41 protein-coding genes and 5 pseudogenes are annotated in these 40,504 nt (G+C 44.2%); 24 read left to right on the top strand and 22 right to left on the bottom strand.

The annotated features are described in order from the left end of the window. Window positions 1-116 precede the first annotated feature (116 nt). Both GVY04_11315 and GVY04_11320 read right to left on the bottom strand, forming a co-directional pair. Window positions 117-200, bottom strand: a complete 84-nt coding sequence (locus GVY04_11315) for a DUF933 domain-containing protein (protein ID NBD16696.1) — start codon at window positions 198-200, stop codon at window positions 117-119. Window positions 201-224: 24 nt separating this feature from the next. Further along, complete coding sequence (locus GVY04_11320; GenBank protein NBD16697.1) at window positions 225-878, bottom strand: Uma2 family endonuclease; 654 nt, start codon at window positions 876-878, stop codon at window positions 225-227. Window positions 879-880: 2 nt separating this feature from the next. Here GVY04_11320 and GVY04_11325 point away from each other — a divergent pair, with 2 nt between their 5' ends. After that, window positions 881-1,027: a hypothetical protein gene (locus tag GVY04_11325; GenBank protein ID NBD16698.1), complete on the top strand. Its 147-nt coding sequence runs from the start codon at window positions 881-883 to the stop codon at window positions 1,025-1,027. A 37-nt stretch (window positions 1,028-1,064) separates the two neighbouring features. Here GVY04_11325 and ychF read toward each other — a convergent pair whose 3' ends face one another. After that, entirely contained in the window at window positions 1,065-2,156 is a 1,092-nt protein-coding gene (gene ychF, locus GVY04_11330) for a redox-regulated ATPase YchF (protein ID NBD16699.1), read from the bottom strand. A gap of 379 nt (window positions 2,157-2,535) precedes the next feature. Here ychF and GVY04_11335 point away from each other — a divergent pair. Then, a pseudogene (locus GVY04_11335) lies at window positions 2,536-3,480 on the top strand (Gfo/Idh/MocA family oxidoreductase). Between the two features lie 130 nt (window positions 3,481-3,610). Here GVY04_11335 and GVY04_11340 read toward each other — a convergent pair. Further along, the gene (locus GVY04_11340) at window positions 3,611-4,828 is read right to left on the bottom strand and encodes an FtsX-like permease family protein (protein NBD16700.1); all 1,218 of its coding nucleotides are present in this window, start codon (window positions 4,826-4,828) and stop codon (window positions 3,611-3,613) included. A gap of 181 nt (window positions 4,829-5,009) precedes the next feature. Between GVY04_11340 and GVY04_11345 the strand changes: the two genes are divergently transcribed. After that, entirely contained in the window at window positions 5,010-5,351 is a 342-nt protein-coding gene (locus tag GVY04_11345) for a DUF565 domain-containing protein (protein ID NBD16701.1), read from the top strand. Between the two features lie 34 nt (window positions 5,352-5,385). Here GVY04_11345 and GVY04_11350 read toward each other — a convergent pair whose 3' ends face one another. Further along, a complete protein-coding gene (locus GVY04_11350) occupies window positions 5,386-8,877 on the bottom strand; it encodes a hypothetical protein (protein ID NBD16702.1) in 3,492 nt (1,163 codons plus the stop codon). Between the two features lie 6 nt (window positions 8,878-8,883). Continuing rightward, on the bottom strand, window positions 8,884-10,233 hold the full coding sequence (locus GVY04_11355) for a hypothetical protein (GenBank protein ID NBD16703.1): 1,350 nt from the start codon (window positions 10,231-10,233) through the stop codon (window positions 8,884-8,886). Between the two features lie 329 nt (window positions 10,234-10,562). Between GVY04_11355 and GVY04_11360 the strand changes: the two genes are divergently transcribed. The 10 genes from GVY04_11360 to GVY04_11405 all read left to right on the top strand — a co-directional run bounded on the left by GVY04_11360 (window position 10,563) and on the right by GVY04_11405 (window position 18,038). Then, window positions 10,563-11,000, top strand: a complete 438-nt coding sequence (locus GVY04_11360; GenBank protein ID NBD16704.1) for an MgtC/SapB family protein — start codon at window positions 10,563-10,565, stop codon at window positions 10,998-11,000. A 162-nt stretch (window positions 11,001-11,162) separates the two neighbouring features. Continuing rightward, on the top strand, window positions 11,163-12,575 hold the full coding sequence (locus GVY04_11365) for a F0F1 ATP synthase subunit beta (protein NBD16705.1): 1,413 nt from the start codon (window positions 11,163-11,165) through the stop codon (window positions 12,573-12,575). Further along, window positions 12,575-12,958 carry a F0F1 ATP synthase subunit epsilon gene (locus GVY04_11370; protein ID NBD16706.1) on the top strand — a complete coding sequence of 128 codons (384 nt, stop codon included), beginning with the start codon at window positions 12,575-12,577 and terminating at the stop codon, window positions 12,956-12,958. The genes GVY04_11365 and GVY04_11370 overlap by 1 nt, the downstream gene beginning before the upstream one ends. Window positions 12,959-12,960: 2 nt before the next feature. Beyond that, window positions 12,961-13,296, top strand: a complete 336-nt coding sequence (locus GVY04_11375; GenBank protein NBD16707.1) for a hypothetical protein — start codon at window positions 12,961-12,963, stop codon at window positions 13,294-13,296. 38 nt (window positions 13,297-13,334) lie between these two features. Beyond that, window positions 13,335-13,625: an ATP synthase subunit I gene (locus GVY04_11380; GenBank protein ID NBD16708.1), complete on the top strand. Its 291-nt coding sequence runs from the start codon at window positions 13,335-13,337 to the stop codon at window positions 13,623-13,625. 37 nt (window positions 13,626-13,662) lie between these two features. Next, on the top strand, window positions 13,663-14,358 hold the full coding sequence (locus GVY04_11385; protein NBD16709.1) for a F0F1 ATP synthase subunit A: 696 nt from the start codon (window positions 13,663-13,665) through the stop codon (window positions 14,356-14,358). Between the two features lie 8 nt (window positions 14,359-14,366). Then, window positions 14,367-14,645, top strand: coding sequence for a F0F1 ATP synthase subunit C (locus tag GVY04_11390; GenBank protein NBD16710.1), 279 nt, complete (start codon window positions 14,367-14,369; stop codon window positions 14,643-14,645). 4 nt (window positions 14,646-14,649) lie between these two features. Beyond that, a complete protein-coding gene (locus tag GVY04_11395; GenBank protein NBD16711.1) occupies window positions 14,650-15,420 on the top strand; it encodes a F0F1 ATP synthase subunit B in 771 nt (256 codons plus the stop codon). Window positions 15,421-15,559: 139 nt separating this feature from the next. Then, a complete protein-coding gene (locus tag GVY04_11400; protein NBD16712.1) occupies window positions 15,560-17,134 on the top strand; it encodes an alternate F1F0 ATPase, F1 subunit alpha in 1,575 nt (524 codons plus the stop codon). After that, a complete protein-coding gene (locus GVY04_11405; protein ID NBD16713.1) occupies window positions 17,127-18,038 on the top strand; it encodes a F0F1 ATP synthase subunit gamma in 912 nt (303 codons plus the stop codon). The genes GVY04_11400 and GVY04_11405 overlap by 8 nt, the downstream gene beginning before the upstream one ends. A 166-nt stretch (window positions 18,039-18,204) precedes the next feature. Here the strand turns inward: GVY04_11405 and GVY04_11410 are convergent, their stop codons facing one another. From GVY04_11410 to GVY04_11430, 5 genes and pseudogenes are all read right to left on the bottom strand, one after another. Further along, the gene (locus tag GVY04_11410; protein ID NBD16714.1) at window positions 18,205-18,618 is read right to left on the bottom strand and encodes a putative toxin-antitoxin system toxin component, PIN family; all 414 of its coding nucleotides are present in this window, start codon (window positions 18,616-18,618) and stop codon (window positions 18,205-18,207) included. Next, window positions 18,615-18,854, bottom strand: coding sequence for a hypothetical protein (locus tag GVY04_11415; GenBank protein NBD16715.1), 240 nt, complete (start codon window positions 18,852-18,854; stop codon window positions 18,615-18,617). Before GVY04_11415 ends, GVY04_11410 begins: the two co-directional genes overlap by 4 nt. A gap of 104 nt (window positions 18,855-18,958) precedes the next feature. Next, window positions 18,959-19,830: pseudogene (locus GVY04_11420) on the bottom strand (hypothetical protein). A gap of 29 nt (window positions 19,831-19,859) precedes the next feature. Beyond that, window positions 19,860-20,356, bottom strand: a pseudogene (locus GVY04_11425) (type II toxin-antitoxin system YhaV family toxin). 2 nt (window positions 20,357-20,358) lie between these two features. Further along, window positions 20,359-20,691 carry a type II toxin-antitoxin system PrlF family antitoxin gene (locus tag GVY04_11430; protein NBD16716.1) on the bottom strand — a complete coding sequence of 111 codons (333 nt, stop codon included), beginning with the start codon at window positions 20,689-20,691 and terminating at the stop codon, window positions 20,359-20,361. Window positions 20,692-20,876: 185 nt separating this feature from the next. Here GVY04_11430 and GVY04_11435 point away from each other — a divergent pair. Beyond that, a pseudogene (locus tag GVY04_11435) lies at window positions 20,877-21,221 on the top strand (F0F1 ATP synthase subunit gamma). 152 nt (window positions 21,222-21,373) lie between these two features. Here GVY04_11435 and GVY04_11440 read toward each other — a convergent pair. Beyond that, window positions 21,374-22,063 (bottom strand): sugar transferase, encoded by a 690-nt coding sequence (locus GVY04_11440; protein NBD16717.1) that lies wholly within the window; start codon window positions 22,061-22,063, stop codon window positions 21,374-21,376. Between the two features lie 359 nt (window positions 22,064-22,422). Continuing rightward, a complete protein-coding gene (locus tag GVY04_11445; GenBank protein NBD16718.1) occupies window positions 22,423-22,566 on the bottom strand; it encodes a hypothetical protein in 144 nt (47 codons plus the stop codon). A 205-nt stretch (window positions 22,567-22,771) separates the two neighbouring features. Between GVY04_11445 and GVY04_11450 the strand changes: the two genes are divergently transcribed. The 3 genes from GVY04_11450 to GVY04_11460 are packed head-to-tail and all read left to right on the top strand — an operon-like array spanning window position 22,772 to window position 27,564. Further along, entirely contained in the window at window positions 22,772-23,383 is a 612-nt protein-coding gene (locus tag GVY04_11450) for a DUF5132 domain-containing protein (GenBank protein NBD16719.1), read from the top strand. A 30-nt stretch (window positions 23,384-23,413) separates the two neighbouring features. Then, window positions 23,414-26,383, top strand: a complete 2,970-nt coding sequence (locus GVY04_11455; GenBank protein NBD16720.1) for an HAD-IC family P-type ATPase — start codon at window positions 23,414-23,416, stop codon at window positions 26,381-26,383. Further along, entirely contained in the window at window positions 26,380-27,564 is a 1,185-nt protein-coding gene (locus GVY04_11460) for a methionine adenosyltransferase (GenBank protein ID NBD16721.1), read from the top strand. The genes GVY04_11455 and GVY04_11460 overlap by 4 nt, the downstream gene beginning before the upstream one ends. Window positions 27,565-27,568: 4 nt before the next feature. On the opposite strand, the gene GVY04_11465 is transcribed toward GVY04_11460, so the two are convergent. From GVY04_11465 to tatA, 6 genes are all read right to left on the bottom strand, one after another. Continuing rightward, complete coding sequence (locus tag GVY04_11465) at window positions 27,569-28,021, bottom strand: hypothetical protein (GenBank protein ID NBD16722.1); 453 nt, start codon at window positions 28,019-28,021, stop codon at window positions 27,569-27,571. A gap of 69 nt (window positions 28,022-28,090) precedes the next feature. Then, entirely contained in the window at window positions 28,091-30,121 is a 2,031-nt protein-coding gene (locus tag GVY04_11470; GenBank protein NBD16723.1) for an RNB domain-containing ribonuclease, read from the bottom strand. 149 nt (window positions 30,122-30,270) lie between these two features. Next, window positions 30,271-30,486 (bottom strand): 30S ribosomal protein S18, encoded by a 216-nt coding sequence (rpsR, locus tag GVY04_11475; protein NBD16724.1) that lies wholly within the window; start codon window positions 30,484-30,486, stop codon window positions 30,271-30,273. Window positions 30,487-30,509: 23 nt separating this feature from the next. After that, entirely contained in the window at window positions 30,510-30,704 is a 195-nt protein-coding gene (rpmG, locus tag GVY04_11480; GenBank protein NBD16725.1) for a 50S ribosomal protein L33, read from the bottom strand. 60 nt (window positions 30,705-30,764) lie between these two features. Next, a complete protein-coding gene (locus GVY04_11485) occupies window positions 30,765-31,292 on the bottom strand; it encodes a hypothetical protein (protein ID NBD16726.1) in 528 nt (175 codons plus the stop codon). A gap of 37 nt (window positions 31,293-31,329) precedes the next feature. Continuing rightward, window positions 31,330-31,512, bottom strand: a complete 183-nt coding sequence (tatA, locus tag GVY04_11490; GenBank protein NBD16727.1) for a twin-arginine translocase TatA/TatE family subunit — start codon at window positions 31,510-31,512, stop codon at window positions 31,330-31,332. A 185-nt stretch (window positions 31,513-31,697) separates the two neighbouring features. Between tatA and GVY04_11495 the strand changes: the two genes are divergently transcribed. The 6 genes from GVY04_11495 (at window position 31,698) to GVY04_11520 (ending at window position 36,857) form a co-directional block, all read left to right on the top strand. Beyond that, a complete protein-coding gene (locus GVY04_11495) occupies window positions 31,698-32,453 on the top strand; it encodes a phycocyanobilin:ferredoxin oxidoreductase (protein NBD16728.1) in 756 nt (251 codons plus the stop codon). Between the two features lie 135 nt (window positions 32,454-32,588). Next, window positions 32,589-32,822 carry a ferredoxin--nitrite reductase gene (locus GVY04_11500; protein NBD16729.1) on the top strand — a complete coding sequence of 78 codons (234 nt, stop codon included), beginning with the start codon at window positions 32,589-32,591 and terminating at the stop codon, window positions 32,820-32,822. Between the two features lie 42 nt (window positions 32,823-32,864). Next, window positions 32,865-33,659 carry an MOSC domain-containing protein gene (locus tag GVY04_11505; protein NBD16730.1) on the top strand — a complete coding sequence of 265 codons (795 nt, stop codon included), beginning with the start codon at window positions 32,865-32,867 and terminating at the stop codon, window positions 33,657-33,659. Between the two features lie 76 nt (window positions 33,660-33,735). Then, a complete protein-coding gene (locus tag GVY04_11510) occupies window positions 33,736-34,548 on the top strand; it encodes a TIGR03943 family protein (GenBank protein ID NBD16731.1) in 813 nt (270 codons plus the stop codon). Then, a complete protein-coding gene (locus tag GVY04_11515) occupies window positions 34,538-36,019 on the top strand; it encodes a hypothetical protein (protein NBD16732.1) in 1,482 nt (493 codons plus the stop codon). Before GVY04_11510 ends, GVY04_11515 begins: the two co-directional genes overlap by 11 nt. A 97-nt stretch (window positions 36,020-36,116) precedes the next feature. Then, a complete protein-coding gene (locus GVY04_11520; protein ID NBD16733.1) occupies window positions 36,117-36,857 on the top strand; it encodes a 1-acyl-sn-glycerol-3-phosphate acyltransferase in 741 nt (246 codons plus the stop codon). On the opposite strand, the gene GVY04_11525 is transcribed toward GVY04_11520, so the two are convergent. After that, window positions 36,828-37,592 (bottom strand): 4-amino-4-deoxychorismate lyase, encoded by a 765-nt coding sequence (locus GVY04_11525; protein NBD16734.1) that lies wholly within the window; start codon window positions 37,590-37,592, stop codon window positions 36,828-36,830. The two genes, GVY04_11520 and GVY04_11525, sit on opposite strands and share 30 nt — an antisense overlap. Window positions 37,593-37,871: 279 nt before the next feature. Between GVY04_11525 and GVY04_11530 the strand changes: the two are divergent. Continuing rightward, window positions 37,872-38,669, top strand: a pseudogene (locus GVY04_11530) (transposase). A gap of 104 nt (window positions 38,670-38,773) precedes the next feature. Here GVY04_11530 and GVY04_11535 read toward each other — a convergent pair. Together GVY04_11535 and GVY04_11540 are read right to left on the bottom strand one after the other, a co-directional pair. After that, window positions 38,774-39,499, bottom strand: coding sequence for a hypothetical protein (locus GVY04_11535; GenBank protein ID NBD16735.1), 726 nt, complete (start codon window positions 39,497-39,499; stop codon window positions 38,774-38,776). Between the two features lie 77 nt (window positions 39,500-39,576). Then, window positions 39,577-40,504, bottom strand: a 928-nt coding sequence (locus GVY04_11540; GenBank protein NBD16736.1) for a hypothetical protein, incomplete at its 5' end; no start/stop codon positions are given.

Below are 40,504 nucleotides of genomic sequence, written 5' to 3' on the forward strand. Positions count from 1 at the left end.
AAATTCGTTCAGTTCTTTCTACAGCTAGAAAACAAGGTCGCAATCTTCTGCAAGTTTTAACCCAGGTTCTCCGAGGTGAGGTCATTATTTTCGTCTAGATTCGACTACCTCGGCAGTTACATATTAAATTGAAACTCAATCACATCTCCTTCTTGCACCCCATAATTTTTCCCTTCTGAGCGCACTAGCCCTCTCTTCAAATTAGATCTATCGGAAGAGCAATATCATTGCAAAAATTGTTGATGTTCTTTACTGGTTAATCCCTCTTGTAGCGTCATCATGACCTGTTGCATTTCCCCAGCAATTAAAGCGACTTGATTTAACCATAAGCCTGGAAAAACTTGGCTGTAAACAATTCCTTTGTCATTAGGAGTCACAGACAAATAATTTCCTTGTTGCAAGTAAAACCAATCCAACTGTTGTTCCATCACTCGCCACACTAGATATTCTTTAACCCCATTACGACGATAAACTTGTTTTTTTTCATAGAGATCGATAGAAGCGCTACTGGCTGCAATTTCGATCACCATCTCTGGCGCACCAACAATATAACCCTCTTCATCAATGGAAGTTTGACCGCCACGGTTAGAATCAAAGAGCAAAACAGCATCAGGTTGAGGTTCATTGTCTAAATCTAGTTTAATCGTGGCGTTATCTCCTAAACGAACCCCAGGTGTTGCAATTTTATAGTTCCAAAGCCATCCGATTAGATTGGCGTGAGGTTCAGCATGAGGTTCAAATCTGAGAGGAGATGCCATGTAAACTTTTCCTTCGATTAATTCTGCCTTTTTGAGGTGAGGCATTTTTTGATAATATTGCTCAAATTCATAACGGGAAAGTCGATCTCCGTTTTCTAAAATGGGAGTTGAAATATTCATAGATGACAGTGTTCTTGCCAGGTCATACTTTCATTTTAGTGACGATCGCGCTGCCAAAAAAAGACCAGCCAAGGGGAGTGGTTGGTCTAGCTGGCTGCATTGGAAGGAGAAAATTTAAGTTGCACCAAGACCGTCTGACGCTGCTGTAGAAATCAGTTTAGTGCTTGGCTTTCAGCAGACCCTAATTTAAACATTAAAGCGAAACTCAATCACATCGCCTTCTTGCACCACATAATCTTTCCCTTCTGAACGCACTAGACCTTTTTCTTTAGCTGCGGCTAGAGATTTTAATTCTGCTAATTTTTCATAACTAATCGTTTCAGCACGAATAAATCCGCGTTCAAAGTCAGAGTGAATCACACCGGCTGCTTGGGGAGCTTTCATTCCCGCACGAATCGTCCAAGCGCGCGTTTCAGTTTCGCCGGTTGTGAGATAGGTACGAAGTCCTAATAACTCATAGGTTGCCCGAATCAGAGACTGTAATCCTCCTTCTTGAACACCGAGAGACTCTAAAAAGTCTGTTTTTTCTTCTTCTGACAATTCAATGAGTTCTGATTCGACTTGTGCAGAAATCACAACGACTGATGCCTTTTCTTGCTGTGCTAATTCTCGTACTTGTTCCACCCATTGATTGCCAGTGGCTAAATCATCTTCGGAAACATTCGTGGCGTATATAATCGGTTTTTTGGTTAGTAAACCAAGGGGTTTGATGATCGCTTCTTCATCTTCTGTGAGTTCGACTTGGCGAACGGTTTTTCCTTCATTAATTACAGCTGCCAGTTTTTCTAACAGTTCTAATTCAATTTGTGCGTCTTTATTTTTCTTCGCTTCTTTACGCGTGCGAGTAAGGCGTCGCTCAATTTGCGCTAAATCAGCTAAAGCCAATTCTAAATTAATCACTTCAATGTCACGCACCGGATCCACCGAACCCGAAACATGGACAATATCATCATTTTCAAAGCAACGCACCACATGAACAATGGCATCCACTTCGCGGATATTGGCCAGAAACTGGTTCCCCAGTCCTTCCCCTTGACTCGCCCCTTGCACTAACCCAGCAATGTCTACAAATTCGATGCGGGTGGGAACAATGCGCTGGGAATTGGAAATTTCAGCCAGTACGTCTAGACGTTCATCAGGAACAGCAACCACTCCCACATTCGGTTCAATCGTACAGAAGGGGAAATTAGCTGCTTCTGCTTTTGCGTTGGCAACAAGGGCGTTAAAAAGGGTTGATTTACCGACGTTTGGGAGTCCGACAATTCCTGCTCTAAGCATTTTTGTTATTGGTTATTGGTTGTTAGAAACATCTTTACATTATTCGTTCTTTGTCCTTGGCCTAAGTAACCAATGACGAGTGACCAATCGTAATCTATTATCCATTATCACTACTTCCATGATCAATTGATGGACAGCAAAAAAACTGACACAGGTTCTTTACAGGGGTTAAGTCTGTTTACGGATAATGCCTCTGGCAGGTTTTTTGACATTTTTCGCGGAATTTTTGCTTAATCTGGGGTAAAACGTTTATTCTGCTAGAGAAACTAAAGTTTTTTGTTATTTGTGTGGTGGAGGATTTTTTTACGTGAGTCATCAAAATGGGGTTTCGCAAGAAGAACTAGAGACGGATCATTCGTCTCGTCATGGCAATCAGTCATTGCGAGTCGGAGTGATTGGGGTTGGCAATATGGGACAACACCATACTCGGGTTCTAGGTTTACTCAAGGATGTGGAGTTGTATGGGGTTGCTGATATTAATGTGACTCGTGGACTCGATATTGCCAGTAAGTACCGGGTGCGCTTTTTTGAAGATTATCAGGATTTGTTAGCTTGTGTGGATGCAGTTTGTATTGCTGTGCCTACCCGATTACATTATCAAGTGGGATTGCACTGCTTAAATGCCGGGGTTCATGTTTTAATTGAAAAGCCGATCGCGGCGAGTATTGAAGAAGCTGAATTCTTGGTCAATGCAGCGGCAGAAAATAATTGTATTCTACAAGTGGGCCATATTGAACGCTTTAATCCTGCGTTTCAAGAATTGAGTAATGTTTTGAAAACGGAAGACTTGCTAGCGGTAGAAGCCCATCGCATGAGTCCTTATTCCCAACGGGCCAATGATGTTTCAGTTGTCCTCGATTTAATGATTCACGATATTGATTTATTATTAGAGTTAACCGCTAGCCCAGTGGTCAAGTTAACCGCAACCGGGACGAAAGCGGAAGAGGATGGTTATTTGGATTATGTCACTGCCACTTTAAGATTTGCTAATGGCGCGATCGCGACATTAACTGCGAGCAAAATTACCCATCGTAAAATTCGCAATATTTCTGCCCATTGTAAAAATGCCTTAATTGAAGCCGATTTCTTAAATAATGAAATTCTGATTCATCGTCAAACCACTGCCGATTACACCACCAACTATGGACAGGTTTTATATCGTCAAGATGGACTTATTGAAAAGGTTTATACCAGTAAAATTGAACCGCTTCATGCAGAATTAGAGCATTTTGTCAGTTGCGTTCGCGGGGGAAACCAACCCTCTGTTGGTGGAGAACAAGCGTTAAAAGCCCTGCGTTTAGCCAGTATTGTGGAAAAAATGGCAAAGGAAAGTCAGGGCGGGGAAAAAAACTTTCAAGAATTAACCCTGAAGGATTATCCACTACTCGCGAATAATGGCAAAGTGGAGAAACTAACCGAATGGAGTCAATCACAATGGCAGTGAACAGAGATCATTATACACTTCTTAGGGCCACAATCGGATCCAGTTTGGCGGCTTGACGAGCCGGAATCACCCCAAAGGATAAACCAATTCCCGCCGAAACACTCACGGCAACAATAACTGCCGGGACAGAAATTTGTGCCGGTAAAGGAGAAATACTGCCGGCAACAATGACAATTCCACCGCCAATGACCGTCCCAAAGAAACCCCCTAAAACAGCCAGAACGGTTGCTTCAATCAAAAATTGAGTGAGAATATCTTTTTCTCTGGCCCCTAATGCTTTACGGAGTCCAATTTCTTGGGTGCGTTCCGAAACAGAAACCAGCATAATATTCATCACCCCAATGCCACCGACTAAAAGAGAAATTCCCGCGATCGCAGCTAGCATCGCCGTTAAACCACCCGTAACCGTTCCGACGATATTGAGAATATCTTGCTGAGTTTGGACGGTAAAATCATTTTCTCCGGTAAGATTGTGTCTGAGTCGGAGTAAATTTTCAATTTGAAATTGAGCCGCCCGAATACTGCTTTCATTCTTAGCAGATACAGCAATAAAGGTCAAATTCATCCCATAAACAGATCGACTGCCCACAATTTGATTTGCCATTGTAGTAAGAGGAATATAAACCGTATCATCTTGATTATTCCCTAAAAATGCTCCTTTCGGTTCCATTACACCAATTACTTTAAAGCTTGAATTCTTAACCCGAATTTGCTTCCCGATGGGATTATCTAAACCAAAAAACTGTTCGGCAATTTCTGATCCTAAGACGGCAACACGACTATTTTTATCTAAGTCCATCTCTCGAAGGAAACGGCCCTTGTCAATTTCAAAACTGCGAACACTTAAAAATTCTGGTGTCACCCCAAAAACAGAATCACTACTATTTTTATCTTGGTACGTAATCACTTCATTACTGCTAATTTGAGGCGCAACGCCTTCAATACTAGGCACTTGTTCAGCAATCGCTTTTGCATCTTCGTAAACTAGGGTTTGTGGAAGATCAAAGGTGGTTTGACGTTCTTCCCGAGAACCGGGTGTAATAAATAAAGTATTGGGACCAAGAGATTGAAACTCATTTTTGGCTAATTCCTGTGCGCCCTGTCCAATGCCAACCATAGCAATCACAGAGGCATTGCCAATCACAATCCCCAACATCGTGAGGCTGCTACGGAGTTTATTGGCTGTCAGTGTCGCAGTGGCCATGCGAATGGTCTCGATCAGTTGCATGGTGATATTTCTTAAATTTGTCAATGATTAATAGTGAGAAGAGAGGTGTTCTCTTTCTGAGAAGGCATCATCTCTAACACGATACTATTATAGATAATCGTTATTTTCCCTCAATCCGCAAGAGGGATGGAATGAATAATAATGTCTTGTTGCTAGACAATAGTTCCACCCATCAAAAATCATGCAGAATACCCGCTTAAATTTATTATTAAGTAATCTCTCTGGTCAAGTTCGTCAGTTTTTTATCAATCCCTGGCGCAAAATAACATCGTTATTAATTAGTTTACTTCTCGGAATTTTTATGGGAATTAGTATTGTCACGAGTGCTGGTCAGGAAGGACGTTTAGATATTGTTGTTGCGGCGCTTTTACTCATTTTAACTGAAGTGATTAGTTGGTTGGTTTATCGGCAAACTTCTGGACAGAATAGTGAAAACCGATCCGGATTGATTGAAGTGGTAAATACCTTCAAAATTGGCTTAGTTTACAGTTTATATATTCAAGCCTTTATTTTAGGATCTTGATCTTGACTCTTAATTCCTCTTTATCAATTAACTCCTAATGACTACTGAAATTGTGACAGACTGACAAGGCCTCCCGTTGACTGTTGTCTAAAGTTTCTAGATAATCTTTCAACCAAGAACAAGCGTAGTCAAGGGGATTCAAATTCATTACTTTGTCTAAATTCCATAAAATTAAGGTCGTACCGTCTCCGCCAGAGGCTAAGTGCAACCCGTCTGGACTAAAACTAACTTCCATGACGCTTGCGCTATGACCATAAAGCGTGGTGAGATATTGCCCTTGCGATGACCATAAGGTGACTGTTCCATCCACCCCCCCAGCAGCAATCATCTTCCCGTCAGGGTTAATATCAACGGAACTAAAACGCTGATTGTGTTTCCCTTCTAATTTGTGTAATAATTCTCCTTCAGGTGTCCAGAGTTGAACCGTTCCATCTTGACTCGCAGAGGCAATCATTTCACTGTCAGGAGAAATGGCAACGCCCCAAATCCCCCTTTCATGCCCTTCCCAAATCTGCAACACTTCCCCTGCGCGATCGCGCACCCAAACGGTTCCATCTTGACTGGCGGAGGCAAAAAACTGACGGTTCGGGCTATAAGCCAAGCGCCAAACCCGACTTTCCTGTCCCTCTAAAATGTCGCGAAATGTGCCATCCATCCCCCAGCGCTCGATGGTGCCATCTTCGGAACCAGACAAAATTTCTTTACCGTCAGGATCGGCAAGCAATATGAAAGAGGAAGCAAATAAGGGACCGATTGTGGCTTGAACTGAACCATCCAATCCGAAAACTGTGATTTCTTTTTTGTTATTTGTGGTCAGAATAGATTGACCGTCAGGGGTAAACTGCGCTGATCCCCCATAATCTTCTGTTAAGCGCCGAGGTTGAGTTAAAGCGTTTCCTTCCCGTTTCCACAGTCGGAGCAGTTCTGCTTCTGTTGTAACCCATTTGCCATGGGGACTAAAATTAATTTCCCAAATCGTCCCTTGATGATCGTAGTTGCGAGTTAAGAATTCCGACTCTGATCGCCATAGCCGTGCGGTTCCATCCGCACTCACCGACGCGATCGCGCTTTCATCATCACGCCAAGCAACACTGCGTCCCCCTGCTTGATGACCAAGAAATGATCGCAGCAAAGCGCCATCCTCTTGCCAAATTTTCACCGCGCCATCTAAACTGACCGAAGCGATTTTTTTGCCGTCAGCCGTTAAATCAATGCCCCACACTTCTCCCTCATGGGCGGGAATGGTTTTCAGCAGTGTGCCGTCAAGTTGCCAAAAGCTAATCGTTCCCTGAGCGTCAGCAGAGATAATTTCTTGACGCAGGGGATGAAATTTGATGTCCCACGCGCCCCCAGGATGAACGGAAAATTGATGCAACAATTTCCCTGAACGTTCCCAGATAAAAACCGTTGCTTCCCGCGACATACTCCCTGCAACTAATTCCCCGGTGGAATTAAAATCCACACTCCAGAGTGGATTGTTAGGCTCTGTAAACGTTTGCAGCAACTCCCCTGATCGCGAAAAGAGTTTAACCTCAGTGTCCGAGGAAGCGGTGGCAATGGTTTGATTGTCTGGACTCCATCTGACTTTCCAAATTGGGTCTTGATGGGCTTTAATCATCCATTCCTGCTGCACTGCGTTTAAATCTTCAATATTCCACAACGCCAGGTTTCCCACCAGATCAACGGCTACCAAGCTCCGACCGTCTGGGCTAATATCAACGCTAAATGTTGTTACTTCCATTGGTAAGGTTGTGATTAAGGTGCCATTGGGTTGCCAAAGTTTAACGTTTCCCTCAACGCTAACCGTTGCCAGACAGCGATGCCTACGGCTCGGTCTCCGACCTACGCGAGGACAGAAAGCCACATCCAGCGCTTCTCCATCATGAAGCAGACGGTTAAACTCATCTATGCCAAAAATCGCGGTCTGAAAAGCCCGATCTAAGTCAGTTGCGAGGCTTGGGTCAAGATTGGCTCCTTGGGCTTGAACGGCTGCTTGAATGGCTGCTAAAAGTGCATCTAAACGGCGTTCTGAGGCAAACAATCCTTCTGAGGCGGAAACCAGAGAACGGATATTGCTGACCACAGCGCGACGATATTGAGAGGACGCGATCGCGCCTAATCCTGCCACAAAAATCAGGGCAAGACTAATCCCGCCTAGGGCAAAACGTTGCCAACGATTCACCCGCTTTTGTTGGTGCAGGGCGGTTTGGGCTGCTTGCGCTCGTTCTGCTTCCAACTTTAACTGAAGTTCTTGGCGATCAACGGTTTGACTAGCGCTTAAAAACTCATAGTCGAGATCGCTCAAACTTTTTCCCTGCGCCCAAGTTTGAGCATCAATCAGGGCTTGACCGCGCAATAAGCGAGAGGTATCTTGATAATTGGAAGTTTCCCACGCCTGCAAGTTTTCTGCATAGGGACGCAGTTGCGACAGTTGTCGGGCCACCCAATCTTCATTAAACACGGCTCGATAGATCGGATTTCTAATTTTTAAGGTTCCCGCTTTTCGGACTAATAAACCGCTTAAGATCAGGTCGATTTGTTCTCGACTGTTATCGCTAGCAATGGGTTCTCCAGCAAGCAGTCTTTGATAGATGCCTAAGATGCGTCCCACTCGCTCTGAGTTCCGCAACAAACGATCGGCAATCGTTCGCAGATGTTCCGGTTCGTCTTGGGATTCCCAACGTTCAATCAGGCGCGATCGCGCTATGGTTTCAACCCCGGCTTGTTCTTCCCCTGCTGATACCATGTCTGGATCAACTGTTATGAGAAGTTTGCAGAGTTTTTGCGTGAGAAACGGTTGTCCCCCTGTTTGTTGTAAAACAGCTTTAATGATGGTTTTTGGATTTTGCCACCCTTGAAAACCGGTGAGCAACGGTTGAACTTCTTGCCACTGGAATCCAGTTAAGGCAATGGAACGTCCGATATTAAACGGAGTACGTTTGGGGTCATTAATCAAATCGCCGGGAACCGCAACTCCAAATAGAGCAAAGGTTAACCGTTGATAGTTCCGATTAATTGCTCGTTGGTTATAGCAAAAGCGAATTAAGGCAAAAAAGTCAGTGACCGGAAAGTCTAGGGCTAAAATGCTATCGACTTCATCAATAAAAATAATGAGGGCTTGCTGGGGATAATGGGGTAAAACAACCTGTTCTAAAATAGCTCTCAATTTCTGCACGGGAGAAAGCGTCTCTTGTTCTTGCCACCAACTGACGAGGTGAACCGCACCGAACAGATCAAACTGTAACCAGAGTTCGCTGGCAATGCCGAGATACCATCGTTCCGGCGTAATATTTTCAGTGCCGATAATGCTGAGATCCAGCCAGACGCAACGGCAGCCTTCTTTTTCCAAGCGCGATCGCGATCGAACCAATAAAGAAGACTTCCCCATTTGTCGGGAATCAAAGATATAACAATATTCCCCTGCCTTCAGGGCTTGCAACAGTTGATGATCAGCGTTTCGCTCAATATAACAAGGAGCTTGTGTCGGTAAAGCCCCACCCACTTGATAAAAAAAATCACTCCCCATAACCCTCTAGGCAATTCCTAATAATTGTTGTTCAAAATACTGACGGTATAAGGTACAACTGATTTGACTTTTATGACCTTGAATGGTGATTAATCCTAACCCTTCGAGTTGGTAAGCTGCGATCGCGTCCAGTTCTAAACTCTGATCCGTTTTTAACAGTTGTTCCATTGCTTCTCGCAAAGCGCGATTCTGCTTTAGAATGGTCAAATATCCCTGTAGATGATGGCGAAAAATACCATTGAGATCTTCAGCTTGCTTTAAAAGATGAGTCAAATTGAGGTCCCCCCGAGACAAGTGGTAGAAGGCAACATTTAGCAAATAGGGGTGTCCGTTTAAAAAGTCAAGGATTTGTTGTGCCTGATCGATCCTCCACTCTTCAAAACCATAACGTTTTGCCAACTCTAATGTCTGTTCTAGATTGAAAGGAGACAGTTGAATCGGTAATCCCACATTAAAAGGAGATTTTGACCAGTGAAGGGGGATATACATTTCTGTAGAATAAGACAAAACGAGGCGTATTTTTTGCCACCCTTGATTACTTTTTGAAAGTTCATAGCAGGAACGCAGTAATGGTAAAAAATCTTGCACTACTGTTGGGTACTTAAAAACTCGATCTAGTTGATCGAAAATCAACAGGAAAGGGGTTTGGATCTGGGATAAAACTCCTTTTTCTAGAAAATAACGATAGCTAAACGTACTTCCTAAGGTATCTTCCCAATAATCTTCCACATATACAGGGAGTTGTAATTGCTCAATCAAATTACAACAAATCCAATAGAGTAACCGATCCAAAGAAGCGAGAATTTCAGTCTCTGCTGCTTGGAAATCAAGAAAAACTTGGCCATAATTTAAGTTTTGACCTTCATTCATTACCCGTAGCAGTAATGATGTTTTTCCCATTTGCTGCGGACCCTTAATCCGTACTAAGTAATTAGCATCGTAAATTGCTTCCCAAGCAAGGCTTTCCACTGGAGGACGTGTAATATATAACTTGGAATTAACGGATAAAACGCCTCCCGGAAAAAGCATTTCTCTAGCCTGTTGTGAACAAGAGTCTGTTGTCAAAGCACTCAAGGATGAGGCTAGTTCATTTTCTCTTTGTTGAGAAAGCTCATATTCTCTCAAGACAAACCCAAAGTTTCCTTTGGAAACTCGTTTCCCTAGCCTTTGTGAAAGTTCGTGCCATAACTGAGATCCCACATCTTTGAGATAACATTCACTATAACCACTGAGCGCTTCCATCTGTTTATAGTTATATCCTTGCCAACTTTGTTCAAGGACTTTGGTTTCAGCTACTGTGAGGGGTCGACATAGCAGCGATCTTTGGATCAGAAAGAGTAAACGATTAAATTCCATTGAATCAATAATAATCAGTATAAATATTGATTGCTGAATGTATATTAGTGTATAGCGCTACTGGTTCAGGTTAGGACATTACAAAAAGCTAGCAACCGAGACAGTCGTACTACTAATTCACTTAAAACGTCCTAACCTCCTTGCGTACTGCTATATAAGTAATCACCTAATCAAGATTTACTATAATCTGAGAATAATACTTTGGCTAGTCCTGAATCGACTTGGGAATAATGCTTGTAACGAATTACTTGTTTCAGCTTTCAAAAATCAAGTTCTATGATGTTATTGGATATGAGATCTCAGTTTCAATGCTGTAAAAGGATGAACTAATGATCGCTCCCGTAATTGCGGTACTTTCTCCTCTTCCTTGGTCTGAGGTTGCTGCTCGTTTAATACTTGCTATCGCTTTAGGAGGAATGATTGGTTGGGATCGTGAATTTGAAAGTAAATCAGCTGGTCTGCGAACGAACATGTTGGTGAGCTTAGGGGCAGCTTTAGTGATTTTAGGCGTGTTACAGAGTGGAATTGGTCAGCAAGATGAAAGCCTAGTGGGGCGGAGTATTCAGGGAATTTTAACCGGTGTCGGATTTGTGGGTGCAGGGGCAATTTTACAACGAGATAAAGTGCATGGACTGACTACCGCAACTGCAATTTGGATTTCTTCCGCTTTAGGGATTGTCAGTGGATTGGGGCTTTGGCAACTAGGATTAATGGGCTTGGGGTTGACCATGATCATTTTGCGGGTTATGAAATTATTAGAAAAGTGAACCTTAATCAGAAGAATTACTCTCATATTGCTCTGGTGCTGATTGATAAATTTTAATTTTCATAACTTTCTTGCAATGACTGAAAGTCGTTATTTTTATTTAAGCATTTAACGCAACTAGAATGAAAATAGACAAGGCAGTGGTCAAGGGAGGCGATCGATCATGTTGCAATCTCATCTCACGACGAAGCAGGGACTGATGAAGGGAGAAATTGTCGCGCTGCGAGGAACTGTGGTCGATGTGCGCTTTTCGGATCGCCTCCCGGAAATTTATAGTCAGCTACGAGCCGGCGAACAGGGAGAAGTGATCCTAGAAGTGGTGAATCATCTCAGTGCTCATGTCCTGAGAAGTGTAGCGCTAACTTCAACCTCAGGCTTATCTCGCAGTTCACCTGTTACCGATATGGGAGTCCCGTTACAGGTTCCAGTGGGAGAACAGTTACTGGGTCGGGTGTTTAATGTGTTTGGGGAAACCATTGATGGCAAAGATCCGATTGAGGGAGGAGAGTGGCGTTCGATTCATCAATCTCCCCCCGCGATCGCGCAACATACCACTTCTTCTGAAATTCTGGAAACGGGCATTAAAGTGATTGATTTACTCTCTCCGCTCGAAAGAGGGGGGAAAGGTGGGTTATTTGGCGGTGCAGGTGTGGGAAAAACCGTCTTAATCACGGAATTAATTAATAATATTGTCAAGCAATACCAAGGGATTAGCCTCTTTTGCGGCATTGGAGAACGGGTGCGCGAAGCGGAAGAAATGTACCGAGAAATGCAAGAGGCAGGGGTTTTAGAGAATACTGTCATGGTCTTTGGGCAAATGAATGAACCCCCAGGGGCGCGGTTTCGCGTGGGTTTAGCGGCGTTGACGATGGCGGAATATTTCCAAGAAGACACCAAGCGCGATGTTTTACTGCTGATTGATAATATCTTTCGCTTCATTCAAGCGGGACAAGAAGTGTCCGGATTATTGGGACGACTCCCTTCACGAGTGGGCTATCAACCGACTCTAGGAACAGAACTCGCCGATTTTGAAGAACGGATTTCTAATACCGCCAGTGGGGCAATTACTTCGGTGCAAGCGGTGTATGTGCCAGCGGATGATTTTACCGATCCGGCTGCGGTACATACCTTTGGGCATTTATCCACCTCGATTGTCCTTTCCCGGAAACGAGCAAGTGAGGGGTTATATCCGGCGGTTGATCCCCTGCAATCGAGTTCTAAAATGTTGAATCCCACCATTGTCGGCGACCATCATTATCAAATTGCTCAAGCGGTTCGGCAGACTTTAGCCAACTACGAAGAATTAAAAGATATTATTTCCATGTTGGGCTTAGAAGAATTATCGCGAGAAGATCGACAAGTGGTGGGTCGCGCCCGGCGGTTGGAACGATTTTTAACGCAACCGTTTTTCACCACGGAGCACTTTACAGGGAAAAAAGGAAAACTCGCCACCCTCGAAGAAACCTTAAGCGGCTGTGAGCGCATTCTCAATGATGAATTTGCCGATGTGCCAGAAGGAGCGCTGTATATGTTGGGTTCAATTCAAGAAGTCCAACGGGAGGCGAAGGCGACATGATGCAACTGAAAATCGTTTTACCGACGAAGATTTTTCTGGAACAAGAAGCGCGGAAAGTAGCAGCAGAAGCAGAAAATGGGGCGTTTGTCCTCTTACCCCAGCACATTGATTTTGCCACTTCCCTAGTGCCAGGCATTCTCTCTTTTAATGACAGGGATCATCAAGAACAATTTATTGCGGTGGATGAAGGCATTTTGGTAAAAACGGCGCAGGACGTTTTAGTCTCGGTTAAACGCGCCATTGGCGGGAGTGATTTAGAAGAACTGGAACGATTAGTGGATGAAGAATTTCGCCGTCTTGATGAAATTGAGGAGAAAACCCGTGCCGCGATCGCGCGCTTAGAAGTGAACTTTAGAAGACATTTATACGGTTCAGGAGGATAGCCATGAATACAGAATCCCATAGCAAACCGTCTGGAAAATCCCGCAAACAGTTTCAGGAAAAAATTAAACAAAAATTATTGCAACGCCGTCGCGCCCGCGAACAGGAAGAACGACAAGGCATTTGGTTCGGACTGGCCATGATGGGAATTGTGGGCTGGTCGGTTGCCATTCCCACGCTCATTGGCGTTGCCATTGGGATTGCTTTAGATGCTGCTTTTCCCCAATTGTCCCCAGGAATCCTCCTGATTTCTATTTTGATTGGGCTCGTCTGTGGTTGCCTCATTGCCTGGTTTTGGGTGCAACAAGAAAGCGAAAGTGAAGAAGAAGATTCAGAATAGTTTAAGGATAGATCAGAATTGTTTGTTGAGGAGTCATAATGGTAAGCGAATTTGTGGAAAAAATCGTGGCAATCCCTTTTGGGTTTGTTCTCGGGAGTCTCTATTTCTGGGGGCTTTGGCAGACAACCCAACGACTCACAATGACACGCGCGCCCCTGCGATTATTTCTAGTCAGTTATTTTGGTCGTTTAATACTGGCCAGTCTAGGATTTTACTGGATCGCGCAAGGGGGTTGGGTTAACGTTCTGCTTTGCTTGTTGGGGTTTTTAATCGCGCGATCGCTGCTGATCCGACGCTGGGAACCGAAACCCTATCAAGAGGAAAATTAAAGTTTGACGGCTGCACCTAACAGCGAGGGATCACCCGATGGAAATTAGTCCCGACAATATTATATTTTGGCAACAAGATTGGCTGGTGATTAACGCCACTTTGGTCTATAGCTGGCTGGTGATGCTGATTTTAGTGATTGCCTCTTGGCTTGCCACTCGTGATTTAGTGGTGGATCCCAATCGCGTTTCCCGGTGGCAAAATACTTTAGAAATTATTGTTGAGCAACTGAACACGCAGATCCGAGAAGGCATTCGTCAAGAACCGACACAGTTTTTACCGTTTATTGGCACACTCTTCTTATTTATTGGCGTGTCCAATGTTTTGACGCTCTTTCCTTACTACGAATCGCCGGCGGGATCCTTATCCACCGCTGCTGCCTTAGCGATTTGTGTTTTAGTCGCTGTCCCGTTTTACGGAATTAAAAATGTCGGGATTGTGAACTATCTCAAAACTTACATCTCGCCGCTGCCAATTATGTTGCCCTTCAATATCATGAGTGAGCTTTCCCGAACCTTATCCCTAGCGGTGCGTTTATTTGGGAATATCATGAGTACCAGTTTGCTGGTTGGCATTTTAGTGGTTCTTGTTCCTTTAATATTCCCGGCAATTACTCGCGCCTTCGGGATGCTGGTTGGGGTCATTCAAGCCTATGTCTTCTCGATTCTCGCCTTAGTTTACATTGCTTCGGGAATGCAGGCACAACGCACAACAAAACATCAAGAAGAGGATTAAAGAAGACGATGAGCGATCTCAGTTTAATTGGCATTGCATCGATTATTAGCGCTGGACTGACGATTGGTCTCGGCGCAATTGGACCCGCGATTGGGGAAGGGTTAGCCCTAGCAAATGCCTTAAGGGCGTTGGCGCAACAACCGGATAAAGCGAATACCATTACACGAACCTTATTTGTGGGGATGGCATTTGTAGAATCAACGGCAATTTACTGTTTTGTTATTTCCATTATTCTGATTTTCGCCAACCCGTTCTGGAATCATTTTCTGAACCAAGCAGGGGGGTAACAGCGTGTTATTCGATTGGTTTACGTTCTTCGCGCAAATTGTTAACTTTATCATCTTAGTGTATTTGCTCTGGCGGTTCTTGTATCGACCAATTAATCAGGTGATGGATGACCGCCAACGGCAACTGCAAGAACGCTGGGATGATGCGCGTGAACAAGAAGAAAAAGCCCAACAAGAAGCCCAGAAATATCGGGATCAACAAGCGGAACTCGAAGCACAACGCGATGCTTTAATCTCGGAAGCGAAAGCAGAAGCGGAACAAAAGCGTCAAGAGTTGCGGCAATCGGCACGGGAGGAAATTCAACAACGGCGGGAACAATGGCAGGAAGCCCTGCGCCAAGAACAGAACTCTTTTTACGCGCGATCGCGCCAAAAACTCCGAGAAGAAACCATTGCCATCTGTCGGCGCGTCCTGCGAGATTTAGCCGATGCTGATTTAGAACAACAGGCGATCGCGCTATTTCTAGAACGCTTGAAAGAACAGAGTAATGATGAAAAGAGTGAACTGTCTAACCTCAAAAATGGGGAAATTCAGGAAGTGGTGGTTTGGAGTGGCTTTGAGCTATCTTCAACCCAACGCCAAAAAATTGCCCTTGCCTTTGAACGACAAAACCTCACCCAAAGTAACGCCATTGAGTTTCAAACGAATCCTGATTTAATCTTTGGCATTGAAGCGCGATTTGGCGATCATGAGGTGGGATGGAATGTTGACGATTATCTCCAAAATTTAGACCGTACCTTTTCCCAACTGTTTGCAAATAATATTAGTCATTAGTTATTAGTTATTAGTCATTCGTCATTGGTCATTGGTCATTGGTTATTAGTCATTTGCGCACTTGGTCACTGGCTACTGGTAACTGGTCACCCTCTTCCCACAAGTAATTTATAGTAAATCTCCATCCAACGATTAAGCCATGAGTGAAGATGATTCCTCCCTAACTCGCCTAGTTGAAAGCACTTTCTCCCAATGGGAAAGCGTGCTGGATCAGTATCGATTTCCCTTACAAACCCATGAAGTGGGAATCGTTAAATCGGTTTCCAGTGGCATTGCCACCGTCAGCGGGCTATTTGGGGCACGCCTTGATGAATTGATTGAATTTCCTAACGGTTTACTGGGCATTGCCTTTAACTTGGATGCTGAAGAAATTGGCGTGATTCTCCTCGGCGAAAGTGAAAATGTGCAAGCGGGAGATAAAGTGTACCGTTTGGGTCGCATTTTAGATGTGCCGGTTGGCGATGCACTGTTGGGTCGTGTCGTCGATGGCTTAGGTCGCCCCTTGGATGATCAAGGTGAGGTTAAAACCGGTGAGCGCTGGCCCACAGAACGTCCAGCGCGAGGGATTATGGAGCGTGATCCGGTAGAAGTCCCTTTACAAACTGGGATTAAAGTGATTGATGCCTTGATTCCTGTCGGACGGGGACAACGGGAACTCATTGTCGGGGATCGGCAAATTGGGAAAACTGCCATTGCAGTGGATACAATTCTCAATCAGAGAAATGCCAATGTCATTTGTATTTACTGCGCGATCGGGCAACGAGGGGCAGCAGTTGCAAAAGTGATTGATCGCTTACGACAGTACAAAGCAATAGATTACACGGTTGTGGTGGTTGCCCCTGGGGAATCTCCGCCCGGCTTGAAGTATATTACCCCCTATGCCGCAACAACCATTGGCGAATATTTCCGCGATCAGGGTCGGGATGTCCTGATTATTTATGATGACCTCACCCAGCACGCTTGGGCCTACCGTGAACTGTCCCTCCTTTTACGACGACCACCCGGTCGAGAAGCCTATCCCGGCGATATTTTCTACATTCACTCCCGACTCCTAGAACGATCTACCCATCTGCGAGCGGAACTTGGGGGCGGTTCCCTTACGGCACTCCCCATTGTGGAAACTCAAGCCCAGAATATATCCGCTTATATTCCGACGAATTTGATTTCCATTACCGACGGTCAGATTTATCTCTCCCCCAATTTGTTTCAACAAGGGATTCTGCCAGCAGTTGATGTGGGGAAATCGGTCTCCCGTGTTGGCGGAAAAACCCAACTTCCCGCTTACAGACGAGTGGCTTCTGATTTGCGCTTGTCTTACTCCCAGTTCCAAGAAGTAGAAGTCTTTGCCCGTTTTGGCACCCGTTTAGACGAACAAACCCGTCATACCCTCGAACGCGGTCGTCGGGTGCGAGAAGTGCTCAAACAAAAAGAATCAAAATCTCTCACGCCAGCGGAACAAGTTGCCATTTTGTTTGCAGTCAATAATGGGTTATTTGATGACATTGCCTTGGATCAGATTAAAGCAGCAGAAGCAGAGGTACAAGCAGTGATGAACGGGGAATTATCTCCAATGCGCGATCGAATTCAAAATGGAGAAAAGTTGAATGACGAAGATATTGATGCCTTATCTCAAGCATTAGAAGATATTGATGCCTTATCTCAAGCATTAAAGGAGGCGACAACCCAACTGCAACAGGAGACCAACCATGACTAATGCCCAGTCACTGCAAGCCACGATTCATCATGTGGAAGATTTACAAGCAGTTGTGAAAACGATGAAAGCCCTAGCTGCGGTGAGTATTCGTCAATACGAACGCGCTGTCGATGTTTTAGGGGAATACAGTCGCAGTATTGAAACGGGATTTCAAATTCTCCTCCAACAACGGCATTTTGCCAGTCAATCCCTGATTCCTCCTGTTCTGGAATCTCATCCCTTAGCCTTTCAGCGGGTGGCAGCGATTATTTTTGGCTCAGATCGCGGATTGTGCGGACAGTTCAACGAGCGAATTGCCTCTTTTGCCCTGTCGGAGTTAGAAGAGTTGGGATTGGAAAATGAACCCTTAATCGCGATCGCGGGAGAACGGTTACTTCCCTCTTTAGAAAGCGCAAATTACCCGATTAATCAACAATTTGCCGTTCCTGCTGCTGTTGATGGCATTGTTGACCTCACCACAGAAATTTTATTAGCCATTGAAGAATGGCAAGTGCGCGAGGGGATTGATCGCGTGATCCTCTTTTACAACGAACCCAGCACCGGAACCACCTATCATCCCCGTCAGTTTCAACTCCTACCGCTGGACGTCAACTGGTTGCAATCCCTGAGTCAACGTAATTGGCCCACTAACGAAATTCCCCTCGTAACCATGGATGAAGAGGAATTTTTATCAGCTTTGATTCGCGAGTATCTCTTTCTCTACCTCTTTCGCGCCGCCGCTGCCTCTCTCGCCAGTGAAAATTCCAGTCGCTTATCTTCTATGCAGTCAGCCGAGAAAAACATTCAAGATCGCATTGGTGATCTCACTTCCGAATATCGTCGTCAACGTCAAAGTGCAATTACCTCTGAGTTACTGGATGTCGTTTCCGGATTTGAAGCATTAAGTGATAATCCCTCATCCTGAAAGAAGGAAAAAACATTTGTTCTCGTCTGTTCCTAAGCTAAATATGAATCCGTTTCTACATAATTGGTATGACAACATTCACTGCTGTTATTGAAAGAGATATGGAAACTGATCTTTATGTGGGATGTGGGGGATGTTCCCAGATTACATGAGCGACCTTAACCCTTCATTGATCCAGTTCCCGAATGATACGCTGAAATAGAGAAACAGAAATAATCGTCGTCTCAATCAACTCTTGTGCCTCACGCAACTCTCGATCTCCTGTAATTAAAAAGTCAGCTTCACTCGCCACTGCACAACTTAAAAATTTCACGTCTTTTTGATTTCTGGGAAAATGAGTCTTGATATTAACACTCACTAGGGTGGTTGCTTCCTCTAAAACCTGAGACCAACTTTCCTGTTGCACAGCAGTTAACTTGAATCGCGGGCGCGATAAAACTCCCTTATACTCGCTTAAAATTGCTTCTGAAACAATCCAATGCACATCTCGACGATCAATCAGCCATAAAATAATTGCTTCTGGCTTTCTTCCAGAAATGGCAGCGGAGATTAAAACGCTCGTGTCAATAATAACCTTCATTCACCCCGACGATAAGCTTCAATTTCTGCTTGCACCTCTTCTTCGGTTAAGGGGGATAGCACATGGATCGCTTGCGTTTCTTGAAACAACTTTTGGCAGCGATCAGTTAAACTTTCTGGTTCATCCTCCTCAGCAATCACGATTACCTCCACGCGTTGTCCAGGGGAGAATGGCAAATCTGATAAGATGACTTGCTTGGGATCTTCTATTGTTAAATATTTTTTATACGCTTCCATTGTGCTTCTGCCAAATCGGGATTAGAAACAATTCCTGTAAGCTTCCCATTTCCATATTTTAACCAACGCTAACGGGAACGCAGTTGACAATTATGTGATCATCTTCACTCTTTAATTTTTTCAATATTCTTTTCAAGATCATATATGATTGTCTCAAGAATTTGGAGACATATTTTTGCTGTCTGGTCTCGTGGTTCAAACCCAGATTTAACCTGTAGAAATGGATGAATATAGTTTCTAAAATCTTTCAAGGTATGACTAAATTGTTGCATATCATGCTCAATTAAATTCAATTCTTTTCCTACCTCTATAAAATTACTGAGAGACCATTCATTAAATTTTCTGGGTTTCTCATCCTTGTCTTTCGGAGCTGATTTGGCTGAATTAAACTGTTTGGGATATTTATTTGCAAGACCAAAAAAATGCCTTCGAGAGTGCTACCAGTGAGGAGAATAGTTGCAAGCGGTACATTTTGAAAACAACATATTTCGATCTCTTTGATCCGATGTTTTAAAACATCCAAAACTCTACCTTCAAAGCCGAGATGTGAGACTATTATATTAGTTATTTCAGGATTAATGAATTCATTCTCTGATGTTTTTTTCTCAGCATAATCATCAATTTCAACTTTATCGAGTTTTTGAAAGGTTACGTTCGCTTGGTTACGGACAATTTTCCATTTATCAAAAACTAAATAGCGATTAAAATCATCGATATGTTCATCTAATTGTTCAAATCGCTTGATAAATTTTGCAGGATTAAAAACAGATTTAATACAGTCCTCGATTTGAGATGTTCCATTAATTTCCTGAAGTTTATCATCTGTATATTGCCATCGTGAAGGAAAACCTCGCTCGGAACAATCCTCAAAACCGAGCTCATTAAAAAATTCTACAAGCTGCTCTCCAGAACGATGATCTGTTTCCTCATTAATCAGTTTCCTCAATTTTTCTAAGCTAGCTTGTGAAAGCAACATAAATAAAAGTCTTGCTAATCCAAATGTTATTAACCCGTTAAATTTGGGTTTTGACGAAGTTTCTCTAAACGTTTTGTTTCACCTTTTGCTTCCTTCAGTAAATCATCCCAATCATCAGGAGGATACCCACTTTCCAGCACAGGGGCTACGCATCTAAATGACTCTTGTAAGCTCGCTTAGAGGTTTCATCATTGACCCAAGCAAAAACAATAATTTTACTCTGTTGATGGTATCGGAAAAACAATCGATACTGCTGAAAAAACTTAGCCCTAAACCAATGCTTGTACTCATTACCTAGGGTCGTTCCTTGGCGATATTCGCTACGGGTCGGATCTTCAGGGATGACTTCAAAGGCGAGCTTAATAATTGCAGCAAGACGTTTTGTCGGGTTTTTCTTTTTGTAGTCTTGGGAATACTTTTGGCGCAGCTTTTCGACTTGAGTTATCAGTTCTTCCAACTGATTCAGAAAGAGCGGATGAGCAAAGATACGCCACCCATTAATCACTAACGGTTGATTGACAGACACGCTTATTCATCCTCATCAGAGAGGGGTGCATCTAAATCCACTTCCACATCAGCAACTAAAGATTGAGCACGATTGACTAAATCAGAAGGAATCCCTTGTATCTGCTGAGGATTTTTTTCCATATCTTCTGCAATAAAATCCAGAAACTTGTCTAATATGGGATCACTTTCTTCTTGCTCAACGCGGGAAATAACTACTCGACCCTCAGATTCAATGATGTAGCAAATTTTATCCCGCTTCTTTAAGCCTAGCGCTTTGCGAACTGGCTCAGGGATTGTTGTTTGATACCGATTGGTGAGTGTAGATTCTGAGCAGGGAGCCGATGTTGCAGCCATTGCGATGTCTCAACTTATTGATTCAGTTCTATTCTTAAGGTAATGCAGATGCATTGTCTTGGCAATTATTATAAAGGTTCAGAAGCCAATTTATCGTTTGCTCATTGAACTGTTGGCGATCGCAGCCGTCTTCACATCCGTCTTTCGACAATGAATTGAAGAAAATGCGATTTTAAGCGCGATCGCGCTTACTCCCCTCTTTAGAAAGTGCAAATCACCTGATTGATCAACAATTTGCCGTTCCTGCTGCTGTTGATGGCATTGTGGATCTCACCACAGAAATTTTATTAGCCATTGAAGAATGGCAAGTGCGCGAGGGGATTGATCGCGTGATCCTCTTTTATAACGAACCCAGCACCGGAACCCCCTATCATCCCCTATCTTCCATGCAATCAGCAGAGAAAAACCTTCAAGATCGCATTGGCGATCTCACTTCTGAATATCGTCGTCAACGTCAAAGCGCAATTACGTCTGAATTACTGGATGTCGTTTCCGGATTTGAAGCATTGAGTGATAATCCCTCGTCCTGAAAGAAAGAAAAACCCTGATTGGATGAAGTCTTTTTTGATTTTGGTCGATTGCTAAGCTAAATATGAATCCGTTTCTACATAATTTAGATGGGGAAGAGCAAAGGGGAACTTTTGGTATGCAGTTTCTTCCCCTTGGCTACGCTCGGCATTGACTAGCAAGCTCCTTCTTTTTTGAACACCACCCAGATTGTTTTCCAGATCAGTTGGCAGTCGTAAAGTAGAGACCACTTTTGCTGGTAAAGAAGGTCCATTTTCACTACCTCTTCAAAGTCTTTGACGCTGGAGCGTCCATTGACTTGCCATTCTCCAGTTAACCCCGGCTTAACATGCAAGCGTTGGTAATGATGAGGCAGATATTGAGACACTTCTTCAGGCGTTGGCGGACGGGTTCCCACTAGACTCATTTCTCCTTTAAGGACATTGAAAAATTGAGGGAGTTCATCTAAGCTAGTCCGCCTGAGAAAATGACCCAACCGCGTAATTCGAGGATCATTTTCATTTTTAAAGATGTGCCCTTGCGCTTCGTTAGCGACTAGATGCTTACGCTTTTCGGCATCTTTAACCATTGAACGAAATTTCCAGATGCGAAAGGTTTGACCATGAAGTCCGACTCGGGTTTGGCGGAAAAAAATCGGACCAGGATCATCTAAATAAATCGCTGGCGCAATAAAAATATAAAGGAGGGCAGTGAGACTCAGTCCTACCAGAGCACCGAAGATATCGATCACTCGTTTAGTTTTACTGTTTACACAAGGTAAGTTGGGAATTAAGTTTCCTTGTTGTGCTTTTATTTTTACACGTGTGCTCGTAATCACTTTCTTATTTAGTAAAGAACACTGAATTTAGATTAACTGCCCCCAGTTTAGCAGATTTTATTTAGTATATCCACTGAATCACGATTTAATTTTTAATTTTAGGCTAAACTTCTGAGTTATAGGGATAAACAGCGTCTTCTCGAAGAAGTTTCCTCCTGCAAGAATTGTTAGCTTTTAAATTTGGATAATCATCATAAAACTACAGAAGACTTGTTTGAAGGCAAATTCCACTTTGACATCAATGACATGGCTAACTTATCCAATGAGAACGCACCTCGTATATTTTTAAGTGACAACGAATAATACTTAAATGTGTTCTTTTAAGTATAAATATTGTTAAAAAATACAATATTACTTATGATGTTTAAATCAGCGAAATAAATAATTTATTGATGTTGGCTGCGATCGCGCGATTGGTAACGGTCATTGGAAATGAGACCCCCCGCCCGATGCGGATTGCCATCACTGTCGCTTCTGGAAAAAATTAGAGTAAAATCCTCTGTTGAGGAAAATTTAAACGGGGTTGTCAATTCAACTCTTTCGTTTGTCCCTCTAGAACCAGGATCGCGAGTTCGCCATTTAAAATAAGACTAGCTATGATGGAGAGGCTTAACTTCCTTGTGTCAAAACCAAAGTGAGTTCTCATCACTAAAAAGTAACTCAACAATTACCTGACACTCACCGCCCCCTAAAATAGCATTTTTCTTAAATACTGTTAAGCATGGAGAAAAGGTAATGACACAGCAATCAAATGGAGAAGATCAAGAGGATCAACCTTTAAGCAGTTTTGAAGATATCGCTGCACTTTTTTTCGCACCGGTTTGGGTGGCAACGGCAGAAAGTGTTGAACAGCCCTTGGTTAAGGATGTCTTAAAGGCAGCGATCACGCTGCAAGAACGAGGAAAAGAATCTTTTGCCCATTTAGAAGAGGTGATTGCGGATCTCCGTGCAGAAGTCGAAGCCGAGTTAGCCCAAGAACAGGAAACGAGTTCTCAGTCCGAAAATACGGCTGCGGTGTCTGATCAAACTGATTCGGTCCTAGCAAAAACGGTTCTCAAAGGAATGTCGGAGTTTGATACTCGTATCCGGGAGGCGACAAAGGGGACCGTTGATGCGCGATCGCTGATGCCAATTCTTTTCGGAGGATTAGCGCTGCGACAATTAATTTTCAAAGGTCCACAACTGGATGATGTGCCCTGGTATGTCTTAGCTTGGTATAGCTTCGATAGCTTTATGAAGTTCCATGATCGCCATCGGTCATTACCGAAAGCTGATGCTACAGTGACAGGGGAAGAAAATGGGAATTCCCCTACCCCAGTTCAGGACGTTCAGGACTCTCAAGAATAGAATGTCAATTGTGATGCACGAATAGCGAAATTGGTTAGCACTTTAGCAATACATAGTGTCAAAGGAAGAATTCGTTACCAAATTGAGGGACTTTATCGGTCTCGAAAATTGGCGGATTATCTCCAGCAAACGTTAAGTCAGCAAACTGGAATACAGCAAGTCCAAGCGAATGCCTTGACGGGTAATTTGTTGGTTCGATTTGATCCTACTCGTCCGGCTTCAGAGATTCGATCCCTGGTTGAAGATACTCTTGCCAGTTACCAATCGGGAAAGAAACCAACGCCACCAGATCAGGATCAGGAACCCCCTCCACCGGCAACCCATGAGGAAACCAGTGATTGGCACGTTTTAACGGTAGAAACCCTATTGCAGCGGTTAGGAACGTCCCAAACTACGGGGTTATCGGCAGAAGCCGTGACGCAAAGTGCGCAGCAATATGGTTGGAATACATTTGCAGAAGCCAAGGTTCGCGAAGACCTCGAAATTATCCTCGAACAATTTAATTCCCTGCCGGTGATGTTATTAGGAGTAGCCGCGGGAATTTCTCTGGTCACTGGCGGGGTTGCGGATGCCTTAACCATTGCCGGTGTGGTGGGATTGAATGCCGTGATTGGTTATGTGACCGAAAGTCAATCAGAACGGATTATTCAATCGTTGAAAAGCCAAGGGAAACCTGTTGCGGTGGTGATTCGCGATGGTAGTGAGGAAACTATTAATTCGGGAGAAGTCGTGGTCGGCGATCTGTTAATTTTGCGCACCGGCGATCGCGTTGCTGCCGATTCCCGTTTACTGAGTAGTGATAATCTGCAAATTGATGAGTCTCCCCTAACCGGAGAAAGCCTCCCCGTGACAAAAATTGCCACACCACTAGAACAAAGAGAGGTTCCTCTCGCCGAACGAGAAAATATGGTTTATCGGGGAACCCTTGTTACGGGTGGACAAGGACGGGCAGTTGTTGTCGCTACCGGTAATCAAACGGAAATTGGCAAGATCCAAGCCATGGCAGGAGAAGCAATTGTGCCGGAAACACCCCTGCAACGACAACTGGATGAGGTGGGCGGACAACTGGTTTTAATTGGATCAGTTGTTTGTGCTTTAGAGTTTGGCATTGGCGTTTTACGTGGACAAGGCTGGTTAACCATGCTCAAAAGTGCCATTTCTCTGGCGGTGGCGTCTGTTCCCGAAGGCTTACCTGCGATCGCGACCACAATTTTAGCATTAGGCATTCAAGAAGCCCGTCGCCAAGGGGTTCTGATTCGGGGGATTGATGCGGTGGAGTCCTTGGGTTCCCTACAAACCATCTGCCTGGATAAAACCGGCACTCTCACTTGTAATCAGATGGTGGTTAAAGATGTGCGAGTAGGTCTTAAGGGCGCTCGATTCGAGGATGACCGGTGCTGGCATTTCGGAGACCGGGAAATTGCGCCTTTGCATGATCAAGAAGCTTCTTGGTTACTCCAGGTGGGAGTGCTGTGTAGCGAAACAGAAGTGACGCGGTCTGGGGAAAGCTATACCCTTGCGGGTTCGGCAACGGAAAATGCCCTCGTACAAATCGCAATTGATGCGGGGATTGACCCGATCGCGCTACGAGAAAGGTTTCCGCTACTGACAACGAATGCGCGATCGGCTAATCATGAGTTAATGAGTACCCTGCACCGTTTTGGCGATGAAAAATGCCTGGTTGCAGTGAAAGGGAATCCTCATGAAATTATCCGGCGCTGTGAGTATCGAGCACAAGAGGGGGAAGTCTTGCCTTTGACGAAACAAGAGCGGCGATTGCTGGAAAATATGAATCAGCAAATGGCAGGAAAAGCCTTGCGAGTGTTGGGCTTTGCTTACCGCATGGCAGATAGCGGGATTAGCGAAAGTGAAATGGAAGAACATTTGGTCTGGTTAGGCTTAGCCGGGATGGCCGATCCAATTCGAGAGGGGGTGATTGATGTGATTGCCCGCTTCCATAGCGCCGGCATTGATACAGTGATGATTACCGGCGATCAAGGTCCCACTGCCTATGCCATTGCGCAGGAATTACACTTAGGGCGCGATGGTCGCCTCGAAATTTTAGATTCCTCGGCGTTAGGAGAACTCAGTAGCGAGAAATTAGACGCCCTCGCCAATAAAGTGGATGTCTTTGCCCGGGTTAGTCCTGCCGATAAACTGAATATTGTGCAAAGCCTACAAGCAACGGGGAAAATTGTTGCCATGACCGGAGATGGCATTAATGATAGTCCCGCTTTGAAAGCAGCTAATGTCGGGATTGCCATGGGAAAAGGCGGGGCAGATGCTGCGCGGGAAACGGCAGATGTCATCCTTGAAGATAATGCCCTAGAAACGACTATCGCCGCGATCGCGCAAGGGCGCGCCATCTACAGTAATATTCGCAAATCCCTACACTTTCTCCTCGCCACCAACCTCAGCGAACTCGCGGTGATGATTGTCGGTACAGCAGCGGGTTTTGCCGAACCCCTAAACACGATGCAACTCCTCTGGCTGAATTTAGTAACGGATGTTTTTCCGAGTTTGGGGCTAGCCTTAGAAGCACCGGAATCGAATATTCTCGATCAGCCACCCCGCGATCCCGATGAACCCATTTTAAGCAAGTCTGACTACGAACGGATCGGACTCGAAGCAGCCGTCTTATCAGTCAGTGCCTTGGGGGCTTATGGTTATGCCCTCACCCGCCATGGACCCGGACCTCGCGCCAGTACAGTCTTGTTTATGGGGTTAACGATCGCGCAGATTCTCAATGCCTTGAATGCCCGTTCTACCCAACCTTCATTAATCGGCGGCGAACCGCGTCCGGATAATCCTTATTTTGATGCGGCAGTGATTGGATCTCTTGCCCTACAACTTTTACCCCTGTTTTTACCGCCCCTACGGCAGTTGTTAAAGTTGGGTCCGCTTGATCCCCTGGATACAGCAGTGATTGCAGGGTGCGCCCTCCTCTCTCTGGCAGTGAATGAAGGAACGAAAACCATTGAATTCAGTGAGGCGAAATGAAAAAAGACTTTATGTTCACCTCCGAGTCGGTGACTGCTGGTCATCCCGATAAACTGTGCGACCAGATTAGCGATGCCATTCTTGATCGCTGCTTGCAACAGCAACCGCAATCGCGCGCGATCGTTGAGTGTGCAATTTCCGCTGCGATTCTGTTTATTGCTGCTCGCTTTGAACCGAACCTCAGCGTGGATTTCACCACGGTTGCCCGTGATGTCATCGACAGCGTCGGCTACCATCGCACCGGTTTCAGTGGTAAACATTGCTCAATTTTGACCAGTTTAGAAAAAATGTCGCCTCAAGACAACTTTAATGAAGAACAACTGTCCGATGAGGAGATTGAGAAAATTGCCGCCCGCGATCAAGCAACCGTTTTTGGCTTTGCTTGCGACCAAACGCCGGTTTTAATGCCGATGCCGATTTGGTTGGCCCACCAACTGGCGCGACGATTGCATGAAGTTCAACTCCAGAAGCTACTCCCCTATCTTTCTCCGGATGGGAAAACGCTAGTGGGCGTTGAATATAATAACCGCCAACCGAAACGGATTCACAGCATTACCATTCTCGCCAGTCAGAATGACCCTACCACTCCTAATTTGAAGCAACTGCGAGATGAGATTCGCCAAACTGTCATTGAACCGGTTTTTGCCGAAGCCCCGATTCAACCCGATGAGCAAACGCGCATCTATATCAACCCAGAAGGCATTCTTAGTCCTGGGGGTCCCGAATCACACGCAGGGTTAACCGGGCGCAAAAACGCGATCGATACCTATGGGGAATATGCCAAACACAGTGGGGCAGCCCTCAGTGGAAAAGACCCCACTCGCATTGATCGGGTGGGGGCTTATGCGGCTCGTTATGCAGCTAAAAACGTGGTGGCAGCGGATCTAGCGCGGGAATGCGAAGTGCAACTGAGCTATTCTCTAGGATTATCCCGCCCCGTAAGTGTGCAAGTGGAAACCTTCGGCACCGGTCAAATTTCAGAAGAAGAAATTGCTACCCGCTTAGAACAACAGTTTGAGTTTCGTCTAGCGGGTATCATCAAGCAACTCCAGCTGCGATCGCGCCCTTCCTTGTCTGATGACGGCTTCTTTCAAAAACTCGCTGCCTACGGTCATGTTGGTCGCACCGATCTCGATTTACCCTGGGAAGCAACGGATCGCGCTGATTTATTACGGGACTAAAACCTTATTCGGCATCTGTTGTCGCTGCTGGCGGTTCGGCTTGCGCTTGTCGTTCTTGGTAAAGCTGATCGCAATGCAGGGCCCACAATGCGCCAATGGTTGCCGTCAGAGAACTAGCAATAATAGCAGAAACGCCCCAACCCGAAGGTCCAAGCCAATTAGAAATTTCCCGCGCGATCGCTGCTGTAGCTTCGGCGACTAAATAAGCGGCACCGGTTGCTGTCACGGTGACTAATCCCAACTCGGCCAGGATTTCTAATAATTCTTTTTGGGCTAAATCTTCTTCAAAATAAATCTTCCAAATCGTGCCATACATCAGCACGTCAGAAACTGCGAGGAGGACTTGTTTTGGCACTTCCACACCCGGAGTCGCTGCCATCGAAACTGCCCCACCGCCAGTGGCGTATCCGGCAATGGTCCATGCCGCTTCTAATCGTTTTTTGCCTAAATCGTTCATTGTTACCTCATCAATCAACAACAGTAAAAAATTTATTTAAAGCTGACTTTTAATTCCAGAAGGTAACGATTAATTAACAGTTGTTTCTACAAACTCTCGGAAGCGAATGAGATCCTGATGGGGATCGGCAGCTACAACTTCTACCTCCACGCGATCGCCCAGTTCAACATTAGTTTGGAAGCGATGGGGTAACTCTAACCCTAAATCTTCTAATAAAATAATGCCCAGATTATCCTCTTGTCGTAACCAACGCAGCACGATCGCGCTCCACCGTTGTTCGCCATGCCGACGCAAATATTCTAATGCCCAATAGCGCTTGGTTTGTCGTTCCACCAGCGTCGCTTCGTAAGCGGCACTTCCTGCACTATAAGCAATTTCTTGTACTTGTTCTGGCGAAAACGGGCAAGGTTCACCGCGCAAATAGGCTTTGATTTGAAAATGACCTAACAAATCCACATAACGGCGAATGGGGGAGGTGACTTGGGTATAAACCTCTAGTCCCAAACCGGCATGGCGGGCAGGAGTCGTACTCATTTCACTGCGAGGCATACACCCGCGGATCGCACAATAGCGAACCGGTCCAGCTGGTAATTGTAATAACTCTTCGTCTGGTGGCAGTTCCGGCTGGGGTTGTGAGCGAAAAGGCAAGGGAATTTCCTTATCAATGGCAAATCGCCCCGCCACTTCACCCGTGAGAATCATCATTTCCGCCACCAGTTGACGGGCAACCGAGTCGTCTAACAGTTCAATCTCCACTTCCTCATCCTGAGTTACTTTAATGACCGCTTCCGGCAAACTAATACTAATTGACCCTTGCGACTGGCGCCATTGTTTCCGTTGTTCTGCCCAGTAAGCAAGATGGGCAATTTCGGGTTCAGCCGTAACTCCCAACTCCAGCATTTCATCCACATCATCATAAGTGAGGCGATAGGTGGGTTTCACCCAACTTGCTGCAATCGTATAATCGGCAATTTCTCCGTTCGCCGCTAAAGTAACCCCAAAACTCATTGCCGGACAGACTTGCCCTTGCACCAAACTCATCGGACCCGTTGCCAATTCTGAGGGAAACATCGGAATCATCCCTGTCGGGAGATATAAGCTGGTACTACGCCGACGCGCTTCTTGATCCAGTGCATCGTCGGGTTGCAGCAAGCGGGTGGGATCGGCAATATGAATCCAAATCCGATGTTGTCCATCAGATAAAGTTTCCAGACTCACCCCATCATCAATTTCTGTTGTACTTTCATCATCAATGGTGTAAACCTTTTGCTGAGTTAAGTCTACGCGATTAGGCTCACTATCGTCAGGCGGGGAATCTAAGTATTGCTGCGCCACATCTAACACCTTCTTCGGGAACTGTTTAGGATAGGAGCTACGGCGCAAGAAAAGGTTTTCATGGCGACTCCATAAGCCGAGGTCAACCAGCAAGCGAAACGCTGCATCAGGGGTCTGTTCCCGTCCAATTTCCGCTAGGGTGTCTTGGGCGAGACGGACCTCTTGTTCCGGTTGGAGAACGTAACGTTCTAAAGCTTCAAAACGGGCACGATGCTTTTCGTAAAAACCGGCAAAGCCCTCGCTGCCTTGCCACTGAATGGACTCACCCGTTAAAGCTTGCTTCACTCGACGAATAAATTCTGCTTTTTCTTGATTCCGTTGTTGCTCAACTTCCAGTTGGTGTTTAATTTCCGCGACTTGTGACGATGACCGCGGTTCAAAGACATTTCCTTTACGCTTAAAGTAAATTTTATCTTCGGCTAACAAAGAATAGGCGGCGTAGCACGGTGCTGCACTTTGATCCGAAAATAGCACTTCCGCCATCTGTTCTGGTGTAACGGTTTCTCCCTCTTCCACCAGCAATTCCCAAGCCACTTCTAGACTAGACGGATCTAAATAGGATTCAACTTCTCCTAGAAAAGCTGAAATTTCTTGGGGGCGTTTGGGGTCGCCTCCCACTTCATACTCCACTTGTCGGGGATGTAGGGTGTGAGACTGACCCCATTGATCCAAAACAATCCAATGTTTTTTTCCTTCTGGTCGCTCTGCAACCGCAAGACGACGCTCGCCTTGAGCTTTAAATTCGATTAACGTTCCCTTTTCCACCAGCTTTGCGCTTGTTAAACAACTCGTCCTCTAGTGTAACTTTCACTGGTAGTAATTCAACATTGGAGTCATTCGTCATTCGTCATGAGTTATTCATATCCAACAACAGGAACAAAGGATCAATGACAAACCACAAAAGACCCATTGATTTAACTTTCTGCATCCACATAAGGCAGTAACGCTAGCATCCGAGCATAATTAATGGCTCGAGTTAAATCCCGTTGTTGCCTTGCAGTTAAGCCCGTAATCCGACGCGGTAAAATTTTCCCGCGCTCGGTAATAAACTTTCGTAGAAGTTCGACATCTTTATAATCGATGGGATCTCCCGGTTTAATTGGAGAGAGACGTTTGCGATAATAGGCCATAATTTCCTGGTTCGATTGGTGTGCTACTTCGTTTCCTTGTGAACAGTATGTCGGTTACAGTAAGGGCAATATTTCTTAAATTCAACCCGTCCTGAATGATTCCGACGATTTTTTTCCGTGGTGTAACGAGAAACACCTTTTTTACGCTTATCTGTGCTGGTCCGACATTCAGTACACTCTAACGTGATAATAATCCGGACACCCTTTTTACTTGCCATAGTTGGGGATTAATGCAATGGTTAGTTCAGTTTCTTCAATAATGAAGACACAGCCCACTATTATCTCACACGATCTAAAAAAAGATCAACCCAACGGCGAATCCGAAGATCAAGGGAGTAACCCCGACGACTGGGAACAATCACCGTATCAAAAAACCGATCATGAATCGCTTGCTGGTTTTCTTCATCCCCAATGGCAACGACTAAATCAACTAACATCGGGGAAAGTAAGAGGATAATGGAGAGAAAATTTGGAAATCCATACTGTAAGCCCACCAACCCCATAAACGCAATTAAACTCAGCCCTCCTTCGCGCTTCGTTAACAAAGTCACATCAGGAAATCGCCCCCGTCGCCCATCAATAATTTGGATATCAAATGCCCAACGTCCTAAACTTTGCCCTTTAAAGCGAGAGGCACCGAAAACCCGCAGTCCCCACCAAGCAGCAACAAACACAATCAATTGCAAAAGGGCAACTCCCACTAAAGCACTAACAAACCATGCCACCGCAAAATCTAGCAAAAAGGCATAGATACGGCGTTGAATCGGAACACGAGGATAACGGCGAGGGAGCGGTTCTTTCGACATGAGGGCTGTTGTTTTTTCCATTGAGTACAGCTACAAATCACAAATCTGATTTCCGATCAAACTCTGAGTCATCTTCTTCTTGTGGGGCATTCATTTCATTACGAAACCCTTTCAAGGTTTTGCCCAGAGCATTGCCCATTTCGGGTAGTTTTTTTGGTCCAAAAATTAAGATGGCAACACCTAAAATGACACTTACTTCGAGCCAGCCTAAACCCAACATATTACCTCAGTTGATTATTAAATCTTTTTTACAGAGATTCGCCAAACAATTGACAATTGACTATGAACAACTGACAATTAGGGCTTGTCACCTCTCCTGGAGCGAAGTCATGATTAGAGATGGCTTCGGAAGAGGGGAATCATCTTCAGTATATCTTGAGAAACACTGTTTCTAGCGAGGGAATTATGTCTGAACCGTCATCGTCTTTGCGTTCTGAGCAACATCCTCTGATTCGAGCGCTAGCCAATACAATCACTACGGTATGGCAAGAGCAATTACAATTATTGCCTTATCATTTACCTGAAGATCTCGGCTATATCGAAGGACGACTCGAAGGGGATAAACTCACCATTGAAAATCGCTGTTACCAAACCCAAGCCTTTCGGAAACTGCATTTGGAATTAGCGAAGGTGGGGAATAATCTTGATATTCTCCATTGTGTGGTTTTCCCGCGACCCGAATATGATTTGCCCATTTTTGGTTGTGATTTAGTGGGCGGACGAGGTCAAATTAGTGCGGCGATCGCGGATTTATCCCCAGTTAGTCAGAACGGTGAGTTACCAGCAACCTATACAACAGCCTTATCAAAGCTGCCTCCGCTCAACTTTTCCCAACCCCGGGACTTACCCCCCTGGGGGGATATCTTTTCGGAATTTTGTCTATTTATTCGTCCTGAAGATCAGCAAGAGGAAGAACAATTCTTAGGACGAGTGCGGGATTTTTTAACCCTTCACTGTCAACAAGGGCAGATGGCAAACCCCGTGTCTCCCGAGCAACAAAAAGCCAATTTAGCCGGACAACAACGGTACTGTAGCCAACAGCAAAAAAATGACAAAACCCGCCGTGTGCTAGAAAAAGCCTTTGGTGAAGCCTGGGCAGAGCGTTATTTCAGTACTGTCTTATTTGATGTACCAGAAGAAGACGCTAACCGTTGTCCTTGAATTTTCTTTTTCAAAATTTAGCAGTTCACCCTTATTATGCAACAATAGTAAAGCTATATTCGCTAATTGCGGCTTTAGCAACCCCTTTTTTATTTCAATCATCGATCAATAAGAGTAAACGTTAAGATAAGTTATATGAAACCTGGCGATCGCGTTCGCGTTACCGAATCCGTTATTGTTTATCACCATCCCAAGCATAAAAAAGAAGCCTTTGATATTAAAGGGATGGAAGGAACAATTCAAGAAATTGTTACCGAATGGCAAGGCAGACCGATTAGTGCCAATCTTCCAGTGAAGGTGAAATTTGAAAAAAAGTTTACGGCTCACTTGCGTGAAGATGAAGTGGAAGTCATCGCCAGTGAGGAGTAAGCGACTGAGCAGTGGTAAATGAACAACGCACTGTTAATGATAATGGTTGCTCAAATTGGGAAAATCTTAATCTATCCAATTAAAGCGTTAGATGGAATATTGTGTGATTACGCGACGGTAATTGCTCCAGGAACGCTAAACTTTGATCGCAGATGGGCAATGTTTGATGGCCAAGGGAAGTATGTGAACGGGAAAAATAATCCCAAAGTCCATCAATTGCGCACGGCATTTGACCTGAATCAACTGAGTGTCACTTTCAATCCCGATTCAGCTTCTACTTCCTTTCACTTACCCACAGAAACTGAGGCGATTAATCAGTGGTTAAGCCATTATTTTCAACAGCCCGTCTTTCTCCGAGAACAACCCGCCGGCGGCTTTCCCGATGATACAGAAGCCTATGGTCCCACTGTGATTAGCACGGCGACCTTAGAAACGGTTGCCAGTTGGTTTCCGCCCTTGACAGTAGAGAACGCGCGATCGCGCTTACGAGCAAATTTAGAAATCAGTCATGTTCCTCCTTTCTGGGAAGATCAACTCTTTGCCGAGGCCGGAACAGCTGTTCACTTTTCCGTTGGGTCGGTTGCCTTGGCAGGAGTCAATCCTTGTCAACGTTGTGTCGTACCGACTCGTGACCCTAACACGGGAGAAAAATATCCTCACTTCCAGCGCATCTTTACTCAACAGCGCCAAGCAACGCTTCCGTCATGGACAACACGGAGTCGTTTTAACCATTACTATCGCCTCAGCGTTAATACTCGCATTCGGTCCTCCCAAGCCGGTAAAGTAATCAATATTGGAGATAAAGTCACTAAAGAATTTGATTCTTCTCTGAATTAAGATTAAACCGATAGAGGAGAAATCTACTTTTATTCGTTGTTGCCTCATTTTGGTCTCTTTTTGATCACTATAAAAGATGCGTTTAATCCCAAAAGTTTCTCCGTCCACTTGGCATTATTTCCTGCTTCCCAGCTTAGATGCACTGACGTTTCTAGCTTGGGGGACTTTATTATTTAAGTATTGGCTAAATGGTGAAATTAGACTCTTAATTCATCCGAATTATATTGGTCTGGTTGTCGTAACAGGAGGGGTGTTATTACTACTTGGAATCATAAAACTATTGCAGCTTTATTTTCTGCAAACGGTTAAGAGAGGTAGGGAACCCCTTTTCCAGCATGTGACGCTGTTTCCGGTGGGATGGAGTACTTTTTTTTTGTTAGGAACCGCCATTTTAGGGTTCCTGATGCCGCCGAAAATTTTAGGCAGTGAAATTGCCTTACAACGAGGGATTAGAGAAACCCTTCCCATGACCCAAACGGCACCCCAACAATTCCGTGTCAAGGTTCAACCTGAAGAACGATCGCTGATTGATTGGATTAAAACGATTAATACTTATCCGGAACCGGATGCTTATCAAGGGCAGAAAGTGAAAGTGCAGGGCTTTGTGATTCAAAAAGAGCAATTGCCTTCTAATTATTTTTTACTGGCGCAGTTTATTATTACCTGTTGCGCGATCGATGCTTATCCCGTTGCCTTACCCGTCCAACTTGCAAATACTAAGGAGCAGTATCCGGCTGATACTTGGTTAAAAGTAGAAGGAGAAATGATCACTGAGCAGCTGATTTCAACAATAACCCAAGACTCAGACAAGCAAGTAAAACGCCAAGTTGTGATTCGTGCCGAGCAAGTCACTGAAATTCCTACCCCCCGTAATCCTTATGGTTCCTAGTCGTCGCTTCAAACCCATTGATCGCATTTCAATCCTGTTCATTATTCTGCTGAGTCTGCTCTTATCGGCACTCATTTTAGCTGAAACGCTTTGTGGAGAAAATTGTTGGTTTAAGGCAAAAGCGAGAGTTCAAGATTTTACTTGGCAAGGGGAAAAAATTAGTGCTGACGATCGCGCTTTTCTGATTCGCTTTAGTCGTCCCATGGATCAAGAAAGCGTCGAAAATAACTTAAAAATTAAACCGGAATTGCCGGGAAAGATCAGTTGGTCGGGGAAACGGATGGCTTATACCTTAGAGCAACCTGCCCCTTATGGTACAGAGTATCAACTAACCATTAATGGGGCAAAAGAACGGTTAGGTAGTGAAATTAGACCCTTTCAAGACACCTTTCAAACTCGCGATCGCGCCTTTGTTTATTTGGGAGTACAAGGGGAACAAAAAGGACGATTAATTTTATATAACTTAACCCAACAAGAAAAAACGATCCTGACACCGCCGAACTTAGTTGTTAATGAATTTACCAGTTATCCCCAGCGCGATCGGATTTTATTTAGCGCCACTTCCCGCGATCATTGGGAACAAGGAAAACTCGAACAACAACTCTATACAGTAACGACAGGAATTAATGAGACCAAAGCCCCACTAGGAAAAATTGAGCAGGTTTTAGAAAATGATACCTATCAAATTCTTGAATTTGATCTGTCGCCTGATGGCAAAAAAATTATTGTCAGACGAGCCCAAAAAGAGGATGCAGGAGAAACAAGTCTTTGGTTACTCGAAGAAGAAACCGCTCCTCAACGTCTTGATAATGTAGAAGGAGGAGAATTTATAATCCCTCCTGATAGTCAGAGCCTCGCTATTGCTCAAGGACAAGGGGTTGCTTTAATTCCCCTCGAAGAAAATAGTAATCCTTCTAACTTTTTACCCCAATATGGTCAAGTTTTGACCTTTTCCCCCGATGGTCGAGCCGCCGCCATGGTGAACTTTAACACTCAAGATCCTGAAAAACGATACACTCGTTCTCTCTACGTCGTCACCAACCAGGGGGTAGAAAAAAATCTGCTGAATACTGAAGGGTCAATTCTCAATTGTCAATTTAACCCCACCGCTACGGATCTCTACTGCTTACTTACGGAATTAATTGATAGCGAACAATATCGAGAACAACCGTATTTAGTGAGTATCAACCTCGAAAGCACAGAAATTATTCCTTTGTTAACCTTACCGGAATATCAGAATATTACCATGAGTCTGTCTCCTGATGGTCTAGCGTTATTATTTGACCAAACCATGAGCGTTAACAGTGCTGACAATTCTCATCCCACCTTACGGAGTAATTCTGGCGAAGCCATTATTGACAGCCGTCTTTGGTTATTAGTGCCGACCCCAACGCTGACTGACAACCCAGCTCAACAACCAGAGTTAGAGGAATTACCGATCTCGGGATTAACGCCTCTGTGGCTACCGTGACAACGGGATAACTGTCCTGACATCCTACCAAAATAGGGCAATATCACTTACAGTAGTAATTAGCATCCCCCACCTTTGCATTCTCTTGCCTTAACTCATGCCCGATATTACTGTTTCTCCCTGGTTAAGTCGTATCGTTTATCCTTTAGGGTGTTACCTGCTTCTCCCTGCATATTTTGGCAGACTGGAGGTGTTCGGACGAGAAAATCTGCCGCGCACGGGACCCGTGCTACTGGCGCCGACTCATCGCTCGCGTTGGGATGCGTTGATTATACCCTATACAGCAGGACGTTGGAAAACTGGTCGTGACTTAAGATACATGGTGTCCGAGAATGAAATGCGAGGCTTGCAAGGTTGGGTGATCAGCCATATGGGCGGCTTTCCCGTTGATCCGAAACATCCCGGTTTAAGCACGATTCGTCAAAGTATTGAGGTGTTGTCTCAGGGAGAAATGCTAGTTATCTTTCCTGAGGGCGATATCTATCGACAGCAGACGATACAGCCCTTAAAAGCGGGGATTGGTCGGATTGCCATCCAAGCGCAAGTACAACGCCAAGTCAAAGAAAGTGTAAAAGTCGTTCCGATTAGTATTCATTATTCGCAACCCTATCCGAACTGGGGAACAAAAGTGCAAGTGAAAGTGGGAACTCCCATTGATGCTGCCGATTATCCTTCCAGTCAAACGAAAAAAAGCGCACGATGTTTGATTAAAGATCTAGAAACCGCCTTGAAAGATCTGTATGAGAAAGATCAACCTTGGCAACAAGTCTATTCCAGTGACTGTTCAACTGAGAGTCAATATCATCGCTCAGAGCAATCGGCTTCGGTTCACCATTAAGTCACTAGTTTCCGTGATTACTGTATGAATGGGAATTACTTGCACGACACAGTTACTGTAACCTAGGGCTTGTAAGGTATTGACAAATTCGGGGGTCCAAATGGTTTCTTGGACGGGGATGTTTTGTGCTTTTAGTAGAGAGAGGAGGCGCGATCGCGCAATGCCAGATAACGCATCATTAACTGGCGGAGTCCACCAAATCCCCTCTTTCCACCCCCACAAATTGCCAGTACTGGTTTCTAACCAATTCCCCGCTTCATCCACCAAAATGGCTTCTTGCGCCCCTTTTGCTTTCGCTGTTTGCAACGCCAGCCAACTGCTTAAATAATTACCCGTTTTGTGGGTGGGAAAACTCCGTCGAAAGGGTTCCGCATTCGCTAGCCAAGCGACAATTCCTACTTCCTGTTTTTGTTCTAGATCCGGTGGTAACGGACGCCCGGTAATGAACTCTCGTCCATCCGGGAAAATCGTCAGGCGTAAAACCGGGAAATGTAAGCTTAATTGTTCTGCCCCTTTTCTGAGTTGATACCAGTTGGGTTGCTGCCAAGCAAAGGCTTGCAGGGATTGCTGTAAGCGATCACAGTGGTCATGCCACTGGGTTAACTCATGGTCTAAATCATGGTTATAAACGCGGAGGGTGGTAAAAACAGTTGCCCCATACAATAAGCCGGGGTCATTAATAGCAAGGGGAATGGTGGCTTGATTATAGAGTTGACCCTCGTACCAATACAGCATGAAGTTCCTGATGCAATCTTTGCCGATCCTAGCAAGGGAAAGAGCTTTGAGAGGGCTGTCGGATCCATCTTTTAGAGTAATCCAAGAAAATGATCATCCAGTAGCTATAGGCTGCTTAGGGAAATTTCAAGACATTATGGATGGTTTATTTGTTGCAGCACTCTTATAGGAATCGCCGTAAAACCAACGTGCTTTAGCCGTTGGATCTAAGGCGGGTGAGTCGAAGACGAACAAACTTTTAACGTGCTAAAATAAGTTTAGTCACTCACTAGAGCATAAATGTTTGTTTTAGAGTACAAAATTAGAGCCAAGCAAAAGCAGTTTTCTGCCATAGATGAGGCGATCCGCACCATGCAATTTGTGCGGAACAAGTGCCTTCGCTATTGGGAAGATACTCCTGGCGCTAGCAAGTACGATCTAAACAAATACTGTCGTGTGCTGTCTCACCAGTTCAGTTGGGCGGGTAAGCTCAACTCACAAGCGAGACAGGCAGCAGCTGAAAGAACGTGGGCAGCTATTAATCGATTCTACAAAAATTGTCGCAATCAAATAAAAGGGAAAAAGGGCTATCCCAAATATCAAAAAGACAACCGATCAGTTGAATATAAAGATACGGGTTGGAAGTTAGACCCCAACACGAAAAAGCACATCACTTTCACCGATAAGAATGGAATTGGTCGTGTGAAATTAGTGGGAAGTAGAAACATCTATTTCTACTCACCCGACCAAATTAAGCGCGTTCGGATCGTTCGTAGAGCAGATGGGTACTACTGCCAATTCTGTATCAATATTGAAGTGAAAGAAGAGATGGAGCCAACCAAGCGTGTGATTGGGCTTGATGTGGGGCTAGCCCACTTTTTGACTGACAGCAACGGGGAGAAAGTAGAAAACCCTCGTTTCCTCCGAAAAGGAGAACAGGAGCTTAAACGGTTTCAACGACAACTTTCTCGAAAAGAAAAAGGTTCATCTAATCGCAAAAAAGCCAGAAAGCGGTTGGCTAGAAAACACCTGAGCATAAGTAGGCAGCGTCTTGAACACGCCAAGAGAGTGGCGCGTTGCGTATGTCAGTCTAACGATCTGTTATGTCGCTTATAATATCCACAACGTATATCTTATAAGCATTCTACGTCATTACTACTTTCTACAACATTCATAGAGGATTCCTGCACTCTGAGTAAGAACTACATTTTTCTCCAAAACTCACTCGCAACAAATCTGTGATGATCCAGAAGAATATCTAGTGAAAAAACCGATTTTTCAAGTAATTTATTAGTATTAAAAATAATTATTTTAGAAGCATTAAGTAATTCTTTTGCGTCATAAAAACTAATACTAATATCATTATCTGCCACATCAAAAAACCTACGTTCATCATCTATTTGCCTGACTTCTTTGTGAGCAAATATTTTATCTCTTGCTTTTTTTATCCGTGAAGCTAAATCTGATTTCTCAAGATGATCGTAATCTTCAATGACTTTTCTATGAAGACACTCAAATTCTTTTCCTAGCTCTTGTTTTTGTTGCTTTTGAATTGTCTTAATCATGTCTGCAATTTCTTCTTCTGAATGATTACCAACAAAATGAATTTCATCTGGCGTAGAAAAGACATCCTTTAAGTATTGTTTGACATTTTTATCCCCTAAATCATCAATTATCTTTTTGAGACTTCCGCTTTTGTTGTTCTTATCAAAAAGGCTCGCGTGCATATCCACAATTATGCTAGTGAATAAAGCCATACGTAAAACTTTAGCACCCATAACACCTTCACTATAATTCCATCTTGAATATACATTTGGATCGTCAAGTAATGGAGATAAAATTTGCCAATATTGTTCAGCAATAAAAAAGGAGCTTATAATCCCTTGATTTATTACTTTAAGTTTTTTAATTTTTTCGGTAATTGTCATTTTTCTGTAAGTAGGGGTAAAATATCTAAATCATAAAAATTATAAATGATATCATCATAGAATTAGAATTTTTATCTTTATCTTTTAGCTCGTTCTTCTAAATACTCCAATGTCCAGCCTCTTTTAACGATTTCTTCATAAGGAGTCCATTCTCCTGTTGGCTCTAAGACGATAATCCCTTCTTTCGTTCCCATACTGGCTTGGACAAGACCTTCATTCTTAGCCAGTTTGTACCATTTACCAAAGGATTCTTTTACTTGATTGAATTGGCGTTCTTCATCGGTTAAATTGGGAGTCCAATTTTCTTCTAAGGCTTTTCTAAATAACCCTGCCTTTGACTTAACCTTTTTTCCTGTAGATAAGTATTCTTCAACCGCAGATAAAGCATTTAGCACGTCTTCTTTTTGGAGGAAGTCGATTAATTCATTTAACTTTTTACTAAGTCTAATTCCTACTTCTTTCAAGCGAGGTTTAATTAGATTATGGATGGATTCTTCAGGGTTAGATACTTCTTCCTCTTCTAGAGAGCTAGGAGATGGGTTACACATCTCTTCTTGAGAAGTCGCTTTTCTTAAGGAGTCAATAGAAACGACTTTAGGATTGGCATTTCTCAACTCAGTTTTACACTCTTCTAATTCTTCTCTAGTTGAAGTAAGTTCTGATTGAAGACGTTTATTTTCCTCTACTAATCTTGCGTTTTCCACCTTAAGACGTTCCGCTAGATTACTGCTTTCTTGAAGTTGATAGAGTCTTCCTGTTAGAGATTCATTCGCTTTTCTAAACTGTTCTATCTGACCTTTAAGTTTCTTGTTCTCCTCTCTGAGATTATAAATAATTACTGATTTAGAATCATCAGAGGCAGAAGGAGCTTTCTTCGGTTTAGGTTGATTTTTCTGTTGGTCACGAAGAGTTTGAATACGATGTTTAATCTCAGGGTACTTATAGAGATAAGCCGTAGAAACATTAGCTACATGAGCAACCGTCTGGAAATTAATCTTTTGGTTC

Source organism: Cyanobacteria bacterium GSL.Bin1, from assembly GCA_009909085.1.
Classification (GTDB): Bacteria; Cyanobacteriota; Cyanobacteriia; order Cyanobacteriales; family Rubidibacteraceae; genus Halothece.

Coding starts and splice junctions, on each gene's coding strand:
- GVY04_11320 (NBD16697.1), bottom strand. CDS start 878: ATGAATATTTCAACTCCCATTTTAGAAAACGGAGATCGACTTTCCCGT.
- GVY04_11325 (NBD16698.1), top strand. CDS start 881: ATGACAGTGTTCTTGCCAGGTCATACTTTCATTTTAGTGACGATCGCG.
- ychF (NBD16699.1), bottom strand. CDS start 2,156: ATGCTTAGAGCAGGAATTGTCGGACTCCCAAACGTCGGTAAATCAACC.
- GVY04_11340 (NBD16700.1), bottom strand. CDS start 4,828: ATGCAACTGATCGAGACCATTCGCATGGCCACTGCGACACTGACAGCC.
- GVY04_11345 (NBD16701.1), top strand. CDS start 5,010: ATGCAGAATACCCGCTTAAATTTATTATTAAGTAATCTCTCTGGTCAA.
- GVY04_11350 (NBD16702.1), bottom strand. CDS start 8,877: ATGGGGAGTGATTTTTTTTATCAAGTGGGTGGGGCTTTACCGACACAA.
- GVY04_11355 (NBD16703.1), bottom strand. CDS start 10,233: ATGGAATTTAATCGTTTACTCTTTCTGATCCAAAGATCGCTGCTATGT.
- GVY04_11360 (NBD16704.1), top strand. CDS start 10,563: ATGATCGCTCCCGTAATTGCGGTACTTTCTCCTCTTCCTTGGTCTGAG.
- GVY04_11365 (NBD16705.1), top strand. CDS start 11,163: ATGTTGCAATCTCATCTCACGACGAAGCAGGGACTGATGAAGGGAGAA.
- GVY04_11370 (NBD16706.1), top strand. CDS start 12,575: ATGCAACTGAAAATCGTTTTACCGACGAAGATTTTTCTGGAACAAGAA.
- GVY04_11375 (NBD16707.1), top strand. CDS start 12,961: ATGAATACAGAATCCCATAGCAAACCGTCTGGAAAATCCCGCAAACAG.
- GVY04_11380 (NBD16708.1), top strand. CDS start 13,335: ATGGTAAGCGAATTTGTGGAAAAAATCGTGGCAATCCCTTTTGGGTTT.
- GVY04_11385 (NBD16709.1), top strand. CDS start 13,663: ATGGAAATTAGTCCCGACAATATTATATTTTGGCAACAAGATTGGCTG.
- GVY04_11390 (NBD16710.1), top strand. CDS start 14,367: ATGAGCGATCTCAGTTTAATTGGCATTGCATCGATTATTAGCGCTGGA.
- GVY04_11400 (NBD16712.1), top strand. CDS start 15,560: ATGAGTGAAGATGATTCCTCCCTAACTCGCCTAGTTGAAAGCACTTTC.
- GVY04_11405 (NBD16713.1), top strand. CDS start 17,127: ATGACTAATGCCCAGTCACTGCAAGCCACGATTCATCATGTGGAAGAT.
- GVY04_11410 (NBD16714.1), bottom strand. CDS start 18,618: ATGAAGGTTATTATTGACACGAGCGTTTTAATCTCCGCTGCCATTTCT.
- GVY04_11415 (NBD16715.1), bottom strand. CDS start 18,854: ATGGAAGCGTATAAAAAATATTTAACAATAGAAGATCCCAAGCAAGTC.
- GVY04_11430 (NBD16716.1), bottom strand. CDS start 20,691: ATGGCTGCAACATCGGCTCCCTGCTCAGAATCTACACTCACCAATCGG.
- GVY04_11450 (NBD16719.1), top strand. CDS start 22,772: ATGACACAGCAATCAAATGGAGAAGATCAAGAGGATCAACCTTTAAGC.
- GVY04_11460 (NBD16721.1), top strand. CDS start 26,380: ATGAAAAAAGACTTTATGTTCACCTCCGAGTCGGTGACTGCTGGTCAT.
- GVY04_11465 (NBD16722.1), bottom strand. CDS start 28,021: ATGAACGATTTAGGCAAAAAACGATTAGAAGCGGCATGGACCATTGCC.
- rpsR (NBD16724.1), bottom strand. CDS start 30,486: ATGGCCTATTATCGCAAACGTCTCTCTCCAATTAAACCGGGAGATCCC.
- rpmG (NBD16725.1), bottom strand. CDS start 30,704: ATGGCAAGTAAAAAGGGTGTCCGGATTATTATCACGTTAGAGTGTACT.
- GVY04_11485 (NBD16726.1), bottom strand. CDS start 31,292: ATGTCGAAAGAACCGCTCCCTCGCCGTTATCCTCGTGTTCCGATTCAA.
- tatA (NBD16727.1), bottom strand. CDS start 31,512: ATGTTGGGTTTAGGCTGGCTCGAAGTAAGTGTCATTTTAGGTGTTGCC.
- GVY04_11495 (NBD16728.1), top strand. CDS start 31,698: ATGTCTGAACCGTCATCGTCTTTGCGTTCTGAGCAACATCCTCTGATT.
- GVY04_11500 (NBD16729.1), top strand. CDS start 32,589: ATGAAACCTGGCGATCGCGTTCGCGTTACCGAATCCGTTATTGTTTAT.
- GVY04_11505 (NBD16730.1), top strand. CDS start 32,865: ATGGTTGCTCAAATTGGGAAAATCTTAATCTATCCAATTAAAGCGTTA.
- GVY04_11510 (NBD16731.1), top strand. CDS start 33,736: ATGCGTTTAATCCCAAAAGTTTCTCCGTCCACTTGGCATTATTTCCTG.
- GVY04_11515 (NBD16732.1), top strand. CDS start 34,538: ATGGTTCCTAGTCGTCGCTTCAAACCCATTGATCGCATTTCAATCCTG.
- GVY04_11520 (NBD16733.1), top strand. CDS start 36,117: ATGCCCGATATTACTGTTTCTCCCTGGTTAAGTCGTATCGTTTATCCT.
- GVY04_11525 (NBD16734.1), bottom strand. CDS start 37,592: ATGCTGTATTGGTACGAGGGTCAACTCTATAATCAAGCCACCATTCCC.
- GVY04_11535 (NBD16735.1), bottom strand. CDS start 39,499: ATGACAATTACCGAAAAAATTAAAAAACTTAAAGTAATAAATCAAGGG.